At 56.2% G+C, this 55,110-nt stretch carries 45 protein-coding genes (1 of these 45 cut by a window edge); 21 read left to right on the top strand and 24 right to left on the bottom strand.

Features of this window, described 5'->3' with window-relative positions:
- Positions 1-143: 143 nt before the first annotated feature.
- The 5 genes from hpaD to ACR0J7_RS14875 all read left to right on the top strand — a co-directional run bounded on the left by hpaD (position 144) and on the right by ACR0J7_RS14875 (position 5,280).
- The gene (hpaD, locus tag ACR0J7_RS14895) at positions 144-995 is read left to right on the top strand and encodes a 3,4-dihydroxyphenylacetate 2,3-dioxygenase (protein ID WP_480774245.1); all 852 of its coding nucleotides are present in this window, start codon (positions 144-146) and stop codon (positions 993-995) included.
- Positions 996-1,088: 93 nt separating this feature from the next.
- The gene (locus ACR0J7_RS14890) at positions 1,089-2,561 is read left to right on the top strand and encodes an NAD-dependent succinate-semialdehyde dehydrogenase (protein ID WP_480484356.1); all 1,473 of its coding nucleotides are present in this window, start codon (positions 1,089-1,091) and stop codon (positions 2,559-2,561) included.
- Entirely contained in the window at positions 2,561-3,415 is an 855-nt protein-coding gene (locus ACR0J7_RS14885) for a fumarylacetoacetate hydrolase family protein (RefSeq protein WP_480774243.1), read from the top strand. The genes ACR0J7_RS14890 and ACR0J7_RS14885 overlap by 1 nt, the downstream gene beginning before the upstream one ends.
- A complete protein-coding gene (gene hpaH, locus ACR0J7_RS14880; RefSeq protein WP_480900595.1) occupies positions 3,412-4,212 on the top strand; it encodes a 2-oxo-hept-4-ene-1,7-dioate hydratase in 801 nt (266 codons plus the stop codon). The genes ACR0J7_RS14885 and hpaH overlap by 4 nt, the downstream gene beginning before the upstream one ends.
- Before the next feature lie 12 nt (positions 4,213-4,224).
- Positions 4,225-5,280, top strand: a complete 1,056-nt coding sequence (locus tag ACR0J7_RS14875; protein WP_480911511.1) for an aldolase/citrate lyase family protein — start codon at positions 4,225-4,227, stop codon at positions 5,278-5,280.
- A 154-nt stretch (positions 5,281-5,434) separates the two neighbouring features.
- Here ACR0J7_RS14875 and ACR0J7_RS14870 read toward each other — a convergent pair whose 3' ends face one another.
- The 7 genes from ACR0J7_RS14870 to ACR0J7_RS14840 all read right to left on the bottom strand — a co-directional run bounded on the left by ACR0J7_RS14870 (position 5,435) and on the right by ACR0J7_RS14840 (position 12,811).
- The gene (locus ACR0J7_RS14870; protein WP_480911513.1) at positions 5,435-6,664 is read right to left on the bottom strand and encodes an AGE family epimerase/isomerase; all 1,230 of its coding nucleotides are present in this window, start codon (positions 6,662-6,664) and stop codon (positions 5,435-5,437) included.
- 67 nt (positions 6,665-6,731) lie between these two features.
- Positions 6,732-7,799, bottom strand: a complete 1,068-nt coding sequence (locus ACR0J7_RS14865; protein WP_480774240.1) for an ABC transporter ATP-binding protein — start codon at positions 7,797-7,799, stop codon at positions 6,732-6,734.
- Positions 7,800-7,810: 11 nt separating this feature from the next.
- Positions 7,811-8,653 carry a carbohydrate ABC transporter permease gene (locus tag ACR0J7_RS14860; RefSeq protein WP_480477286.1) on the bottom strand — a complete coding sequence of 281 codons (843 nt, stop codon included), beginning with the start codon at positions 8,651-8,653 and terminating at the stop codon, positions 7,811-7,813.
- A 10-nt stretch (positions 8,654-8,663) separates the two neighbouring features.
- Positions 8,664-9,614 (bottom strand): carbohydrate ABC transporter permease, encoded by a 951-nt coding sequence (locus ACR0J7_RS14855; RefSeq protein ID WP_480898649.1) that lies wholly within the window; start codon positions 9,612-9,614, stop codon positions 8,664-8,666.
- Complete coding sequence (locus ACR0J7_RS14850; RefSeq protein WP_209599091.1) at positions 9,596-10,855, bottom strand: ABC transporter substrate-binding protein; 1,260 nt, start codon at positions 10,853-10,855, stop codon at positions 9,596-9,598. The genes ACR0J7_RS14855 and ACR0J7_RS14850 overlap by 19 nt, the downstream gene beginning before the upstream one ends.
- Positions 10,856-10,890: 35 nt before the next feature.
- Positions 10,891-12,042 (bottom strand): aminotransferase class I/II-fold pyridoxal phosphate-dependent enzyme, encoded by a 1,152-nt coding sequence (locus ACR0J7_RS14845; protein ID WP_480914755.1) that lies wholly within the window; start codon positions 12,040-12,042, stop codon positions 10,891-10,893.
- The gene (locus ACR0J7_RS14840; protein ID WP_480900589.1) at positions 12,035-12,811 is read right to left on the bottom strand and encodes a FadR/GntR family transcriptional regulator; all 777 of its coding nucleotides are present in this window, start codon (positions 12,809-12,811) and stop codon (positions 12,035-12,037) included. The genes ACR0J7_RS14845 and ACR0J7_RS14840 overlap by 8 nt, the downstream gene beginning before the upstream one ends.
- Positions 12,812-13,200: 389 nt before the next feature.
- On the opposite strand from ACR0J7_RS14840, the gene ACR0J7_RS14835 reads away from it, so the two are divergent.
- Together ACR0J7_RS14835 and ACR0J7_RS14830 are read left to right on the top strand one after the other, a co-directional pair.
- The gene (locus ACR0J7_RS14835; protein ID WP_480484348.1) at positions 13,201-14,940 is read left to right on the top strand and encodes a type I secretion system permease/ATPase; all 1,740 of its coding nucleotides are present in this window, start codon (positions 13,201-13,203) and stop codon (positions 14,938-14,940) included.
- Positions 14,940-16,256: an HlyD family type I secretion periplasmic adaptor subunit gene (locus ACR0J7_RS14830; RefSeq protein ID WP_480514596.1), complete on the top strand. Its 1,317-nt coding sequence runs from the start codon at positions 14,940-14,942 to the stop codon at positions 16,254-16,256. Before ACR0J7_RS14835 ends, ACR0J7_RS14830 begins: the two co-directional genes overlap by 1 nt.
- Positions 16,257-16,264: 8 nt before the next feature.
- Here ACR0J7_RS14830 and ACR0J7_RS14825 read toward each other — a convergent pair whose 3' ends face one another.
- The 3 genes from ACR0J7_RS14825 to ACR0J7_RS14815 are packed head-to-tail and all read right to left on the bottom strand — an operon-like array spanning position 16,265 to position 19,276.
- Complete coding sequence (locus ACR0J7_RS14825; RefSeq protein WP_480484346.1) at positions 16,265-17,272, bottom strand: ABC transporter substrate-binding protein; 1,008 nt, start codon at positions 17,270-17,272, stop codon at positions 16,265-16,267.
- Positions 17,251-18,618: a sensor histidine kinase gene (locus ACR0J7_RS14820; protein WP_480616825.1), complete on the bottom strand. Its 1,368-nt coding sequence runs from the start codon at positions 18,616-18,618 to the stop codon at positions 17,251-17,253. The genes ACR0J7_RS14825 and ACR0J7_RS14820 overlap by 22 nt, the downstream gene beginning before the upstream one ends.
- Positions 18,608-19,276: a response regulator transcription factor gene (locus ACR0J7_RS14815; protein WP_267366073.1), complete on the bottom strand. Its 669-nt coding sequence runs from the start codon at positions 19,274-19,276 to the stop codon at positions 18,608-18,610. The genes ACR0J7_RS14820 and ACR0J7_RS14815 overlap by 11 nt, the downstream gene beginning before the upstream one ends.
- Positions 19,277-19,384: 108 nt before the next feature.
- On the opposite strand from ACR0J7_RS14815, the gene ACR0J7_RS14810 reads away from it, so the two are divergent.
- From ACR0J7_RS14810 to ACR0J7_RS14790, 5 genes are all read left to right on the top strand, one after another.
- Positions 19,385-20,365 (top strand): tripartite tricarboxylate transporter substrate binding protein, encoded by a 981-nt coding sequence (locus ACR0J7_RS14810; protein WP_480914752.1) that lies wholly within the window; start codon positions 19,385-19,387, stop codon positions 20,363-20,365.
- 66 nt (positions 20,366-20,431) lie between these two features.
- Complete coding sequence (locus ACR0J7_RS14805) at positions 20,432-20,914, top strand: tripartite tricarboxylate transporter TctB family protein (RefSeq protein ID WP_480616811.1); 483 nt, start codon at positions 20,432-20,434, stop codon at positions 20,912-20,914.
- 1 nt (position 20,915) lies between these two features.
- Entirely contained in the window at positions 20,916-22,427 is a 1,512-nt protein-coding gene (locus ACR0J7_RS14800) for a tripartite tricarboxylate transporter permease (RefSeq protein ID WP_480494103.1), read from the top strand.
- On the top strand, positions 22,420-23,604 hold the full coding sequence (locus ACR0J7_RS14795; protein WP_480914750.1) for a CaiB/BaiF CoA transferase family protein: 1,185 nt from the start codon (positions 22,420-22,422) through the stop codon (positions 23,602-23,604). The genes ACR0J7_RS14800 and ACR0J7_RS14795 overlap by 8 nt, the downstream gene beginning before the upstream one ends.
- The gene (locus ACR0J7_RS14790) at positions 23,601-24,368 is read left to right on the top strand and encodes a citryl-CoA lyase (protein WP_480484342.1); all 768 of its coding nucleotides are present in this window, start codon (positions 23,601-23,603) and stop codon (positions 24,366-24,368) included. The genes ACR0J7_RS14795 and ACR0J7_RS14790 overlap by 4 nt, the downstream gene beginning before the upstream one ends.
- Here the strand turns inward: ACR0J7_RS14790 and ACR0J7_RS14785 are convergent.
- The 6 genes from ACR0J7_RS14785 to ACR0J7_RS14760 form a co-directional block, all read right to left on the bottom strand.
- Positions 24,365-25,561, bottom strand: a complete 1,197-nt coding sequence (locus ACR0J7_RS14785; protein ID WP_480914749.1) for an acetate/propionate family kinase — start codon at positions 25,559-25,561, stop codon at positions 24,365-24,367. The two genes, ACR0J7_RS14790 and ACR0J7_RS14785, sit on opposite strands and share 4 nt — an antisense overlap.
- Positions 25,562-25,841: 280 nt before the next feature.
- Entirely contained in the window at positions 25,842-28,022 is a 2,181-nt protein-coding gene (locus ACR0J7_RS14780) for a Tex family protein (protein WP_480774230.1), read from the bottom strand.
- Positions 28,023-28,157: 135 nt separating this feature from the next.
- Positions 28,158-28,898: an aspartate/glutamate racemase family protein gene (locus tag ACR0J7_RS14775; protein WP_480484339.1), complete on the bottom strand. Its 741-nt coding sequence runs from the start codon at positions 28,896-28,898 to the stop codon at positions 28,158-28,160.
- A 38-nt stretch (positions 28,899-28,936) separates the two neighbouring features.
- Positions 28,937-30,175 carry an NAD(P)/FAD-dependent oxidoreductase gene (locus ACR0J7_RS14770; protein ID WP_480774229.1) on the bottom strand — a complete coding sequence of 413 codons (1,239 nt, stop codon included), beginning with the start codon at positions 30,173-30,175 and terminating at the stop codon, positions 28,937-28,939.
- A gap of 1 nt (position 30,176) precedes the next feature.
- The gene (locus tag ACR0J7_RS14765; protein WP_480774228.1) at positions 30,177-32,390 is read right to left on the bottom strand and encodes a TRAP transporter permease; all 2,214 of its coding nucleotides are present in this window, start codon (positions 32,388-32,390) and stop codon (positions 30,177-30,179) included.
- 80 nt (positions 32,391-32,470) lie between these two features.
- Positions 32,471-33,478, bottom strand: a complete 1,008-nt coding sequence (locus ACR0J7_RS14760; RefSeq protein ID WP_480774227.1) for a TAXI family TRAP transporter solute-binding subunit — start codon at positions 33,476-33,478, stop codon at positions 32,471-32,473.
- Positions 33,479-33,607: 129 nt separating this feature from the next.
- Between ACR0J7_RS14760 and ACR0J7_RS14755 the strand changes: the two genes are divergently transcribed.
- Entirely contained in the window at positions 33,608-34,552 is a 945-nt protein-coding gene (locus ACR0J7_RS14755) for a LysR family transcriptional regulator (protein WP_480774226.1), read from the top strand.
- 24 nt (positions 34,553-34,576) lie between these two features.
- Here the strand turns inward: ACR0J7_RS14755 and ACR0J7_RS14750 are convergent, their stop codons facing one another.
- From ACR0J7_RS14750 to ACR0J7_RS14740, 3 genes are read right to left on the bottom strand one after another with little or no spacing between them, the layout of a single operon-like run.
- Positions 34,577-36,790 carry a hybrid sensor histidine kinase/response regulator gene (locus ACR0J7_RS14750; RefSeq protein ID WP_480774225.1) on the bottom strand — a complete coding sequence of 738 codons (2,214 nt, stop codon included), beginning with the start codon at positions 36,788-36,790 and terminating at the stop codon, positions 34,577-34,579.
- A gap of 3 nt (positions 36,791-36,793) precedes the next feature.
- Positions 36,794-37,963: an FIST N-terminal domain-containing protein gene (locus tag ACR0J7_RS14745; protein ID WP_480914746.1), complete on the bottom strand. Its 1,170-nt coding sequence runs from the start codon at positions 37,961-37,963 to the stop codon at positions 36,794-36,796.
- A gap of 45 nt (positions 37,964-38,008) precedes the next feature.
- Positions 38,009-38,689 carry a response regulator gene (locus ACR0J7_RS14740; RefSeq protein WP_480484332.1) on the bottom strand — a complete coding sequence of 227 codons (681 nt, stop codon included), beginning with the start codon at positions 38,687-38,689 and terminating at the stop codon, positions 38,009-38,011.
- 180 nt (positions 38,690-38,869) lie between these two features.
- On the opposite strand from ACR0J7_RS14740, the gene ACR0J7_RS14735 reads away from it, so the two are divergent.
- The 4 genes from ACR0J7_RS14735 to ACR0J7_RS14720 all read left to right on the top strand — a co-directional run bounded on the left by ACR0J7_RS14735 (position 38,870) and on the right by ACR0J7_RS14720 (position 43,257).
- Positions 38,870-39,418, top strand: a complete 549-nt coding sequence (locus tag ACR0J7_RS14735; protein WP_480914745.1) for an SRPBCC family protein — start codon at positions 38,870-38,872, stop codon at positions 39,416-39,418.
- A gap of 28 nt (positions 39,419-39,446) precedes the next feature.
- Positions 39,447-39,929: a (2Fe-2S)-binding protein gene (locus tag ACR0J7_RS14730; protein WP_209507073.1), complete on the top strand. Its 483-nt coding sequence runs from the start codon at positions 39,447-39,449 to the stop codon at positions 39,927-39,929.
- An 80-nt stretch (positions 39,930-40,009) separates the two neighbouring features.
- Positions 40,010-42,421, top strand: coding sequence for a xanthine dehydrogenase family protein molybdopterin-binding subunit (locus ACR0J7_RS14725; RefSeq protein ID WP_480914743.1), 2,412 nt, complete (start codon positions 40,010-40,012; stop codon positions 42,419-42,421).
- Between the two features lie 44 nt (positions 42,422-42,465).
- Complete coding sequence (locus ACR0J7_RS14720) at positions 42,466-43,257, top strand: FAD binding domain-containing protein (protein WP_480484329.1); 792 nt, start codon at positions 42,466-42,468, stop codon at positions 43,255-43,257.
- 197 nt (positions 43,258-43,454) lie between these two features.
- Here ACR0J7_RS14720 and ACR0J7_RS14715 read toward each other — a convergent pair whose 3' ends face one another.
- Positions 43,455-45,281 (bottom strand): BCCT family transporter, encoded by a 1,827-nt coding sequence (locus ACR0J7_RS14715; protein WP_480484328.1) that lies wholly within the window; start codon positions 45,279-45,281, stop codon positions 43,455-43,457.
- 417 nt (positions 45,282-45,698) lie between these two features.
- Positions 45,699-46,643, bottom strand: coding sequence for a PDR/VanB family oxidoreductase (locus ACR0J7_RS14710; protein WP_480484327.1), 945 nt, complete (start codon positions 46,641-46,643; stop codon positions 45,699-45,701).
- Positions 46,644-46,783: 140 nt separating this feature from the next.
- Between ACR0J7_RS14710 and ACR0J7_RS14705 the strand changes: the two genes are divergently transcribed.
- The 4 genes from ACR0J7_RS14705 (at position 46,784) to ACR0J7_RS14690 (ending at position 51,896) form a co-directional block, all read left to right on the top strand.
- Positions 46,784-47,689, top strand: coding sequence for a LysR substrate-binding domain-containing protein (locus tag ACR0J7_RS14705; protein ID WP_480774219.1), 906 nt, complete (start codon positions 46,784-46,786; stop codon positions 47,687-47,689).
- 103 nt (positions 47,690-47,792) lie between these two features.
- A complete protein-coding gene (locus ACR0J7_RS14700) occupies positions 47,793-48,950 on the top strand; it encodes an aromatic ring-hydroxylating oxygenase subunit alpha (RefSeq protein ID WP_480914741.1) in 1,158 nt (385 codons plus the stop codon).
- Between the two features lie 133 nt (positions 48,951-49,083).
- The gene (locus ACR0J7_RS14695; RefSeq protein WP_480488707.1) at positions 49,084-49,323 is read left to right on the top strand and encodes a hypothetical protein; all 240 of its coding nucleotides are present in this window, start codon (positions 49,084-49,086) and stop codon (positions 49,321-49,323) included.
- A gap of 152 nt (positions 49,324-49,475) precedes the next feature.
- Positions 49,476-51,896 (top strand): GcvT family protein, encoded by a 2,421-nt coding sequence (locus ACR0J7_RS14690; RefSeq protein ID WP_480914739.1) that lies wholly within the window; start codon positions 49,476-49,478, stop codon positions 51,894-51,896.
- On the opposite strand, the gene ACR0J7_RS14685 is transcribed toward ACR0J7_RS14690, so the two are convergent.
- The 3 genes from ACR0J7_RS14685 to ACR0J7_RS14675 form a co-directional block, all read right to left on the bottom strand.
- Complete coding sequence (locus ACR0J7_RS14685; RefSeq protein WP_480914737.1) at positions 51,893-53,137, bottom strand: molybdopterin molybdotransferase MoeA; 1,245 nt, start codon at positions 53,135-53,137, stop codon at positions 51,893-51,895. The genes ACR0J7_RS14690 and ACR0J7_RS14685 overlap by 4 nt on opposite strands.
- Positions 53,138-53,321: 184 nt before the next feature.
- Positions 53,322-54,332, bottom strand: a complete 1,011-nt coding sequence (locus ACR0J7_RS14680; RefSeq protein WP_480914735.1) for a D-cysteine desulfhydrase family protein — start codon at positions 54,330-54,332, stop codon at positions 53,322-53,324.
- A gap of 139 nt (positions 54,333-54,471) precedes the next feature.
- A protein-coding gene (locus tag ACR0J7_RS14675) for a Crp/Fnr family transcriptional regulator (RefSeq protein ID WP_267365173.1) crosses the window boundary here: on the bottom strand, positions 54,472-55,110 show its 3' portion. The gene runs 54 nt beyond the window's last position; 639 of the gene's 693 nt are visible here — the last part of the coding sequence; its start codon lies beyond the right edge, outside the window; its stop codon occupies positions 54,472-54,474.

Here is a 55,110-nt window from a genome sequence, read left to right as displayed (position 1 = left end):
GGCGGCAACTGGAGCTTCGAGTTCTACATGGAACAAAAACACGTCGGCTTCGCAACCGGAAATCACAACATCATGCAGCTGGGGAAGTGAAAACGACTGCACTCGAAATACGCGCTAAGAAACTCTAACTCCAGGAGGAGACCATGGGAGAAATCGTACTTGCCGCCAAAATGACTCACGTGCCTACCCTGCTCATGTCCGAGCAGGAAGGACCGATCAAAGGCAAGCGTCAACCGGCTATTGATGGCCACCGGGAGATTGCTCGTAGCGCCAAGGAACTGGGCGCAACAACTGTTGTCATCTGTGATACGCATTGGGTGTTGAACGCGGGCTTTCACATAAACGCCAACGACCATTTTGAGGGTCTATTTACATCGAATGAATTCCCCCAGTTCATTCAGGACCTGCCCTATAAATATGAGGGCAATCCCGAATTGGGTGATGCGATTGCGCGGATTGCGACCGAAAAGGGTGCTTATACGTTGGCCCATCACCTGGACAGCCTTGAGGTGGAATACGGCACGCTGGTGCCGATGCGGTTCATGAGCCGTGAACACGAAATGAAAGTGGTGTCGATCGGTGCGTGGTGCACTGTGCACGCTCATGACGAAAGCCGTATCGTCGGCGAGGCAATCCGCGAAGCAGTCGAGGCCAGCGACGAAAAGGTGCTGCTGGTTGCGTCGGGTTCGCTGTCGCACAAGATCTGGGCCAACAAGGACTATGCCGCCAATAACGGCACTTTCACAATCAGCTCAGAATTCAATCGCCAGATGGATCTGCACGTGCTGGAAATGTGGAAAAACGGCGATCACGCTACGTTCCTCAAGATGCTGGGTGACTATGCCAACTTCTGCTGCGGTGAAGGTTCGATGCATGATACCGCGATGCTATACGGCGCACTCGGCTGGGACGCTTACGACAAGAAATGCGAGGTTGTGACCGAGTATTTCCCGTCCTCGGGCACCGGTCAGACTAACGTCATATTCCCGGTCTGAGGGTCGCGGTTCCCATACCGATTGCTTGCCCCTGGTGCCTTTTGGCGGGGCAAGCCGTTGATCTATCTAATTCGAACTGATGCAGGTCCCCAAATGTTTCCTTTGAAAGACCCCGGTTTGCTGCGAGAGGCTGCCCTTGTAGGTACACGCTGGATTGAAGCTGACCCGGCCAACGGCCTTGCCGTCACCAACCCTGCCACCGGTGAAGTTATTGGTCATGTTCCCAATCTGGGCGCCGCCGAAACCGCCGAAGCTATTGCTGCCGCCGAGACCGCGCGCCACGGGTGGGCTAAACGCACCGCCAAAACGCGTAGTCAAATTCTGCGTCGCTGGTACGAACTGATGATGGAGAACCAGGACGATCTGGGTGCCATCCTGACAGCTGAGCAGGGCAAGCCACTGGCCGAAGCCAAAGGTGAGATCGCCTATGGTGCCAGCTTCATTGAGTGGTTCGCAGAAGAGGCCCGCCGCGCCTATGGTGATGTCACCCCAGGCCACGCGCCAGACAAACGCATCCTGACGATCAAACAACCCATCGGGGTTGTAGCCGCGATTACGCCGTGGAATTTCCCAAACGCTATGATCACGCGCAAGGCTGGCCCTGCTCTGGCGGCGGGCTGCTCCATGGTTCTGAAACCGGCCAGCCAGACTCCATTCTCAGCTATCGCGTTGGCGGTTCTGGCCGAAAGAGCGGGCCTGCCTGCGGGGCTGTTCTCGGTCGTCACCGGCTCAGCCCGTGGCATTGGCGGCGAGATGACCGGGAACCCGACAGTACAGAAACTGACCTTTACCGGTTCGACCGAGATCGGAACGCTTCTATATGCGCAATGCGCACCAACGATCAAAAAACTGGGGTTGGAGCTGGGTGGCAATGCGCCCTTCATTGTTTTCGATGATGCTGATCTGGACGCTGCTGTGGAAGGAGCGGTGATCGCCAAGTTTCGAAATAATGGTCAGACCTGCGTTTGTGCCAACCGCATTTACGTGCAGGCCGGTGTCTACGATTCCTTTGCCGCCAAGCTGCGCGACAAAGTAGCGACTTTGCCCACTGGTAATGGCTTTGACGAAGGTATCATATTTGGTCCGCTGATCGATCAGGCGGCAGTCGACAAGGTTGCTGAGCACATCGCTGATGCGACCTCGAAAGGTGCCGAAGTCACTCTGGGCGGCAAGTCGCACGATCTGGGTGGCACATTCTTTGAGCCAACCATTTTGACCGGTGTTACTTCGGAGATGGCGGTCGCGACCGAAGAGACGTTTGGCCCGGTCGCACCCCTTTTTAAGTTCAACACCGAAAGCGAAGTCGTCGCTGCGGCAAATAACACCGAGTTCGGCCTTGCCTCATATTTCTATTCCCGCGACCTGGCTCGCGTTTGGCGAGTTTCCGAGAAGCTGGAATATGGCATGGTCGGAATCAACACCGGCCTGATCTCGACTGCGGAAGCTCCGTTTGGCGGGGTTAAGATGTCTGGTCTGGGCCGTGAAGGCTCGCGCCATGGGCTGGATGACTTCATGGAACTCAAATACCTGTGCATGGGCGGCATCGACACCGCCGAGGAGGCTTAATGCGCTTTGCTACTTTTACCACCGAAGGGGATACCTTTTTTGGCGCGATTACCGATGATGGTGCGATTGCCCTGAACGGTGATTTCCCCGAGTTTTCCAGCCTGTATGAGGTCATCGCTGCGGGTGAGTTTAGCCGGTTGGCTGCGGCGGCCGAGGGTAAGCCTGTGACCCATTCCGATTTCACCTATGAAATGGTGATGCCGGATGCACGTCGCATTCTGTGCGTCGGCGTGAACTTTCCGGACAGAAATGCGGAATACAAGGATGGCAGCGCGCAACCGGAATATATGTCGCTGTTCCCCCGCTTTGCCAGCGGTTTTACCGGCCACAACCGCCCGCTGATCCGTCCGCCGGAAAACCACACGCTGGACTACGAGGGCGAAGTGGCCATTGTAATCGGCAAGGCGGGTCGCCGGATATCGCAGGACGAAGCCTATGAGCACATCGCCGCGTTGACGCTGTGCAACGAAGGCACGATCCGCGATTGGGTGCGCCATGCCAAGTTCAACGTAACTCAGGGCAAGAACTGGGATAATTCAGGGTCGATCGGCCCTTGGCTGGTGCCCTTCACCGACCCGGCGCAATTGGATGACGCCCGCATTCAAACCCGCGTCAATGGTGAGTTGCGTCAGGACGACACCCTCGACCGCATGATGTTCCCGATCCGGCGCGAGATCGAGTATATCTCGACCTTCATGACCCTGAAACCGGGTGACATTATCGTAACCGGCACCCCCACCGGTGCGGGCGCGCGCTTTGACCCGCCAAAATATCTTGCACCGGGTGACGTGGTCGAGGTTTCTGTCGAAGGTATCGGCACCCTGCGCAACACAGTCGAGGATGAGAAGGCATGACACCCGAAGAGCATGCCCGCGCAGCAGCCGACCTGCTTCAGGCCGAACGCACCGGCGACCAGATCGGTCTGCTGAGCCTGCGCCACCCCCAGATGGGTATGGACGACGCTTATGAGGTGCAGAACGCCATCTATCGCCAGAAGCTGGCTGAGGGTCGCAAGGTCATCGGGTGGAAAATCGGTCTGACATCGAAAGCGATGCAATATGCGCTGAACATCAATATTCCCGACAGCGGCATCCTGTTTGATGATATGGCGTTTGAAAACGGTGGTACGGTCCCTGCGGGCCGTTTCATTCAGCCCCGGATCGAAGCTGAAATCGCCTTTGTCATGAAATCCGCCGTCGGTGGCGAGAATGTCGGCCGCGACGATATCGTATCCGCCACGGACTACGTCTCACCGGCGATTGAAATTCTGGACACACGTATTCAGCGTCGGGACCCCGAGACCGGCAAGGCCAGAACCGTCTTTGATACGATCAGCGACAATGCCGCCAATGCAGGGATTGTGCTGGGTACAGAGCGCCACGCGATTGACGAATTCGACCTGCGCTGGGTTGGTGCCTTGACCTTCCGCAACGGTGAGATTGAGGAAACCGGCCTTGGGGCCGGCGTATTGAATGATCCTGTTGAAAGTGTTGTCTGGCTGGCCCGGCGCATGGCGCAATACGGACAAAGTATTGAACCCGGACAAGTGATCCTGTCGGGCAGCTTCATTCGCCCCGTCGAATGCCCGCCAAGCACAGAAATTCACGCCGATTTCGGACCCTTCGGCTCGGTCGATATCAAATTTGATTGAAGGAGCACCTTAATGCCCGCGCCAACAAACCCCTTCAAGGCCGCACTGAAAGCCGGAAAACCCCAGATCGGATGTTGGATTGGGATGGCCAATGCATATGCCGCCGAAATCGCCGCCACATCCAGATTTGACTGGCTGCTTGTTGACGGGGAACATGCCCCGAACGATCTGCGGTCTATCCTTGAGCAAGTGAGGGTCATCGAAGGCACAGGTAGCCAGCCGGTAGCGCGCCTGCCAATTGGCGAGACCTGGATGATCAAGCAATATCTCGATGCTGGCGTCCAAAGCATATTGGTGCCAATGGTTGAAAGCGGCGATCAAGCGCGGGAATTGGTGCGCGCAGTGCAATATCCACCACATGGAGTTCGAGGCGTTGGGTCTGCTCTGGCGCGTGCTTCGCGTTTCGCGGCGATCCCGGATTACCTGACAACGGCAGGCGACCAGATTTGCCTGTTGGTTCAGGTGGAAAACCGCCTTGGCCTGGATGCACTGGATGACATTCTGACGACAGATGTCGACGGCGTATTTATCGGTCCGTCAGATTTGGCCGCGGATATGGGGCACATCGGCAATGCTGGCCACCCCGACGTGGTCGAAGCGGTTTTGGACGCGTTGACAAGGATCGTGGCAGCGGGCAAGGCAGCGGGCATCCTAACGTTGGACCCCGTGATGCAGCGCAAGTGTCTGGATCTTGGGGTTACGTTCCTGGCCACGAATATCGACGTAACACTTTTTGCAAAGTCTATGCGCGGGGCGGCCGAAACTGCGTTGGAAATGTTGCCAGACCAGTGCGCGTCTGGAAATGCGCGAACAGAAATGGCCAGCAAATATCTTCAGCAGTTATGCAAGCACTGGTCCCACAAAGGACAAGTCGAATTTGACGCAACTGAAGGAAACGTTTCGTTTGAAAACCGGCGCGCGGTTGCGATGAAAGCGACGGACGAAGGGCTGGAAATAGTTGCTTCAGTCGGCCCACGTGAGGATTTGAACTTTTGGATGGGTGTTATAGAGGACCACCTGAAACGCTTTGCGTTTCGCGAGGAGTTCGAGGTTGTTTGGAATGCATAACGCTGGAATGCAAGGGCAACCGAGCGCGCCCGGGACTTTCGGACACCGCCGCAGGCTACGATTTGTAGTTTGCGGGTATTCGACAAGACCCTGCACCGGGTCCGTACCCAGATAAAACAAGCTGAATCTGAGGCTTTTCGAAACATATACGTTTCTAAAGCGGCATCATCCTCGACAGACGTTGTGACAGTGGAAACAGACAGGCTTGCAACGAGTGATAGATGTCCGGCTTGCCGTCAAAGATGGATGTCACAACAGCCCCTGCCCCATCTACTGCTGGATACCAGCCGCTATGCTGATGATCGACAAATGTTTCATTCGCATAGGTCCAGAGCTTTCTGTACCACTCCTCGTCTTCTGGCCTTCTGTCTAGCACGATCAGAGCGGCAACCGCCCCGATGGCTTCGGTGATAGGCCACCAGAACCGCGAAGCGTTGGCAACGCGGCCATCAAAATCAAGTGTGTAGGCCAACCCGCCATCAGGCAGCCACGCATCTTTCAAAGCCTGCGCAATCAGGTGGCGCGCCGTGTTCGGAGCATTAGGGCTCGTTCGGCCTGACAAATCCCAATGCTGAAGCTGAAGCCGACCCAATTCGAACGAATGCCCCGGCGTTGTTCCGGAAGGCCTGAACATCGGATCGCCCGCATAATCCCGGTTAATTTGCCAATCAGACGAATAGTGTTCGGGAAGCCGCCAGTTTTCACCGGGTGCAATTTTGCCAATGAAAAAGTCCAAAATGCGACCGGCGCGGGACAGGTAGGTTTCGTCCCCTGTTGCCTCAAAGGCAGCCAGCATCGCCTCAACGCCGTGCATATTGGCATTCATTCCACGATATGCGGAAAACGGCGTCCAATCCCTGTTCCATTCATCGCGAAACAGGCCCGCTTCTTCGTCCCAGAAGTGTTTTTCCAGAACATTTCGGACATCTGTCATTAGTTTGTCTGCATCCGGGTGACCCGCCATTTTCGCACTTGCCGAGGCAAGAAGGACAAAGACGTGCCCATAAGCAAGCTTGCGGTCATCCTTGATCTGATCCCCTTCCAGCGCCCAAAGATATCCGCCGTGGTCGCGATCTCGGTGATGGCTTTCAAGAAATGCCATACCGTGATCAATGATCCGTTCAGCACCTTGAAAACCAGACAGATGTCCTAATGCATAAGAATGAATCAACCGGGTTGTCGTGTGCAGCTCCTGCAGCTTGCCGGGCAGCGGGCGACCATCGTGACCAAGTGTATAGAACCCGGGCTCATCCCGGCAACTCGCGCTGAAGAACGTAAGTTGCCGCTTGGCCTGGTTCATCAACCAATCGCGGTGTCTTGGCGTTTCAATCCAAAACCCGGTCTCGGACTGTGACCCCGGAAGCAATAACTGATTGTCGTTCATCTAAATATCCCGCGGATGGAGTCCTGTCGTGCGCGACTTGGCCCGATCTTCCAAATTGCCCATCATCTCAGCAAGCCCGTCGCAACGCTGTACCATCCGAGGCAAACAGATGTGCATTCTGTGCTTGAATGCGCAAACCGAGGCGATCCCCGGATTTCACGGGGATATTGCCATGCTTGCGCACCATCATGGGGCCGATCCCCTCGGCATTGACGTAGATGTTCGTGTCCGACCCCAGATGTTCAACAACATCCGCAACGGCCGACAGATCACCGGCACCGTTGTCCACGACATCGATGTGTTCCGGCCTTACACCCAGTTCTTTGGCCTGAGCGGTAAGGGGTTGATCGAGGATTTTTATTTCAACTCCATTCCCGACATTCACACCAGTTTCAGTTCCCAATACAGGCACAACATTCATGGTGGGTGAGCCGATAAACTGCGCAACAAACTTGTTGGCCGGTCTTTCATAAAGCTCAAGCGGGCTGCCGACTTGCTGGATGTCGCCTGCGTTCAGAACAACGATCCGATCTGCCAGCGTCAACGCTTCGACCTGATCATGGGTCACGTAGATCATGGTCGCGCTGAGCTTTTGATGCAGCCGCGCAATCTCCAGCCGCATCTCGACACGCAAAGCGGCGTCAAGGTTTGACAATGGCTCGTCAAACAGAAATGCGCGCGGGTCTCGGATGATGGCCCGCCCCATAGCAACCCGCTGACGTTGACCACCTGAAAGGGCCTTGGGCAAGCGATCCGTCAATTTGGTCAATCCCAGCGTCTCTGCCGCCTGGGCGACCTTTGATATGCGTTCAGCCACCGGAGCTTTGCGGATTTCCATCGAGAAACCCATGTTCCGAGCGACATCCATATGCGGATAGAGAGCGTAGGATTGGAACACCATCGCGATGTCCCGGTCCCTTGGCCTCACATCGTTCATACGCTCGCCATCGATCAGAAAGTCGCCGCTTGATATCGGTTCAAGACCAGCAACCATGCGCAGCAAAGTGGATTTGCCGCAGCCTGACGGGCCGACCAGAACGATGAACTCACCATCCTGAATTTCAAGATTGATGTTGCGCAGGACCTCGACGGAGCCATAGCGTTTTGCAACATCACGAAGTTCGATACGTGCCATGATCTGGCCTCCTATCCTTTGACCGCGCCGGACGTGAGGCCCTGCACGAGATAGCGTTGAATGAAGATGAAAAAGAGGCAACTTGGGATCAGAGCCAGCACGCCAGCCGCCATCATTTGCCCCCAATCGACCGAGAATTTGGAAACAAATGTCAACAAGCCAACCGGGAATGTCATCGCGTCGTTCTTCGAGATCAGCATCAACGCAAACAAGAGCTCGGACCACGCGGCAGTAAAGACAAACCCAAGCGTCGCCCCTAACCCGGGCAATGTCAGCGGGAACACCACTTTGCGCAGCGCCTGAAACCGTGTACAGCCATCCATCATCGCCGCATCTTCCAGATCTTTGGGTATGCCATCAAAAAATGACTGCATCAGGAATGTTGCAAAGGGGATGTTGAACGCAGTGTAGACCACGATAAGGCTTGTCAGCGAATTCAGCAGCCCCAGGTCCGCGATGATCTTGTAGATGGGTGCGATGATCATCAGCAGCGGGAACATCTGGGTGACCAGCATCAAGGCGATGATGATGCGTTTGCCTGCAAAAACGAAGCGGGAAAAGGCATAACCCGCCCCAGCCGCGAACAAGGTCGTAAAGAACGCCGCGCCCAGCGACACCACAAGAGAGTTCCGGAAATAGGCCACAAAATCGGTCTGAAAGATAACCGTTTTGAAGTTTGAAAAGGTCACCTCGCTTGGAAACAGGCGGGTGCCCTCTGAAAAGATCAGTGCGTCCGGCGTCAACCCGATCTTGAGCAACCAATAAAGCGGGAACAACGCAAAGATCAGATAGAACGCAAGTGCCGCGTATTTACCCACAACCAGCAGGGGGTTGGGTTTCCTGACAGCTGACATGGTCAACTCCTCAAATCTTGACCAGCTTCTTGCGAAGCCAGAGCAGGATAACGGCGTAAATCAGAAGGATCAGCAACAGCGCCACAGCAATGGTTGACGCGTAGCCGAAGTCCAATTTGCGAAAAGCGGTGGTGAATATGTAGGTCGACAGGATTTGCGTCGAATTGGCAGGCCCGCCGCCGGTCATCACATAGATCAGGTCGGCGAAATTGGCGATCCAGATCGTCCTCAGCATCACGGTGATCGCGATCATCGGAGCAAGAAACGGCAACGTGATCTTGGTGAAGGTCTGCCAGGGGGTCGCGCCATCGACTTCTGCGGCCTCATAAAGCTCATCGGGTATTGATTGCAAAGCCGCCAGCAGCGTGATCGCAAAGAACGGCACGCCAAACCAGATATTTGCTGTGATCGGACCCCAAATGGCAAGCTTGGGGTCGCCAAGGATATTGTAGGGCTCTGACAGAATGCCAAGCGCGGCCAGCCAATGCGGCAGCGGGCCGATGACAGGGTTGAAAAGCCACGCCCAAGTCAGCGCGGAAAGGAAGGTCGGGACAGCCCAGGGTAGGAAAACAAGCGCCTGAAAAAGTTTCTTTCCAAAGAACTGCGTGTTCAAAAGCATGGCAAGGCCAAGGCCAAGCAGAAACTGGAACGTTATCGACCAAAAGGTCCAGAACAGCGTGTTCTCCATCGCGATCCAGAACTTGCGGTCTCGCCACAGGTCAACGTAGTTTTCAAACCCGATCCAACCAGACGCAAAAGGCTTTAACAGCTCAATGGATTGGAACGAATATGAGATTCCGATGATTAGCGGAACCATGATCACCGCACCGATCAAAAGAATTGCGGGCGACAAATAGAAAAAAGGCTCGACCATGTATTGCAGGTAGAGCGAGCGTCGTGCCCGGGTTTCCCCGGGCCTGACAGTTTTCTGAATGCGCGAAATCACTGTTTTGCCTTCCACTTGGCATGCTCGTCGGTGAGGAACTCTGCCCACTCATCCGCGACGTCCTGCGCACTGCGCTGTCCCAACAGGGCTTCCTGACTGGTTTCCAGCAGAAGTGTGCTGCCAAAATAGCCCCACTGCTCCAGGTTGGTTGGCATTGTTGTCGGCACATATTGCTCACCGTTCAGTTCTTCGAACCAGCCTTTGAATTGCTCGGTCTGGAAATGAGGATCCTGATCGGCGCCTTTGTGGATCGGAATGACGCCAACACGCTTTGCCCACGTGGCGTTGGCTTTGGGCGTCGACAGGGCCGCAACCAGATCAAAGGCTTCGTCTTCATGTTCAGTTGCATTGAAGATCGACCAGCCTGCGAACCCAATGGTCGGGAAAGCTTTGCCCGAAGGTCCAACAGGCATCGGAATGACCGCGAAATCTTCGGCAGGCATCCGCTCGGCAATAGCGATCAGTGCATCCGGGTCCTGATCGAGGAACGCACAGGTGCCGGAATAAAAACCAGCCACAATCTCGTTAAAGCCCCAACTGACGGCGTCCTTGGGCGCATATCCGTTCTGATACATGTCGATCATGAACTGGATGCCTTCGACCGAGCCGGGCTCGTTGATGCGGCTGACACCGTCTTTTGTGAAAAACTCGTTGGTGCCGTTCATGGCTGCGGCGAACATGATCCAGCCATTTGTTCCACCGGGACCACCGCGCAGACAGTATCCGTACTTGCCGTCAAGCTCGGACACCGCGGCAGAGGCAGCCTTGAACTCTTCCATCGTAGTCGGAGGGGTGTCGATACCGGCTTCGGCCAGCAGTTTTTTGTTGTAGAACATCGCCCGCAGGTAGAAGCCGTACGGGATCATATAGAGATCACCCGCCTGGCTGCCCATGGCAACGGTCTTGTCTGTCAGCGTTGCCCCGTGTTCCCATCCAGCGACATGGTCCTTGAGACTGACCAGCTGATCGGACCCGGCATAAAGAGCCTGCCAGGTATCAGGCATTTCAACCACATCCGGGATGTCGCCACCTGCCACCATTGTCGCCAGCTTTTCGAACGCGTTGCCCCACGGCAGCGATACAATCTCGACAGTGACGTCGGGATTATTGGCTTCAAATTCATCAACCAGCCCCTGAAGCACCTCTGTACGCTCGGGGCTCGTAATAACCTCGACCAGTTTCAGTGTGGTCTCGGCATAAGATGCCGAACCCATGAACACGGCCGCAGCCGTCATTCCTGATAGTAGTTTTTTCATGTTTTCCTCCTGTTGATTTTATTGAGCGAACAGTTCTAAGCCGTGCTTTCGGCGAGAGCCGAAGCAAAATCGGCCCACAAGTCTTCTGCCGACTCGAGCCCCAAACTCAGGCGCACCAGATTGGGTGAGACCCCAAATTTCTGCATTGAGTTCTGTTCGCCAGCCTGAGCAAGCCCAACGCGTGCAGGCAGGATCAGACTTTCGAAGCCGCCCCAGCTCACGCCGAGGCGGAATAGGTTCAAAGCATCAGAAAGTTTTGCGATGTCGACACTGTCATCAAACTCAACCGACATAAGTCCGGACCGCCCCGTCAACCCGGGAACGTCGTTGGCCCCGGGTGAGTTGACTCGCCTCACCTGCGGAACAGTGGCCAGGCGATCGACGAAGATGTTGGCAGTCGCCTGATGCTGCATCATGCGCGCATGCAAAGTACGCAGGCCGCGCGTCAACAGGAACGCTTCAAAAGGTGCCAGTTTAGCACCAAGCAAAGGAAGTGTCAGATCACGGATGCGGGCGATATGGTTTCGGGAGGCAACCACCACGCCCGCAACCGTGTCCGAGTGCCCCGAGATGTATTTCGAGGCTGAGTGGATGACGATATCGATGCCCAGTGTGAGGGGGCGTTGGAACACCGGGCTTGCCCATGAATTATCGATCATCGTCAGCACATTGTGGCGTCTGGCATGCTCTGCGACACGGCGCAGATCCATCGCCTCAAAAACGACGGAACCGGGACTCTCCAGATAGGCCAGCGTTACATCGGCAAGCAGTTCGGGGTCGTTTTCGAAACGCTCCGGCGCGTGATAGTCGATATGCACCCCGAACGGGCGCAGGATGCGCTCCATAAACCGGAATGTGTCCGGATAGACATGTTTGACGCAGGCAATCCGGTCACCGGGTTTGACAAATGCCAGCAGCGTCGAAGAAATTGCGGCCATCCCGGATGCAAATGCAACGGCTGTCTGACCTTGTTCGGCTTCAGCCATGAGCGTTTCAAACGCGGCGACGGTCGGGTTTTCCACGCGCGTGTAGATGGCTGTTTCTGATTTTCCCGCCATCCGGTCTTCAAAACTCTGATAATTGTCGAAAGTGAATAGTGAGGTTTGAACAATAGGTGGCGTGACCGAACCTGCCGCGTCCGGGAAGGTTGCTGCAAGACGCGTCGAAAGGTCTTCGTAGTCAGACATTCTGGCTTTCCATGATTTCTAGGACTTCTGCTTCGACCATGTCCATGATCTCGCCGACAATCCTTGCGGCTTCTTCTGCTCTGCCAGCGACGACTGCTTCGGCAAGTTGCGTGTGCATTGGAATTGTGGCCTGACCCAAGTGCGGTTGGCCGAATGGTGCTTCGTATACTTCGTTAAAGGCTTCTTGAATCTGCCGGATTAGCTGCCCGAACAATGGGTTTCCGCACGCTTCGTGCAGTGAAGCGTGAAACCGGTAGTCTGCCTGACGCCAGTCCTCACCGGCAGAATGAACAGCTATGAGTTCTGCAACGCGGGCCGAAATCAAAAGCCGCTGCGCGTCTGAGCAATTCAGTGCTGCCAACCTTGCTGCCTCAATTTCCAGTGGCCGACGCACGGCGTGCGTCCGCAAAAGGCTTTCGGCTTCGAGCTTCAGCGTGAATGGAAGGTGGATCGTGTTGGCAGATACCTCGGCCGCCAATCGCGTCCCGGCTTTCTTGTTCCGCACAACGATGCCCATGTTCTGCCAGCTTGTCAGAGCCTCCCGAACCTTCGCCCTTCCGATCCCAAGCTGATTTGCAATTTCGATCTCTGGCGGCAGGCGATCGCCTACCTTCAATCCTTCCAGTTCGATCATTCCAGAGAGAGCCTCCAGAACGTCCCGGCCGCTGCTGCCAGCCGGTAGCACCTTCAAGGTGTTGCCGACACTCTCAGCTTTTTCTTTTGGGGGCGTTCTTTTGACCACGCGCGGCTTCTCCGATTCGTATTTCATTCACTTTTACATTTAATGTAGGACAAAATAAACAATAATGTCCGACATTAAAAAACGCTTGTCATCCTTACAGTTGAAGTCGAAAAATCCGGTCTCGGTCATTTCGCGGCGGGATCAATGCAACCATAATCGCCTGCGGCTTGTTGGCGGGCTGCGGTCTTCGCGCGTCCGTCTATTTGCTGTATTCCGCCCGATTTGCCGTAATCCTGAAACGCCCGCCCAGCGGCGCCTGTAATTGCCGTTAGATTTTTGTCAGCTACGGCTGAATAGTGCTTCTTTACGCTAGGGACCCGCGGTTTCTTGCCCAAAAAAAGATGTGCAAACTTGGCAAGGCTGATCTAACTTTTTAAATGCGGGGGCGCATCTCCGGATAATATGGATTTAAAACATTGAAACCTGAACACCGCGTATCTGCGGCCCCCCGGCATGAACTGCGCAATGTGCGCAATCAGGGGATCGCGTTCCTTGCTTTGGCGTTCTTGTTCAGCATTTTTGTGAACCTGCTTATGCTGACTGGCCCATTGTTCATGTTGCAGGTGTATGACCGGGTATTGGGCTCGCGTGCAGTGGAAACACTGACAGCGCTGTTTTTGTTGGTGGCGTTGCTTTATGCGCTGATGGCGATGCTGGATTTTGCCCGCGGACGCATCGTGGCCCGGTTCGGCGCACGGTTCCAGTCACAGTTGGATGAGCGCGTCTTCGAAGCAACGCTGCGGCGTTCACTTTTGCCGCAAATACGATCTGCCCCGGCAACGGCCTTGCGTGATTTGGAATCCATTCGAAACCTGTGCTCATCCCCCGTTCTGCTGGCGGTGATGGATATTCCATGGACGCCTGTTTTTCTGGGTGCGATTTTCCTGTTTCATCCCTTGCTGGGCTGGCTGGCCGTGGCAAGCGGTGTTCTGCTTGTCGTGATTGCACTGCTCAATCAGGCTCTGACCAGCAGAAAAGTCGCTGAAGCACAAACTGCAGCAGCGCGGGCAAACGCCTTTGCGGAACATGCGAGACAAGCGGCAGAGGTTGTGCGCTCACAGGGTATGCAGGCGGACGTGACAAAGCGGTGGTTGGACCAGCGTTCGAATGCCTTGCGCCAAACCATTTCGGCCAGCGACTGGACAGGCAGTTTTACGTCTTTGACCAAGTCGTTACGACTGTTTCTTCAATCTGCAATGCTTGCCTTGGGCGCGTGGCTGGTTTTGCAAAACGAAATGACACCGGGCGCGATGATCGCGGGTTCAATCCTTTTGGGTCGAGCCCTCGCCCCGGTCGAACAAGCGGTCGGCCAATGGGGCATGATCGAACGTGCGCGAACGGCCTGGACTTCCCTAAGCCGGTTTTTGGATCAGACCCCGCCCGAAGAGCAGCGGATTCGCTTGCCCATCCCGAAGGCACAGTTGGAAGCCAAATCGCTGACTGTCATTCCCCCCGGGGCAACAACGCCAACGTTGCGGAACGTGAATCTGAAGTTGCAACCGGGCAAGGCGCTGGGTGTCATCGGCAAAAGCGGATCGGGAAAGACGACACTGGCCAAGGCGTTGCTGGGGCTTTGGAATCCGGCAGCCGGTGAAATTCGACTGGGTGGTGCCACTCTGGATCAATATGACTCCAACGATCTGGGCAGCCATATCGGATATTTGCCGCAGCAGGTTACCCTGTTTAACGGGACCGTGGCCGAGAACATCGCCCGGATGTCAGAAAACCCGGATTCCGAAGCGGTGGTGGCCGCAGCCAAGAAAGCCAATGCGCACGACCTGATCCTGTCTTTGGAGAAAGGTTATGGTACCTTCCTTGAAGGCAATGACAGTCAGTTGTCAGGCGGGCAGAAACAGCGCATCGCTCTGGCCCGCGCCCTCTATGGCGACCCTGTTCTGCTTATTCTCGACGAACCAAACTCGGCACTGGACGCGGATGGCACCGAAGCCTTGAACGCGGCCGTGAGGGGGCTCAAGGCGGCAGGCAAAGCCGCCATCATCATGACACACCGCCCGCAGGCCATTTCGGAATGTGACGATCTGGCCGTTGTCGAAAAAGGACAAGTGGTCAGGTTCGGCAGTCGTGACGAGGTTCTCAGCGCAATGGTGCAGAACGCGGGCGCGATTAAGCGCAAGCTTAGCCCCGTAGGTGAATAATGGCAAAAAAGACGACCAAGAAGCAGGCGCAGGCCTGGAGTATGAGAATTCCCGCCCTGGTGGGATTCGCCGCACTTGCCATTTTGGTTGGCGGATTGGGTCTTTGGGCAGTGAAGACGCGCCTCGCAGGTGCGATCGTATCCTCAGGCGTGATCGAGGTACAAAGCAACCGTCAGGTGGTAGAACACCCCGATGGCGGCGTTGTTGGCGAAATATTTGTACGCGATGGTGATGTGGTCGCCTCGGGCGAGATGCTGTTGCGGCTGGATGATACTTTCCTATCGTCCGAACAGACGATTGTGGAAGCGCAGCTTTTTGAGCTTCTGACACGGCGTGTCCGGCTTCAGGCCGAACGCGACGGGCTTTCGTCGCAAGAGTTGGCGGCGCAGTTGCACGAGGTTCAGACGGAATACAGCATTGATCTGGACCTGATCGAAGGTCAGCAAAACCTGTTCGACGCCCGGGTGGAAACCCTATCCAAACAGCAAGAACAGCTGAACAAGCAGCTGGTTCAGATCGAGAGCGAGATTGAAGGCACGCAGGCCCAACTCGTTTCGCTGCGCCGTCAGGTTGAATTGATCGAGGATGAGCTGGAAGACCAGCAAAGCCTGTTGAAACGAGGATTGACGCAAACCAGTCGTGTACTGGCCCTGCAACGGGAAGAAGCCAGCCTGACAGGTGAAATAGGCCGACTGGAAGCTGCTGTCGCCCGCCTCAAAGGGCAGATCGCATCAACCGAGATCCAGATCGTTGAACTGTCTGCAACCCGCCGGGAAGAGGCAATTACCACGTTGCGGGACGTACAGGCGCAAGTTGCTGAACTATCGGAACGCCGACTGTCCCTGTCCGAGCGGCTGACACGATTGGACATCCGCGCACCGGTCAGCGGAACAGTATATGGAAGTCAGGTCTTTGCCCTTCAGTCTGTCGTTCAGCCGGGTGAACCCATGATGTATGTTGTTCCACAGGATACGCCATTGCTTGTCGCCGCGCGCGTTGACGCGATCCATGTGGATCAGCTGCATGTGGGTCAACCTGTCGCCCTGCGGTTTCCGGCCTTCAATCAGCGTGAAACGCCTGAATTGGACGGGCAGGTCAAAAACGTGTCAGCCGATACATTCACGGATGAAAAGTCCGGCTTTACATTCTATCGCGCCGAAGTGGTTATGAATGATGGCGAGCTGGACCGTCTCAACGGTCAGGAGCTTTTGCCGGGTATGCCTGTTGAGACACTGATCAAAACCGATGAACGCACCCCGTTGTCCTATCTGGTCAAGCCGATGGCCGATTACTTCAATCGTGCATTTAGGGAATGACGGCAGGGCTATCTCTGGATAACTGCGCTTTCCCATTCGGCCAGAAATCGGCGGCGTTTTAATCTGTCCAAAAACGTCATCAGCGCTGGATCCAGCCCAATCGTTTCACGTTCTTCGTCCGTGTCAAAAGGTGCCAAAGGCGGGAGGGTGTGGCCGCCACCTGATTGCGTGGATTGCTTTGATACAAGGTGACGAACAAAAGACGCGGCAAATTCGGGTACGGGTGTACCTTCAAGAACCATCACCGTGCGCATCATGGTCGTCTGAAAATCCGACGGCAGGATAACCTCAAGCGTATCCTTGTGCCCGGCGCGCGCATCCGCATAGCTGCCAAGTACATTATAGGCTACGGCGATCTCACCTTTAACAAGATCATCAATCATGTCGCCGGAACAGCAGTACAGACGCACATCCAACCCGCCCATGACTTCCATCAGGCGCCAGAACGTTTCTGACGCACGGGCATCCTGCGTCGCAAACAGATACCCTAGACCGGACTGACGGATGTCATAAGTTCCCACCCGGCCCCGAAAGCTGTCCGGTCGCATTCGAAGAGCTTCAATCAGTTGCTGTCGAGTCTCTGGGACAGGCGCGCCGGAAAAGGCGGCACGGTTGATCACGATGGTCGCGGGCTCGAACGTGAAGGCGAAAAGACTGCGATGCCACTGCGCCCAGGATGGCAGCGATATGTCATCAATCACGCGTCCATAACCGTCATTGGCCAGTTTCAGTTGCAGGTCCATGGCGCTGGAAATGACAATATCGAAATCTTCCGGTGCGGTGCGCACGATCCGATCGATGTCGGCAGTACCCGTCACCAAATACTCGACAGAAATGTCAGGGTTTTCCTTGATAAAGCTGGAAATCATAGGCTCAAACAAAAACGTATCGGTGCTTGAGATGACCCGAATATGTGCCTCGTCTGCTTCGGCGTTGAATACTTGCCGATCCTCCCAGACTTGCGCCTGTGTGACAGCGGGAAACCAAAGGAAGACTAAAGCGATAATGTAACGCATGCGCCGCCTCCCTGTCTGTTGGACAAGGCAAGCGCTCCACCATGCGCTGTTGCAACGTCCTGCGCGATGGTCAGGCCCAAACCGGACCCAATGGTACCACTTGCGTTCTTACCCCGTTCAAACCGACGCGTGAGAGTGTCAATTTCGTTTAAGGGAAACCCCGGGCCACGGTCTTTTACCCGGATTTGAGCCCATGGCTCCGACGTGACTTCGATGCGAACAGAACTGTCGGCCGGAGCATATTTAAGTGCGTTGTCAATCATGTTGCGCACGGCGTTTTGAATGAGGATGGGGTCACCTGAATACATGACCTGTGGGTCGCCACAAAGCGACAACGACAAGTCCTTCATCTCGGCAATTGGTGTCAGGCGCTGCACAAGGTCACTGACCAAAGCGTTCAGGTCAATGTCTTCCCGCTCAAGGTGGTCAGCCCGGAACGTGATCATCGCATGATCCAACAGCTGTCCGGCTGCACGAGAGCTTTCGTCAATGGCGCGCACCATCGAGCGCAGCGCCTCGCGGTTTTCTTCTTTTTCAACCCTTTGCAAAGTGGCGTCAGCATAGGACCTGACCGTAGCAAGAGGGGTGCGAACACGGTGGGCCGCCTCGGCAATAAAGTCTTCTGACTGGCTGAGTGACTGATCAAGCCGACCCATCAATGAGTTCAGTGAAGCAACCAACGGGGCCATTTCGCGGGGTACCGGCTTTTTGAACGGGCTAAGATCCTGCGGCCCACGGCGGGTGACAGAGGTTGTCAATCTATTCAACTGCCCGATGGTCGAGGACGTCGCCCAGAAGGAAAGAGCGGCAGCAAGGGCAAAGAACCCTACGCCCAGAATCGCTGCATTGCGCGAAATCTGGTCCAGAGTTTCGGCCAACGCGTCTTGTGTCTGCCCCAGCGCGACCACCAGTTCGGTTTGTTTGTCCAATCCCACCAAAGTCCGGCTGGCGCTGACCTGACGAATGGTTTCACCCCGGATCTTGCTGAACTGAAAAAGTGACCTTCCTTCGCGCTGCCCGATGGACGGGGGAAGATCTTCGTAGCCGGAAAGAAACGTGCCGTCCTGAAAAATAGAATAGAAGATCCGGTCGTCCGCAGGGGTGCTTAGCATCGCGAAGGCGGCATATGGGATATCAACCTCCAACTCCCCTTCCCGCAAAGCGGCCGCATCGAGGATTGAGGCCACTGATGCACCAAGTATGTTGTCTTGCCCCTGTTGCGCGACCTGCGCAGCATAGTTTCGGACTGCGACAAACAGCAGGAACGCAAGTATGGCCGCGCCGCCGATCAGTGTCAGAACCAGCCTGTTCCGCAGCGATCCTGACACATTGGGATCAGGAGGCATGGTCAAGTCTGTATCCCAACCCACGAAGCGTGGTGATCTTCAGGTCCGAGGGTTCCAGATGCTTGCGCAAACGGCCCACATAAACTTCGATCGCGTTATCAGAGACATCATCATCATAAGAAAACAGCCGGTCCGTTAGTTTTTGCTTCGAAAAAACCTGACCAGGTGCGCTGATGAACAATTCCAACAGGCGCAGTTCACGATTGCGCAGCGACACGGTCTCGTCACCCACGGTCAGATGGCCAGCCAGGGGATCGAATACGATGCCGCCGACTTCTATCGTTGTCTTCGTATTCCCGGATTTGCGACGCAGAACTGCGCGGCAGCGCGCTTCCAGCTCGGCATGATCAAACGGTTTGGTGACATAATCGTCAGCACCAAGATCAAGCGAGCCGATTCGATCCGAAACCTGACTGCGGGCCGTCAAAACGATCACCGGCGTGTCCAAATGGCTCGCGCGATGCCGCTTGAGGAAATCGCGACCGTCCCCATCCGGCAGCATGATATCCAGCAGGATCAGATCGTATTCCTGAGTTTCAACGAAGGCAGTTGCATCACCTAATGTAGACGCGTTATCAACCACATGCCCGTCTAACCTCATGCGGGAACTGATTGCGTTTGCGAGGTCTAGATTGTCTTCGACAAGCAGAAATTTCATCGGGCTTTTATACTATTCTCGCGCGTGACAGGTTGATGTCAGGTTGGTGTGTTTTTGTTCTTCCCAATCTGAGCCGCCATGCGGCCCGTTGTCAAATGGGAGGACATCATGACAACTTTCGCACTGGGCCGTCGCGCCCTGATCGCAGCTGTTGCTGCAGTCGGTCTTGCAGGACCTGTTCTGGCTGAAGACCAGGTAGTGGACAGCATCCACTTTCTGATCCCCGGCGGTGCCGGTGGTGGTTGGGACGGTACCGCTCGCGGCACCGGCGAAGCGCTGACGAACGCCGGCCTTGTGGGCACCGCATCTTATGAAAACATGTCAGGCGGTGGTGGCGGCAAGGCCATCGGCTATCTGATTGAAAACGCCGACAGCAACCACGGGACACTGATGGTGAACTCCACGCCAATTGTGATCCGTTCGTTGACTGGGGTGTTTCCTCATAACTTCCGCGACCTGACGCTGGTGTCGGGTACGATCGGTGATTACGCAGCCATTGTCGTCGGTAAAGACAGCCCCATCGACTCTATGAGTGATCTGCTGGCTGCCTTCGACGCCGACCCGGGCAACACGGCCATCGGCGGCGGCTCGGTCCCCGGTGGCATGGACCACCTGGTTGCAGCCATGGTGATGGAAGCGGCTGGGAAGGATGCGCTTGGCGTGAAATACATTCCGTATGATGCGGGTGGCAAAGCCATGGCTGCCCTTCTGTCCGGCGAGATTGCAGCGCTGTCCACCGGTTTTTCGGAAGCCGTCGATCTGGCCAATGCAGGTGAAGTCAAAATCATCGGCGTCACATCGGCAGATCGCGTAGAGGCCGCCCCAGACGCGATGACCATGAAAGAACAGGGCATCGACACCACCTTTGTGAACTGGCGTGGCTTCTTTGCGGCCCCGGGTCTGCCCGAGGACAAGCTTGCAGCATACCAGGCCGCGATTGCCAAGATGTACGACACCCCGGAATGGGAAGAGGTTCGTGCACGCAACGGTTGGGTGAACATCCACAACTCGGGCGATGATTTCCGGTCATTTCTTGAGCAGCAGGAACAACAGATCGGTGATCTGATGAAGAAGCTGGGCTTCCTCTGAATACAATTTGGGCAGAGCGGTAACCCGCTCTGCCATCCCTGACGACGAAAAAAAGGAGGGGGTCTCATGGCGCTGGATCGCTGGATCGCGCTCATTCTTCTGGGTGTTTGTTTAACATATGGCTACGCCGCTTGGTTCACGATGGACAGTAGTCTTCCCCCTTTCATGCAAAGAAACCCCATATGGCCAAGCACTTTCCCCAAAGTGCTGTCTATTCTGGGGATAATCACGGCCACGATCATTCTGCTGGGTTTCGAAAAAGCTGAACCCAGCGAACCTGAAATCGATTACCGGCGGTTGGGCGATTACCATCTTGGTCAGGCGATCATGCTGCTGGTTCTGATGGTTGTCTACGCGTTGTGCCTGCGTCCCGTCGGGTTCCTGATCTCAACTTCGGCCTTCCTGATCTTTGGGTCTTTTATCCTGGGTGAACGAAAATGGCATATCATGCTGCCCGTCGCCCTGGTCGCCACTGGTACGGTCTGGTATCTGGTTCAGGAAGTCCTTGGCATTTACATGCGCCCTTTGCCCGGCATTTTCGGAGGCTGACATGCTTGAAGGACTTCTGATAGGCCTGCAAACGGCATTCTCACTGCAAAATCTGCTGATGGTCGTCGCGGGCTGTCTGATTGGCACATTCATCGGAATGCTGCCGGGTCTGGGCCCGATGTCGATCATCGCCATCATGATCCCGGTGGCAATTTCCATGGGCGATCCGTCCGCCGCGCTGATCTTGCTGGCCGGTGTGTATTATGGCGCCATTTTTGGTGGTTCGACCTCTTCTATTCTGCTGAATGCGCCGGGGGTCGCGGGTACCGTCGCCTCCAGCTTTGACGGCTACCCGATGGCACGTCAGGGCAAAGCGGGCAAAGCCCTGACCATTGCCGCAATCGCGAGCTTTGCAGGTGGCACGTTCGGCGCGTTGCTTTTGATGATCTTCGCCCCTGCCCTGTCTTCTGTCGCGTTGCTTTTCCATTCAGCCGAGTATTTCGCGCTGATGGTTGTCGGCTTGTCGGCCATTGCCGCCTTTGCGGGAACAGGTCAGGTTGCCAAGGCTATCATAATGACAATCCTTGGATTGATCATGGCCACTGTTGGCGAAGGCGTACTGTTCAATATGCCTCGTTTCACCATGGGCATCATGGATTTGCAGTCGGGCTTTGGCTTTATCACACTTGCAATGGCCATGTTCGCGTTACCCGAGGCGCTGTTTCTTGTTCTCAAACCCAAGGACCTTAAGGGCGAAGAAGGTGAAATCAAGGACCTGCGCATAAGCAGGGAGGAAGCCAAAGCCATTGCTCCGGTGATTGGTCGCCAGTCTATCCAAGGGTTTTTCATCGGCGTTCTGCCCGGTGCAGGCGCAACGATTGCCAGTTTTCTGGGCTATGCGGTTGAGCGTAACATCGCCCCAAAGGCCGAGCAGGACGAATTCGGCAAAGGGTCGATCAAAGGGCTGGCCGCGCCTGAAACAGCAAACAACGCCGCCTGTACAGGCTCGTTCGTGCCGCTGCTGACGCTTGGCATTCCCGGATCTGGAACGACGGCGATCCTGCTTGGCGCATTGATTGCCCTGAACGTGACGCCGGGCCCACGCCTTATGCTGGACGAACCGCAGATCTTTTGGGCGGTCATCATGTCCATGTTCATTGGCAATCTGGTACTTCTGATCCTGAATCTGCCGCTGATCCCCTATATTGCCAAAGTTCTCTCGGTGCCGCGTAACTATCTGATCCCCTTTATTTTGTTCTTTACTCTGATGGGGGCCTATATCGGACAGAACAATGCAACCGAACTGCTGATACTGGTGGGTTTTGGGGTATGCGCAACGGCGTTGAAATTTGCTGATTACCCACTGGCACCACTGCTGATCGGTTTCATCCTCGGCGGTATGATGGAAGACAACTTCTCACGGTCCATGCAGTTGTACGATGGTATCGCCTTTATCTGGGAACGCCCGATGACGCTGGGTCTGCTGGTTATTGCGGCGCTTCTGGTGCTCCTACCCAGCTACCGCGCGCGCCGTGCACAGGCCCGGGCGGAAGGGGTTGCCGAAGGTGACTGACCCGCTGGCGGGAATACGGGTTCTCGATCTGACCAATGTCCTCGCGGGTCCGTATTGCTGCTACCAACTGGCATTGATGGGTGCCGACGTGATCAAGGTCGAACGCCCCGATGGTGGCGACCTTGCTCGCGTTCTGGGTGCAGATCCCGCCAGAAACAAGGCGGGGATGGGGATCAGTTTTCTGGCGCAGAACGCCGGAAAAAAGTCTGTCACGCTGGACATGAAATCGGAAAAGGGCAAGGCGCTGCTGAAACGCCTTGTCCAGTCAGCTGAAGTTCTGGTGGAAAACTTCCGGCCCGGAGTAATGGATCGTCTTGGTCTTGGTTATGAAGTTCTGCGCAACGTTAATCCCAACCTGATCTATTGCGCCATCAGCGGGTTCGGGCAGGATGGCCCCCGGCGCGGCGATCCAGCTTATGACCAGATTGTGCAGGGTATCAGCGGCGTGATGTCAATCACCGGCGCCCCCGACACGGCACCGTATCGCGTCGGCTATCCGTTGGCGGACACGGTCGGGGGGATGACGGCCGCCTTTGCAGTCGCGGCGGCATTGAACGCCAACCCACGCGGCACCTATCTGGATGTTGCGATGTCCGAAGCCGTGATTTCGACGATGGGTTGGGTTGTTTCAAATTATCTGGTGGGTGGCGTAACGCCCGGAGCGCATGGGAATGAGAACACAACCTCGGCCCCCTCAGGTACATTTGCCACGCGGGACAACCCGATCAACATCGCGGCCAATCGGGACGAGCAATGGCAGGCACTTGCCCGCTGTCTCGGGCGGGATGACCTGCTGAACAACCCCGACTACGCAACGCGTGAAGATCGCAAAACAAACCGCCACGCCTTACGTACAGAACTGGAACGCACCCTAAAGACGAAGGCCGCGGCCGAGTGGGTGAGTGAATTAAACGCATTGGGGGTACCGACAGGACAAGTTCTGACCGTGCCCGAGGCCCTTGCAGACCCGCAACTTTCCGATCGCGGTCTGATTGGCTCTTTGTTGGTTCACGGCGAACAAATGCAACTTGCAGGCAGTCCCGTCGTAATGAATGGCGCCCGGCGAATGCCGCAAATCGCGCCACCAAAACTTGGGGCCGACAACAAGGCGGTGTGGTCCGAAATCGGATTGACCGACGCGGAAGTCGACGCGCTGAGCAGAGAGGGGATCATATGAGCGATGTGTCAGATTGGTGGGCAACATCCATCATCGATATGGAACCTGGCCGGATAGACCTGCGCGGGGAGCCGATTCAAAACCTGATCGGACGCCTTGGTTTTGCGGAGATGATCTGGTTCATGGTACGCGGCGACCGCCCATCAAAAGCGCAGGCCCAATTGTTCGAAGCCGCGCTGGTCGCGGCAGTCGACCACGGTCCTCAGGCACCGTCGATTGCAACCGCGCGCATGGCGGTTACCTGTGGCCTGCCTCTCAACAACGCGATGGCGAGCGCTGTGAACATGTTGGGCGACATTCATGGAGGGGCTGGCGAGCAGGCCGTGGAACTCTACCACTTTATGGGCCATTACCCTGGCACTTTGGCGCAGGCAATCGATGCGTGGATCGAAAGCCACGGAAAGATACTTCCGGGTTTTGGACACAGGTTTCACACGCCCACAGACCCCCGCGCGCCGCGCCTGATGGATTTGGTCGCCGAAGCGGTGAAAACCCGTGCTTGCGATGGGCAATTCATGCGAATTGCGCAGCAAATCGAGGCAGAACTTGCGCGGCGTAAGGGTAAACCCGTCCCGATGAACATCGATGGCGCAACCGCAGTTATTTATGCCGAGCTTGGGTTTGCGCCACCATTGGCGCGCGGCCTTTTCTGCCTGTCCCGATCAGTAGGTATTCTGGCACATGCCTGGGAGCAGATGCAGCAAGGTGGTCGCAACAAAGGGCCTACCCCACCCTCGTATCGCTGGACGTATCAGCCGGGTTAAGCGCTTTTCCGATGGGACCGATTTGCCAACAGATCGGCGGCCGCACGGGCAATAACCAGCTCTTCATTTGTCGGGATAACCATGGCGACCACTCGGGACAGGTCTGTCGAGATGATCCGATCATTGTCCGCGTTGGCATCGGGATCCAGTTCAATCCCCAGCCACCCCATTCCAGAACATACCCTATCACGTACAAGACGCGAGTTTTCTCCGATACCACCTGTGAAGATCAAGGCATCAATACCGCCCAATATTGCGGCCATTGCCCCAAGTTCGCGGCGGATGCGGAACGTGAAATAGCTGATGGCCTGTCGACTTTCGCGGGTATCTGCTTTTTCAAGGGTGCGCATGTCGCTTGAAAGTCCCGAAAGACCCAGCAACCCTGATTTGCGAAACAGAAGGTCGGAAATCTCTGAGGCGCTCAACCCTTCCTGATCCATTAGATACAACAAAACACCGGGATCAAGCTGACCGCAACGGGATCCCATCGGCAGACCGTCCAACGACGAAAACCCCATGGTAGAACCGACGGATCGCCCCCCAATCATGGCACACATCGACGCACCGTTGCCCAGGTGCGCAACCACGACCCGCCCCGCGTGCAAAAGCGGTGCGGTTTTGGCCAAATGGTCCGAAATGTACTCATAACTAAGCCCGTGAAAACCATAGCGCCGGACGCCTTTGTCGTAATACTCGCGCGGCAGGGCGAATACGTCGTTCTCCCAGGGGTGGTTGCGATGAAAGGCCGTGTCGAAACAGGCAATCTGGGCGGCATTTGGAAAGCGTTCCATAGCTGCCTTGACGCCAGCCAGGTTGTGCGGCTGGTGCAGAGGTGCATATGGAGAAAGCTTGTCCAACTCCTCCAAAGCAGCGGCAGTCAACGGCAAAGGCGTATCGATCTCGGGTCCGCCGTGAACAATACGATGCCCAACCGCGGTGACCTCGCAACTGGGGAAGGCCCGTGACAACAGGTTCAGTACCCAGTCCAGGGCAGCAGCGTGGTCGTGAATATCGCCTGCCGTGCCATTCGCCAGAACTCCACCACCAGATGACCGCGCCTTGACGATTGGCTCAGGCTCACCGATCCGTTCGACCACACCGGCGCACACCATGACTGGATCGTCTTCTGTCAGTTCGAACAGGCCGAACTTCATCGAAGACGATCCGGCATTCAGGGTCACGACATGTGTCATGCATATCCTCTGGTTTGCGAAAAGGTGAAGTTCCTAAGGTTTACTGATCCGCTCTGGTACAAGGTTGAGTTTAAGACATTACCCAAGACTACGAGCCAGCCAACCGCTACAAACCCCGGTCTTTGCAAATCTCCATGGAAGAAAAGATCGTTCAGCCCATTTTTTTCCGGGGTGCCAACATCACCTTCATTCCTGCCAACCTAGTCGTAATCATGGATTGGAACACGTGCAAGGCACTAAGCTGACGCTGTCAAACACGGGTTCCGAAGCAAAGTTCACTTCATCCTCCGCGACGGTTTCCTCCACCCCCTTGTTTTCGCATGGTCAACCCAATGCGTTTTCTCGCGACATCAACATCGACAACACGTACTTTAACCACCTGCCCGGTTTTAACCACGTCATGCGGATCTTTGACAAACCGGTCCGCCAGCTGGCTGACATGAACCAGCCCATCCTGATGCACGCCGATATCCACAAAAGCGCCGAAGGCGGCGACGTTGGTGACTGTGCCTTCCAAAACCATTCCGGGTTTCAGATCGGTGATTTCTTCGATGCCATCGGTGAAAGATGCGGTGACAAAACTGGGGCGGGGGTCGCGACCGGGCTTTTCCAGTTCGGCAAAGATGTCCCTAACCGTCGGCAGGCCGAAATCCTGAGTTACAAATTGTTCCGCCCGCAACCCCTTTAACGCGCCATCATGGCCCATGATGTTTCGGATGTCGCGACCGCAGGCGGCAACGACCCGGCGCGCAATGTCATAGGCTTCAGGGTGCACTGAAGACGCATCTAAAGGCTCGGAACCGTCCCTGATGCGCAGGAAACCGGCGCATTGTTCGAACGCACGTGGTCCAAGGCGGGCGACGGACAGCAAATCCTTCCGCGATAGGAAGGGCCCATTCAGATCACGGTGGGTGACAATCGCTTCGGCCTGCGCCGGACCCAGACCAGACACGCGTGACAGCAAAGGGGCAGATGCGGTGTTCAGATCAACCCCGACAGCATTCACCACATCCTCGATCGCGGAATCCAGCGACTGTGACAGGCGATGCTGATCCACATCATGCTGATACTGGCCAACACCGATGGATTTCGGTTCGATTTTAACCAGCTCGGCCAAAGGGTCCTGCAATCGGCGCGCAATCGAGACCGCTCCACGTAGCGAGACATCCAGATCCGGAAATTCGCGCGCAGCCAGTTCAGATGCGGAATAGACCGAAGCGCCAGCTTCTGACACCACAACTTTTGTTGGTGCTTTCACCGTCTTGGGTAGAAGTGCAAGAGTGTCTGCAACCAATCTTTCGGTTTCACGGCTGGCCGTCCCGTTCCCGATTGCGATCAGTTCGATCCGATGAGCTGATATCAGATTGAGGATACTGGCCTGTGCACCTCGCAGATCATTCTTCGGCTGAAACGGGTACAAGGTGTCGGTGGCGACAACCTTGCCGGTTGCATCAACAACAGCAGCCTTTACGCCCGTACGAATGCCCGGATCCAGGCCCAAGGTCGCCTTGGCACCTGCCGGTGCGGCAAACAGCAGATCCTTGAGGTTTCGCGAGAAGACCTGAATGGCTTCGTCCTGCGCCCGGCTGCGCAGATCAGCCATCAGTTCGACCATCATTGAGAGCGAAAGTTTCACCCGCCAAGTCCAGCCCGCGACTTTGCGCAACCACACGTCTGCTAGCCCAGTGCCACGTGTCTGTAGATGGGCGGCGACAATCGTCTCGGCCCGCGCGGCACCAAACTCCGGTTCAGGCGCGATATCCAGCGTGACGATGCCCTCTTTGGATGCCCGCAGCATCGCCAATGCCCGATGTGACGGCACGTCCGCCCACAATTCGGAATGGTCAAAGTAGTCACTGAACTTGGTACCGTCCTTTTCCTTGCCTTCTATGACCTTTGCGCTGAGCAGAGCCTCGTGCTGCATGAAACTGCGCAATTCGCCCAGCAGAGCGGCGTTTTCTGTCAACCGCTCGGTCAAAATATCCCGCGCACCGTTCAAAGCATCCCGGGTCGTTGTTACCGCCTCGGTGAGGTACGCCGCGGCTAATATTTCAGGGTCGCAGTTGCGGTCCGCCAGAATAGCGTCAACCAAAGGTTCAAGCCCATTTTCGCGTGCAATCATCGCCTTGGTGCGCCGTTTTGGCTTATACGGCAGATAAATGTCTTCCAACTGCGCTTTGGTTTCCGCGCGCGCAATGGATTTACTCAGATCGTCGGTCAGTTTGCCCTGATCCTTGATCGAGTTCAGGATGGTTTCACGCCGCGCTTCAAGCTCGCGCAGATAAGTCAGCCGCTCAGACAGCAGGCGCAATTGGGTGTCGTCCAATCCTCCGGTTGCTTCTTTCCGGTATCGGGCGACAAAAGGCACGGTTGCACCTTCGTCCAATAGCTTGATCGCGGCACCGACCTGCTCGGAACGTGCCTTAATCTCGGTGGCGATAGTGCGGGCGATACGGTCCAATGGTGCCTCCTGAAGCGACGGTGGAAGAACTTCTTAACCAGCCGTTTCGGCAAGGGGAAGACCCTTGGTTCACTCCGCAGTCAGGCCGTTTCAGTTTGGCTGTTCATCAAGTCAGCACGCCAGGCAGTGTCCACATCAAACCCACGGCATAAGTCCGCGATACGGGCTACGCGTGCTTACCGAATGGGCCATATGTGCCAAGGTCACCAGATCATAAACCGGCAGGCTCAATTCCTTCTGAATTGAGGCCGCGTAAGGCGGTAGATCGGTGCATTCCAGTACCAGCGAACGGATTTCCGGTGTATCGCGTTTCAGTTTGCGTACAGCATTCAGAACTTCAGCCTCAATCAGATCGGTATCCATTCGGGTGCGCGTATTGCGCAGGATGACTTCGGCGAACTCGGTCGTGTTCTCAAGACCCTGCACAGCTACGGGGATATCCCCTGCCCCAACTCCATCGAAATGGCGTTGCGTCAGCGCCGAGGAATCGGCGGTTATCACTCCTACCGGTGCACTGGCACCGGTCATGTAATAAGCCAGCGGCACCTGAATCAGGCTTGAGGCAAAAACGGGCACGGACACGGCTTCGGCCAGCTCTTTCTGGAACAATGCAAGAAACCCGCAACTGCCAGTGATGGCCCGCACACCTTCGGATTCAAGCCTCTGCGCGCCTTTGATGAAGGGCTCCAGCAACTCTGGTGTCGGGTTGTTCAGCAGCTTTGGTACTGTGACGCCTTCAATCATCTCATACAGCACCGGGAACGGAAGACTCGATGGGTTTTTGATATGGCCCGGAGGTTTGGGGAAATAGCTTTCCAGGCACAAAACCCCGATGGATGCCCCGCAGATATTCTGTCCACCTGGGTAGATCGGCATGACGTTGTGATCCTTCTCGAGAAGTCGCTTCGCGTGTTTCAAAACCGCGACAAGGCAAATGGGTCCAGACTGATGTTCAGACGCTGTCCAGCTACCAGATCGGCCACAAGCTCTCCGGTTTTAGGCGCCATCATCAGGCCATAGTGGGAATGACCGAAAGCGCTGAACAACCCCTGATGTCCGTCAATCGGCCCGATGGCAGGCAAGCTGTCTGGAAACGATGGGCGGCGCCCCATCCAGAATTGCGTGTCGGCGGTATTAAGATCCGGTATCATTGCCTTGGCTTGTCGCGTCAGTAACGCCTGTTTTCGTGGATCGGGCGGGGCATCTACACGCGCAAACTCGGCGGTGCCTGCCACACGCAGCCCGCCCTGCATCGAACTGGCAACCACTTTGGCATCCACATCCATGACCGAATTCTGAAGGCTCGCCAAAGGTGCGGGGAACTGAACATGGTACCCGCGTTCAGCAGCCAGCGGCACAGACAGACCCAAAGGTTTCAAAAGCTCGGCAGACCACACACCTGCAGCCAATATGACTGTATCAGCCTGAAGCGTATCGGTCTGGGTTGTCAGGTGCCACCGCCCCTCGTCGGTACGGTTCAGTTTTCGAACTTCGGCCCGAATAAACTCAGCGCCTTGTTGGCGCGCTTTTTCTGCCAGAACCGCGCCAACCTGACCGGGTGATGTAATCCGTGCCTGACCTTTGATAAGGATCGCTGCTTCGAAATCCTCGGATAGAGCGGGTTCAATTCGGCGCAACTCTGGGCCGTCGATCCTCTCGAGTTGCCCACCTTTCTCCTGTCGGATCAGATATCCCAGCGCCTTCAGGTCAGCTTGATTCGGGTGGCGGAAAGCATGGATGTAGTTGGAATCGACAATCAGGTCTTCATAACCAGTGTTCTGCAAGTGACGTCGATACAACTCTATCGACGGTCTGCAAAGAAGCTCCATCGCATCCGAGATTCGGCGGACCGATCGTTCATCAGATGCCCTCAAAAACCTCATGCCCCAAGGGACCATCCTCGGCCAGAACGAGGCCCTGACGGACAGGGCGCTTTTGGGGTCCAGCAGCATCCGGGGGATTGCCTTCCAGATACCGGGAACCGCTTGGGGGATCACTGACCATGGCGAGACGACACCGGCATTACCGAATGAGGTCTCCTGCCCGGGCTCTCCCCGGTCAATCAACCGCACGGTTTTGCCACGTTCCTGCAATGACAGCGCGCAGCAGATGCCGACGATCCCGGCGCCAATTATGGTAACACGTTCAGACATGTCAGGCCGTTGCTTGAGTTCGGGTACGGGCGATCAACTGCGCAACGATCACGGGTGACGCCACTGCCAGCGCGATCAGGTCAGCCGTTAACGTGGGTGCCACGAAGATGATCCCGGCAAAGGCCATCAGAATACGAGAAAATACGTTGAGCGGTTGCAGCCAATAGCCGACGACCGCCGCGGACAGAGCGATGACCCCCGCTATGCAGCTTGCCGCAGTATATGTGAATTCCCAAAAATCAAACCCTGTGGAGGACACGAACAACAAAACCGGCGCATAGACGAATGCCATCGGCGCTATCACCTTGCCCAACCCGAGCGTAAACGCGGACAGCCCGGTGCGGAACGGATTTGAGTTGGCGATCGCAGCTGCCGCATAAGCCGAGGTACAGACCGGAGGTGTAATTTCGGATACCACACCGTAGTAAAGCACGAACAGGTGGCTTGCGATGGGCGGAACACCCAACTGGGCCAGCGCGGGCTGCGCGACAGAAACCAGCATGATGTAAAGCGCGGTGGTCGGAATACCCGCCCCCATCAAAATGCAGACGACAGCGATGAAGATCAGGGAGATGAACAGTTGCAGGTCTTCAATTGCAAACAGCTGGAAGCTGCCGAACGAGATCATATTATAAAGATCCGTCGCCAGATTGCCTGCCCCTTGCGTGACCATAAATCCGATACGAAAGCCGATACCGGTGGTGTTGATCACACCCACAACAATACCGACAGCGGCGGCAGCGGCACCCACCGCCAGCGAGTATTTTACGCCCAGTTCGACAGCAGCCAGCATCTCGGGTACTTCGATACGTTTTTGTGGGTTCAGTGTGGCTGTCACAGACAGCGCGCAGAGTATCGCGGTCATTGTCAGGTCGAACCCGCCATCCGAGAATTTCCACAACACAAAGGCCAGAAACGCCGCCGCGTAAATCAGCGTTGGTGGCTGCTTGATACGCGACATACCCGCGATCACCGCCAGCGATATGCCGCAGAAGGCCGACATGAATGGCGTGTAACCGGTAAACAGCACCACCAGCAGGCCAATCAGGGGCACGATATTGGCCCAACCTTCAGCCCAGACAGCTTTAAGCTGCGGTAATTGCTCTTTCGTCAGACCCTTCAGGTTCAGCTTGCGCGCCATCAGATGCACAACTGCAAAGACACCGACGTAGTGAAGAAGCGCCGGGAAGATCGCGGCAATGACAATAGTGGTGTAAGGCACCTCCAGGAACTCGGCCATGATAAAGGCCGCGGCTCCCATGATGGGCGGGGTGATCTGGCCGCCCGCCGAGGAAGCGGCCTCGACCCCGCCCGCGAAATGGCCCGGATAACCCAGGCGTTTCATGTTCGGGATGGTTAGCGCTCCGGTTGAAACCGTGTTGGCGACCGAAGACCCCGAGATCGTTCCAAAGAATGCCGATGAAACGACCGACACCTTGGCCGGGCCACCTGTATAGCGACCCGCCAGAATGGTGGCATTGTCGATAAACAACTGTCCCAACCCGGTGCGCTGCGCGATCACACCAAACAAAACGAAATGGAAGACTATGGTCGAAACGACCCAAAGCGTGACGCCATAGATGCCTTCCTGCGGAAAGTACATCGACGACACGAAGGTTTTGAAATTTACACCGGGATGCTGCAACAAACCGGGAAAATAAGGACCAAGCAGAGCGTAAGAGATGAATACGCAGATAATCAGCGGCAGCACCCAACCCAGCGTGCGACGGGCGATGTCAAGTACCAGCAGAATGATAACCACGCCAAGAAAGACATCGTAATTGTTGGGATTACCCATACGAAAAGTCTGTTCCTCGATCCCGAGAAAGGGAATACCGCGCCAGGCAAATCCAACGTAAAGCGCCGCAACGATGCCAAATGCCATGAATACCAGGTCATAAAGCGGGACGTTCCCGATACGAAACCTGCTGATTTTGAGCGCATATAGGTTTTTGGCCCCGACAATCGGAATGGTCGCGTAAACCAGTATGAATAACAGGGCCAGATAAATGCCCATGTGCCAGTGGTCCGCCGGCAAGCCGAAACCTGCGGTGAAGAATTCATAGGACGCGAATAACAGGGCAACAACCCGCAGAACCTTGGCCGTGTTCGGTGTAACCTGACGTACTGCGGCGCCTTCGTCGAACTGTTCTTCGATGGCTGCCAGTTCTTCGGCTGTCAGGTCGTGGTCATCGCGTGTTTCGGTCTCGGACATGATGGCCCTCTGATTGCGCGTGTAAGGAGAGTGCGGTGCCCCGCACAGGGGCACCGACGACAGGCTTCAATGAGGTTCGATTACTGCAGAAGGCCTGCTTCTTTATAGAACTTCTCTGCACCAGGATGCAGCGGGACACCCAGTGCTTCGACCCCGTCCAAAGCTGTGTCAGCTGTGATCTGCTTGCCTTTGGCGTGGCCGTTGTCCAGCAGTTTTCGGGTGTTGTCGTTCCACAGTGCTTTGGTCAGCTGATAGACCAGTTCTTCGGACAGATCCGACGACACAACCAGCATAGCGCTGACCGCTGGGGTCTTGGTTTCGGAGTCAATCCCTTCATACACACCGCCCGGTATGGCGGAAGGGATATAGGCCGGAATGATCTCGTTAATCTTGGCAAGGTCTTCGTCACTGAACGAGTGCAGGTTCATGCCTTTTGTCGATGACAACTGCACCATAGCGGCGACCGGCCAGCCAGCTGCGTAGAAATACGCGTCCAGCTGCCCATCGGCCAGACGCTCGGCGCTCTGACTGTTGTTCAGCTCTGCTTCGTCCATGTTATCGCGGTTTACGCCCCATGCATCCAACATCTGCAGCACGGCCACCTGTGTGCCTGAACCCGCCTGTGCGATACCCACGCGCTTGCCTTTGAGATCGCTCAGGTCACCAATGGTCTGACCTGCGGGCAGAACCAGATGCAGATCCTCTGGGAACAGGTTTGCTACAATGCGCAGCTTGGGATGCGGCTTGCCTTCGAACTTGCCTTCGCCCAGATACATCGAACGGGTGACATCAGCGGCGGCCAGACCGGCCTCAAGCTCGCCATTCTCCACTGCCGCGTTGTTAAAGACTGACGCAGTTGTTGATTGTGCAATCGCGATCAGGCCGGGTACGCCGCACTGACCACCCTCTTCGCAGGGGCGCGAGCCCGGAGGGGCCGAGATCCCATTTGCGATAGTTCCGCCAATCGGAAAATAAGTGCCGCCTGCACCACCGGTGCCAATACGGAAAAAAGTTGGGTCCTGTGCAAGTGCAGGCGCGGCCATAGCGCCTGCCAAAGCCAGACCTGTCAGGCATTTCATCAGTCTCATCGTAAGCTCCCAGTTTTGGATCATTGGATTCGGTTTGTCCGAACTCTGATCCAATCAGCCTATGGAGATTTACCATAAATACAAATTTGTTATATTTAACTAAACTGAAGTTTGGCTTATGGATGTGGAATGAACCTTACTCAATTGACTGTTTTTCGTGAGGTGATGGAAAGCGGCTCTATCTCTCAAACCGCAAAAAAGCTGAACCGGACACAGCCGGCCATCAGCCTTGCGCTCAAGAACCTAGAAAAAAGTTTGGGGCTGATCCTGTTCGAACGAAGAGGGCGCCGTTTGATTCCAGTACCGGAAGCGCACTACCTATTGTCAGAAACCACTGGTATTCTGGACAGATTATCTACGATTTCCAATACGATGCACGGGCTTCTGAAAGGGAGTTCCGGTAGCTTGAATATTGCAGCGATGCCAGGCCCTTCCACTTTTGCCTTTCCGAATTTCATCAGCCGTTCAGTTGGTGGAAACCCCGATATACAAATTACACTTTCAACCCGCAGCTCTCCGCAGATTATGGAACTGGCGGGTACTCAGAACATCGATTTCGGGTTTGCGGATTTTGAGCATCCGACAGGTAAGCAACCACAGTTCTCAGCCGAGATCATAAGCGGCGACTGTTTTTGCGCGCTGGACAGAGACAACCCTCTGGCGAAAGAAAGCGCCGTTACGATATCCGATCTTGACGGAGTTCCGATGGGCGGGCTGCATGACACGCATCCGTTTCAGGAAAAAGTGCGACAAGCGTTTCAGATGGTCTCGGCGAATTATACGCCAACCGTGACCTGCCAATATTTTCTGCCGCTTATCCCTTTTGTCGGATCGGGCCAATGCTGCACGATTGTCGATCCGTTGACAGTCGTTACCGAGCGGGAGTTGAACATTTCAAACGACCGTGTCGTGTTTTTGCCCTTCAGTGAACCGTTGAGGTATGAATATGCGATCCTGTCACCGAACCACCGGCCTCCGTCCCAGCTAGCGTTGCAGATCAAAGCCGGCTGGAAGGCTGAGGTTTTGTCGATGCTGCATCGAACAGGTGCCAACCCACAGACAGAAATCGCCTGAAAACATACACGTTTCCAGTGCTGCTCAGTTGCGTTGTTCAATTGATGACTCCAGCGTTGACCGCAAAAGTTGCGCATCAAGCGGTTTGTAGAGCAAAGGCAGATTGGCGCGCTTGCAGCGCCTGGCCAGTTCAGATGATCGGTTGGCCGAAATAACGCAGCCGGGCAGAGGTCCAAACTCGTTCGTCAGGGCATGTATCGCGTCGACACCGGTTCTATCGTGATTCAACTGAAAATCGGCAACTATTGCATCGGGCAGAATGTCAATTTCACGAAGAAGATTGATTGCTTCGTCTTCGCTTTCGCTCTCCAAAACCTCGACCCCCCAGGATTCGATGGTCATGGTCAGTGCGCTACGAAGGTTTTCATCATTCTCAATCAACAATACGACCGTGTTACCAAGTACCTTGGAGCCCGGATCGTGGGCCGCAGGGGCGCTGCTGGATGTGGTCTGCTCTTCCTGCGCCAACGGCACTTCGACCGAGAATCCAGTGCCTTTGCCTACTTCGGAAAACAGCTGGATTGGATGTTGCAACAGCCCACAGGCGCGCTCCACGATTGCAAGGCCCAATCCCATACCCTCTGCGGCGCTGGCATCAGAATGCAGGCGCTGAAATTCCTGAAAGACGATGTCTCTTTGGTCTGACGCGATACCGATACCTGTATCCCAGACTTGCAAGGCAATTGCGCCTTTGCGACGCCGCACACCGACCAGAACCTTTCCGGTCTCGGTATATCTGATCGCGTTCGACAGCAGGTTCTGCAAAATCCGACGCAAATAGCTGGCGTCGCTGGTCACACGCGCGTTCGTGTCAACAAATGAGAGCTCAAGCCCTTTTGCCTGCGCCACCGGGCGAAATGCGTCTTCCATCTGCGAAAACAGCGTGCTCACAGATATGGTCGACAAATGCGCGGTGGCCCGTCCTGAATCCAGCTTCGAGATATCCAGCAGCGCTTCCAGAATGTGTTCAACGCTGTTCAGCGCACTTTCAGCCTTGCCTGCAACGGTCTTTGCGTCGTCTTTATCCAGGCCGCTGCCCAGCGATGCAACATAAAGCTTTGCCGCGGAAAGAGGTTGCAACAGGTCGTGACTGGCAGCTGCCACGAATCGCGACTTGGATGCATTTGCACGCTCGGCCTCGTTCAACGCGTCAGCCAGTTCCATTGTGCGAGATGTTACGCGTTGTTCCAACAGCTCTTTGGCTTCGTATAAGGCCTGAGCGGACTTTCGTTCTGCGGTTACATCGGTGAAGGATATCACAAAGCCCCGGTCCGGCATCTCCTGCGCAAACACCGAAAGAATTTTTGACCTTCCGCGGTGCATCTGAAATTGCAGAGGACGGCGATAAGTTTGCCGCGTCACCCAATCCAGCAGATCGGCTTCCGTTACCCCCTTCTGGAACTTGATATTCGTGCCAAGGCGATTGGACAGCGATTCAAACCGGGTCCCCATCTGAAACTGTGCGATCGGAATGGCCAGCAACTCGCTGGCGCGGTTGTTCCACCCGATCAGACGGTGTTTGTTGTCAAAAATGCAAACGCCCTGTTCGATATGTTCCAGCGTCGCGCGGATCAGCCTGGCCTTGTCATCCAGTATCCGGTCACGCTCCTGCCGTTCGATCCGCATGATATCGGTCACATCGGTTTGCAGGATAACAGTGCCGCCATCCGGCGTGCGGTGTTCGGATACTTGCGACCACCGATTGCCAACAAGCCGGACGTTGAACACCACATGATCGTCCGTATGCCGGTCCAAACGGCTTTTGGCCCAGTCTGTCGGTGTCATCGTTTCAGGCAGGGACAGAAACCCGGATCGGCTGACCAGTTCAACATATTCGGCAAAGCTCAGCCCCGGGCTCAGCCGCTCCTGAATGTCAGGCATATGCAGACCAAAGCGGCTGTTGCACAGCACCAGTTTTTCGTCGCGATTGAAAAGGGCGAACCCCTCCTGCACCGTTTCGATTGCATTGGCCAGGTCAGCGCGTGCGGCTTCTGTGTCCTTGTTCGCCTGTGCCAGTCTGGCATTGGAATCGTTCAGCAATTCAAGGGCACGTTCCAGATCATTCGTCCGGGCGCGGACCTCTTGTTCAAGCACGGCCGCGCGCTGAAATTGCGCATAAGCTGCGCCTGACGCATCGGTGGATTCTTCTACCCGGCGCATTAGCGCTTCGGCAATCTTGCGAAGTTTCTCGTTCTGGCGGTCAACCGAGTCCGTGGGATCTGTAAGATGCTCGATCATACGTTACTCTTTCTCGGGTGGATAAATCGCAACACCCGTCAGAGTTTGGTTCACATGGATTGAGTTGTACTGCTCTCCGTAAGTTGAGAATCCGACAACGTGGTTGCGGGCCAGAATGTCCGAGATTTCGCGGGTCTTTTGCTTTTCCTGCGCTTCCAGTCGGCGGAGAATGCAATCACAGCCCAGAATGGTGTCGGGTTGCCGTTTCTCGGTCAGAAGGCCGATTTCTTCCTCAAGGTGCTCGACCATGTCCCTTGGTTCGGCCAGCGTCAGCACAAGCCCTTCATCAATGGCCGAGAAAAAGACGAGGTCCCCGTTGCCCGCCACCTGCTGAATGGCGCGGACGTGATGCTGCCCGCCAATCTGTACAACAACGGGGTGCGCCGCAAAGGTGAATGTCGTCAGTTGTTCCGGATCCTTGCCAAGGATACGGGCGTATTCGCGGGCGGCGGGCTCAGCGTTGATCTCCTGAACGATGCGCTTTGCCGGATCCGCCTTGGTTACGACCATACGCCGGGTCGTTGGTACCAGATGATCGGTTTTGAACACCTTGATCGGGCACCGCGTACGAACCTGAGTCAGTATGGCAGCATTGCTCAGCGCCTTGCCCTGATGCAGCACATAGGTACGCCGGAACCGGGTTCCATCACCGGCCGATCCGCCAAACAATGGCACCGGCCCCAAACCGACGGCCAACTCGGAGGTCAACGCATCCTCTTTGGTCGACAATCCGTCGATCATCAGGAATGTAAATTCATGGCTCCAGTCGGGCGCCGTGACCATCATGGCATTTCGGTTGTGGATCATCTCGTTGATGATGCATTCCGCCTCAAAATCGTTCAGATCGGAAACCAGGACCGTACGCGTGTCGAAATGGGATTGCGGAAGGCCGATTGCGACGATCTGGTCTTCGCAATAACCGCTGTCCGCAAGTTCTCCGGCGGTGGTGCAGCCAACCACCGGCGTAGGCGCAAACACCTGCTCGGCTTTGGCAATGACCGCAGCCGCGTCCGCGTTCGGACTAACAAACAATATCACCAGCGCAAGTGGTTCAGCTCCGAATTGACGTTCGAGCACCCCAAGCGCCTGCCCGGTGTCGTAACGCACGAAAGCCGTTTTGACGATGCCTGTTGCACCGGTCCGGGCTGTCGCCCACCCGACTGCTTGGTCCATCGAGCCTCCTCCCTAAAGCGCGACGATGTGGTGAGAGTATGACGCTTAGCCTTGGTCTTGCAAGACGCTGGCAAACGACGCTTTCTTTGCAATCAGAACGGCTTGCGTCCGGCTTTGCACACCCAGTTTCCGCATGATTGCCGTGACATGCGCTTTGACCGTGGGTTCCGCAATGGACAGGTCATAGGCAATCTGTTTGTTCAGCTTGCCCTCACAGATCAGTTGCAGAATGCGGGCCTGCTGATTTGTCAGCGTCGCAAGCCGATTGACCGCGTCGGCGTGTTCATCCTCTTCGACATTGATCAGAACGCACCCTTCGGGCACGAAAACTTTGCCGGAATGCACTGTCTCGAATGCCAGGCGAAACACATCGCGTTGGCTATGCTTGGGCACATAACCCGATGCGCCCGCCTGAATCACCTGACTGACAACGCGATTATCCGTCATCGAGGACACCACAATAACCGGGGCATTCGCAGCAGCCTTCAGACGGACAAGGCCGTCCAGCCCTTCCACATCCGGCAGGTTGAGGTCCAGCATGACCGCGTCCGGTTTCAGCCCCCCTGACAGAAGTTCCATCGCGCCTTCCAATCGGTCTGCGGTATGGATTTCGCCGATCTGCGCCACGCTTTGCAAGGTCATCGACAGCGCGTCGCAAAACAGGGGGTGGTCATCGACGATCAGCACTTTCTCGAAGCCAGACCTTACAACGGAGTCAGCAAGCATTTGGTATTGCCTTTTTCAATCAGGTTGTCCCCAGCTTACCCAATCCTAACAACGAAAGTAATCTGCGCCTACTGGCCCAAAGTCGTACATAAGATCGGCTCGGCGACACCTACACCCAAGGTCTAATAGGCAGGGCGAAAAACACCACGTAGCGTAAGAAAAAACACCTGGAGAAGAGAAATGGAGCTTAGTGACAGCCGCGTCATTGCCGCGCCGCGATCCAAGGTCTGGGACGCGCTTTTGTCGGCTGAGGTTCTGAAAGAATGCGTTCCGGGATGTCAGGAAATGACGGGCTCGGTCGATGACGGATTCGAAGCGACGGTGGTGCAGAAAGTCGGCCCCGTAAAAGCGACCTTCAAAGGGGCCGTTACCCTTTCTGATATCGTAACGCTTGAAAGCGTGAAGCTCTCGGGTGAAGGTAAGGGTGGGGCTGCTGGTTTTGCCAAGGGTGCGGCCGATGTCAGTTTGTCTGATGTGCCCGAAGGTACTCTGCTGACCTATACCGTCGACGCACGTGTCGGTGGCAAGCTGGCCCAGCTGGGCAGCCGGGTCATCGATGGCGTCGCCAGAAAAATGGCCGACCGGTTCTTTGAAAATTTTCAGAACGCGGTCGAACCCGAAAAAACACCCGATCCGGAAACCTCGGATCAGGTTCAAGCTGAACCTTCTGCCGAGGGTGAAGGCGGCGAAGCAAAAAAAGGTTGGTTCAAGCGCATATTGGGCGGTTGAACCGTTGGAATTCAGGGAGGAGAAAGTCATGAAAATTTCCATGACCGTGAACGGCAAGGCCGTTAGCGGCGAGGTTGAGGGCCGGACGTTACTGTCCGGCTTTCTGCGCGAGCAACTGTCATTGACGGGCACGCATGTCGGCTGTGATACGGCCCAGTGCGGCGCCTGCGTTGTACATGTGAACGGTCAGGCCGTGAAGTCGTGCAATATGCTGGCGGTCGAAGCCGACGGTGCTGACGTTGGCACCATCGAAGGTCAGGCAAATGCGGACGGTTCGCTGAACGTGATCCAGCAAGCCTTTCAGGATCATCACGGCCTTCAATGCGGGTTCTGTACACCGGGTATGGTGATGAGCGCCGCAGCGCTGCTGAAAGACAACCCACGCCCATCTGAGGCCGAAATCCGAAAGTACCTGGAAGGCAACCTGTGCCGCTGCACCGGGTACCACAATATCGTCAAGGCGATCATGGCCGCCTCAGGCCAGGACGTCGGCAGTATCGCTGCGGAATGATGCCGCTGCGGGCGTAAACATTGCGCCCGTGGGACAAGTGAAGGGTGCAGCAGCATCCGTTTATGGGAGGAGAACAAGCAATGCCCAAAGACAGTGGCATCGGAGCCAGTTCCAAGCGGCGCGAGGACGTCCGCTTTCTGACCGGAGCAGGCAACTATACCGACGACATCAACGTACGTGGTCAGGCTTACGTATATTTCCTGCGGTCCGACATCGCGCATGGTCGGATCAATTCTGTAGATACATCAACCGCCGAAGGTATGCCCGGTGTGGTCAGAGTATTCACCGGCAAAGACTTTGAAGGCGTGGGCGGAATGCCCTGTGGGTGGGAAGTGACCGACAAGCACGGCGCGCCGATGCAGGAACCACCACACCCAATTCTGGCACAGGGCAAGGTGCGCCACGTGGGTGATCCGATCGCTGCCGTGGTGGCTGACAGCCTGGAACAGGCCCGTGACGCGGCCGAGGCTATTGATCTGGATATCGAGGAACTGCCCGCCGTGATCGACATGAAATCCGCCGCGCAGGAGGGCGCGACGCTGGTTCATGACGATCTGAAAAACAACATCTGCTATGACTGGCAGCTGGGTGAGGCCGACGACGCCAAGGTGAATAACGTCTTTGCCAATGCGGCGCATGTCACCACTTTGGATCTGGTGAACAACCGGCTGGTCGCCAACCCGATGGAGCCGCGCGTGGCTGTGGCCGAGTACAGCCGGGGCACGGATGAATATACGCTCTACACCACGTCGCAGAACCCGCATGTCATCCGCTTGTTGATGTGCGCGTTCGTTCTGGGTCTGCCGGAACATAAAGTCCGCGTCGTAGCCCCGGATGTGGGGGGTGGTTTTGGCACCAAGATTTTCCATTACGCAGAAGAAGCGTTCTGCACCTTTGCCGCCAAGGCCTGCAACCGCCCCGTCAAGTGGACGGCCAGCCGGTCCGAGGCGTTCATGTCGGATGCGCAGGGTCGTGACCATGTCAGCACGATTGAGCTGGCTCTGGATGCGGATAACAACTTCATCGGCCTGCGGACCAACACCTATGCCAATCTGGGCGCTTACCTGTCGACTTTCTCCAGCTCGGTTCCGACATGGCTGCACGGGACGCTGATGGCTGGCAACTATAAGACCCCGGTCATTCAGGTGAATGTGAAAGCGATGTTCACAAATACGGTGCCCGTGGATGCCTATCGCGGTGCTGGTCGACCCGAAGCAACCTTCCAGCTGGAGCGCGTTATAGACAAGGCCGCGCGCGAGCTGGGTGTCGATCCGATCGCCCTGCGTCGCCAGAACTTTGTCACGCAGTTCCCCTATGACACGCCGGTGGCGCTGACTTACGACACCGGGGATTATAACGGGACCATGGACAAGCTGGAGGCCGCTGCTGATCTTGCGGGCTTTGCCGCACGACGCGCGCAGAGTGAGGCCAAAGGCAAGCTGCGCGGTCTCGGCGTCAACTGCTATATCGAGGCCTGCGGCATCGCACCCTCGAATATCGTTGGCATGTTGGGGGCCCGGGCGGGTCTTTATGATGCGGCAACTGTCCGGGTGAACGCCACCGGTTCGATCAGTGTGATGGTTGGCGCACACAGCCACGGGCAAGGCCATGAAACAGCCTTCCCGCAGGTCGTGGCCGACATGATCGGTATCGATGAGTCGATGGTCGAGATTGTGCACGGGGATACCTCGAAGATCCCGTTTGGCATGGGCACCTATGGCTCACGCTCGCTGGCGGTTTGCGGCTCGGCTATGGTCAAGGCCACCGAAAAGGTGATCGACAAGGCCAAAAAGATCGCAGCCCATTTGCTGGAAGCGTCCGAGGCGGATATCGAACTTAAGGACGGTCAGTTCAGCGTTGCGGGGACCGACAAGTCTGTAGCTTGGGGAGATGTGACCCTCACGGCTTATGTCCCGCACAACTATCCGCTGGAAGTTGAACCTGGACTGGAGGAAACCGCGTTCTATGACCCGGCCAACTTTACTTTCCCGGCAGGGGCTTATGCCTGTGAGGTCGAGGTTGATCCAGACACAGGTCAGGTCAGTATCGAGAAGTTCACGGCTGCGGATGACTTTGGCAATATCGTCAATCCAATGATCGTTGACGGACAAGTGCATGGCGGTATCGGCCAGGGCATCGGTCAGGCCTTGCTGGAGAACTGTGCCTATGATGAGAACGGCCAATTGCTGAGCGCGTCCTTCATGGATTACGCGATGCCACGCGCTGATGACGTCCCGTTCTACGGCGTGGATCATTCCAGCCAGACGCCCTGTACGCACAATCCGCTGGGCGTGAAGGGTTGCGGCGAGGCCGGAGCGATCGGCTCACCGCCTGCGGTGGTCAACGCGGTGCTGGATGCGTTGAACTCGGGTGGAAGGGCTGTTGATCATATCGACATGCCGATGAGCCCGTCACGCGTTGGGAGGGCGAGGCATGGTGGAGGGGTTGGGGTGCGAGGGCCCACCCCCTCCCGCTCCCCGGGATATTTATAGCCAGATGAAGGGCGGATCAGCGCCTTTCGGAAAGGAAGAACGAAATGTACAATTTCGAGTTTGAGAAGCCCTCGACCATTGCTGACGCGGTTGCAGCATTGGCAGCAGAGGATGCGCAGGCGTTGGGAGGCGGACAAACGCTGATCCCGACATTGAAGCAACGGTTGGCGGCACCGTCCAAACTGGTGTCGGTGAGCGGCATTGCCGAGATGCAAGGCGTCTGCGTTGATGATGACGGCTCAGTCTCTGTTGGGGGTGCAACACCTCACGCTGTCGTTGCTCGCGACGCTGCAGGATCTTATCCCGCGCTGGCGGCATTGGCTGGACAAATTGGCGACCCGGCAGTGCGCAATCGTGGAACCATCGGTGGTTCGGTTGCGAACAATGACCCGGCTGCCTGTTATCCGGCGGGTGTGCTGGGATCGGGCGCAACCGTGGTGACCAACGCGCGTCAAATTGCGGCAGATGACTTTTTTCAAGGCATGTTCACCACAGCCCTGGATGAAGGAGAGATCATCACCTCGATCCGCTTTCCGGTTCCGCAGGCGGCAAGCTATCAAAAATTCCTGCAACCAGCATCGCGGTTTGCACTTGTTGGGGTATATTTGGCCCGTTTCACGGACGGCGTGCGCGTGGCGGTGACCGGGGCAAGTGAGGATGGCGTCTTCCGTTGGAGCGAAGCCGAGCAGGCGCTGAACAAGGAGTTTCGCCCGGACGCCTTGATGGACCTTCGGATTAACCCCGCCAACATGATCGCTGATTTACATGGCAGCAAGGAATACCGGGCGCATCTTGTGTCGGTCATGACCAAACGCGCCGTTGAAGCCTGCATGTAGGCATTTCACGACAAGATGCTCAAAAGTCCCGGTTTTTACCGGGGCTTTTTCGTTGAGATATGGTTTGGGTGTCTCACCAAGGTCGGGCTGGCCAGCACTTTTCCGTTGTTTGAGGGTCGTGGCCAGTGTCTGCGCAAAATGAAATCAGGCCGCCCATTTCCGGGCGGCCTGATCAAGTCATAAACTAAGCTTTCGCTTTATTCGGCGGCTTGTGCACCTGTAGCGGCGTGTTTGTCACGCTGGCTGTCGCGGAACAAAGCTTTGGCCAGAGCAATACACATCAGACCCATCACAGCAGTAAAGGGCAATGCACCGATGATCATCGCGTTTCGCAGCGCATCCATCGGGTTGTTTTCACCGGCTGCGAGGATCAGCGCGCCGATCACAGCCGTCAGGATGACACCCCAGATGATGCGGTGCTTGATGCCCGTCTCCTGGCTGCCACCCGACATGATGGTGTTCATCACCAGAATGCCCGAGTCTGCCGACGTGACGAGGAATGTCATGATCAGGATCACGCACATCACGTTCAGCATTGACAGCAGACCACCGTCAATCATGTAAGATAGTGTCACGAACAGCTTGTTGGTGTTCGATGCACCGATGATTGCACCTTCTGCGGCGCCTGCCAGTTCCAGATCAATCGCAGTTCCTCCCAGAACGGTCATCCATGCAAAGCACACCAAAGCCGGGGCGAACACACAGCCTACGATGAACTCGCGGACAGAGCGTCCTTTCGATATGCGCGCGAGGAACAGGCCCACGAAGGGCGAGAACGCGATCCACCAGGCCCAGTAGAACGTGGTCCAACCCGACTGCCAGCCGAACTGACGCCCCTGCTCACCCGCCGCATAAACGGCTGCCAGGGTTGCTTCATCCAACTCTGCTGCTGCCCCTTCCAGGCCACTCTTGAAACCGTCAAAACTGCCCCACGCATTGGTAGCTCCGCCCATCAGATCATTGGCATGGGCTTGTGCTTCGGCAGGCAAAGCCGCAGCGAAGGCTTCAACTGACAGTGGACCATAGGCGTTAAAGCTGAGCGACAGGATATGCAGGATATAGTCGACCATTGCAGTGCCATAAGTGGTCATAGCAAAGACGAACGAGCCGAAAACAACAAACGTGCCCAACAGGATGATCGACAATACGAGGTTCAGGTTCGACAGGTATTTAACACCACGACCAACGCCTGATACGGCCGAAATAATCGACAGGCACATGATGACGACCAGACCGGTGATCAGACCCACTTTGCTGGGGGTTGGAACTTCACCACCCAGATCCATGACCCACTCCATACCGGTGATGGCATAAAGCCCGTCGATGAACTGGCTGACACCATAGCCGATGGTGACGGAAACACCGAGGATCGTTGCAACAACGCCAAGTACGTCAACCACATGGCCGAAGAAACCATTGACGAAGCGGCCAAACAGAGGCGTCAGCGCCGAACGGATGGTGAGAGGCATGTCGCGGGTATAAGCGTAATATGCCAGCGACAAACCGGTCACCACATAGATGGCCCAAGCGTGAAACCCGTAGTGCAAGAAGGTATAGCGGTAAGCCGACTGCAGTGCTTCGGGTGTATTTCCAACGACCGCCTCGGATACGATTTCGGGGTTCGAACCCCACAGCCCCAACGGTTCTGCGGTTGCAAAAACCATCAGACCAACACCCAGGCCGGCGCCGAACATCATGGAGAACCATGAGAAGTTCGAAAACTCGGGCTTTTCACCGGGTGTTCCCATCACACGGCGACCCGTGGACGGAATAGCGGCGACAACGGCCAGAAAAACGAGGAACAACCCGACAATGACAATGTAGAAGCTGTTGAAAAGCTCGAGCAGCCGCCCGTTCAGGCTGCCAAGCGTGCCGTTTGCATTTGCAGGGAATACTAGTGCCCACAAAACCAGCGCAACCATGATGGCCTTGCTGATCAGGGCAATTGGGACGCTGTAGTTTTCATAAAAACCGGCATCCGCCGTCTTTATCTCAACGTCCGTGAATGGATCGGGTATCGACATATTGCGTTTTCCTCCGTGTGTTCGCCGTTTCTTGTTCTTTTGATTTCTGCTTGGGGTGCACCGCGCGGGACGGCGTAAACAAACATGCCCAATGCACCAAACGATCAGCGAGTTGACTGCAACTCAGCTGAGACTTACGGGGAAGACCACACACCATGTGGGATCGCCCACCGCTCTTTTCCTCCCAGATTGTGTTCGCTTGCAAAAGCTGTTGGTTCGTTGTGGCAAGTCTGTCTGCCGTTGAACCTGGTAGCAGCTTCGCAAGAAGTGGTTGCGCCCTTCAATTCGGGAAAACCTATGACAGAGGTTAGGGCAGCTCACCCAAGAATCCGACCCTTATGCTACTCGAAACGACGCACTCGGTTACTCGAAACATGTGTTAGCGAGAACAAGTAAAGGGCGTGATTGTGGTTCCTTCTACAGTTTCAATACCAATTTATCCGACTTGGCCCGCGAAACGCATGTGCACAGGAACTCATGCGTTTCCTGCTCTTGCGGAGTAAGTATACCGTCGCGATGATCAACTTCGCCGGAAACGACATCAACGATACAGGTTCCGCAAAGCCCTTCGGAGCAGCCGAAATCAACCTGCACACCATTGGCCTGCAAAACCTCCAGAATAGATTGGTCCTTTCCAACGGGATAGACCGCGCCGGTCGACTGGATCTCGATCTGGAAATCGGCGTTCGGGGCATGTTCAATGTCCGACGCGGCGGCGAACCGTTCAAAGTGTATCGCGCCGCCACGCAGCAAGGCACCCGCTTCCAGTACCGCATTCAGCATCGGTTCCGGGCCGCAGGTATAAACGTCTGCGCCCATCGGCATCGATTGCATGACCGATCTCAGATCGAATAGCCCGTCTGTGTTATCACAATGCAAATGATACCATTCATCCAGTCCAAGCGCCCGGAATTGCGCATCCATCGCCGCGTATTCTTTCGATCGAACAAGATAGTAGACACGAAAATCCTGCCCTCGGTTCAGCAACTCACGTGCCATTGCAACCAATGGTGTGGCCCCGATACCGCCAGCGATCAAAGTGACGTGTCGATCATGGCTTTCGAGTTTGAAATGGTTGCGGGGACCGCCGATTTCCACGGTCACGCCCTCTTGCAGGTCATGCATCGCCAGTGACCCGCCTCGCCCTTCGTCTTCGCGTTTGACGGCCACGTTGATCAGGCGTCCATCCTGGCTCCAGCTCCACAGCGAGTATTGCCGTATCAGACCGTCTTCAAGATGGATGTCCACATGCGCCCCGGGCTCAAGGCTGGTGAAGCGCCCGCTTTCGATCTCGAAGCAGAAATCAGAGGTGTCGGGGCTGAGTGGTGTTTTTCGCACAAGGCGGGCAACTTGAGTATCCATAACTTGTCCTGTTCGGTCTCACGTGGCGTACATTCTGCGTCGTTCAGCAAACAACAGGAAAAAAGATAGATTTCAATTGCAAAATTTCTAACATTCGGGTGAATTGAGCTCACCCAGAGTTCGAAAGCCAACAAATCTCCATGTCTCGACGCCACTACAACCTTCCTCCACTTACGACACTATCGGCCTTTGAAGCCGCCGCTCGGCATCTCAGTTTCAAAGAAGCCGCAAGCGAGCTTTCCGTGACGCCGGGTGCCGTCAGTCATCAGATAAAGGCGCTGGAAAGCGAGCTGGGCGCGGCACTTTTTGTCCGGAAACACCGCGGCGTGGAACTGACCGAGGATGGGCAAGACCTGTTTGAGGCACTCGGCACTTCGTTCCGGCAGATTTCAAAGGTGCTTGAAAAGATTCGCAGCAATGATTCCGAAAACCACGTAACCGTTGGGTCAACCACTGCCGTCGCCGCACTTTGGCTGTCGCCGTCTGTCATCCGGTTCTGGCAGGATTTTCCGCACGTGAAAGTGAACCAGATGGCGCAGGACAAGGCCTTCACGGACCGGCCGGATATCGACCTGTTCATCCGCTATGGCCGGGACGCCAACGCGCAACTCACGCACACGAAACTGTATCGCGATATCCTGACACCCGTTTGCAGCCCCCAGATGGCCGCGGACCTTAAAGGGGCCAGCCTTGAAGACCTCGTGCAGCGGCGGCTGATCCATCTCGAAACTCAGGACAGCACCTGGACGACCTGGTCATCCTGGTTCCACGACCTCGGGTTTTCTGGAGTTGTTCCCGTGGAATCGCGGGTGAACAGCTATGCGCTTGCCCTTCAGGTGGCGCGTAAAGGGGCGGGCCTTGCGCTGGGATGGAAACGTCTGGTCCAGCCCATGCTGGCTTCGGGGAAACTCGTTGCGCTGGAGGAATTCAGCCTGCCCGCCCCGGACAACTTCTATCTTGTCGGTCGCCCGGACGATCAGCTTTCGGAAGGGGCGCTGGCTCTCAAGAATTGGTTGCTCAACGAACTGTCTGAAGGTTCGGTTTAGCCTGCCTCAATTTGCCATTAGGTTTTTTAGTATTGAACGTGGGCGGCCTCAGCCGCCAATGGATGCAGCGATAAACTCATTCAAAATCACTCAGGAGTGGCCGATGAACAAGCACGCACCGCTTTCGTCTGTTCTGACACCGGTAAACACCGCAAAGGGTCTGCCGAACGAGCATTATATTGATCCCGCAGTTTTTGCCGAAGAACGGGATGCGGTCTTGTTTGCGAACTGGTCCGGCATCGGCTTTGGCAAAGACATTCCCGAGGCGGGAGATGCATATCCGATCGATTTCCTCGGTGTGCCGCTGTTGATGGTTCGTGATCGCGACGGTCAGATCGGCGTGTTCCAGAACACCTGTCGTCATCGCGGCATGATTTTGGTCGACAAGCCGCAAAAAATCCGCGGCGCGATCCGCTGCCCCTATCACAGCTGGTGCTACGGCCTGAATGGTGAATTGCGGACTGCCCCTCATGTCGGTGGCCCTGGGCAGAACACCCATGAGGATCTGGACTTCGCCGAGTTGGGCCTTATCCGCATCCGCTCGTATGTCTGGCGGGATGTTGTCTTTGTCAATGTCAGCGGCGACGCGCCGGAATTCGAAGATGTCCATGGCGAGTTGATGGAACGCTGGAAAGAATTCGATCAACCGATGTATCACGGTGGCGCTGGCGCATCGGTTTATCTTGAGTTGAACTCGAACTGGAAACTGGCTGTTGAGAACTACTGCGAAAGCTATCACCTGCCCTGGGTTCATCCCGGCCTGAACAGCTATTCGCGTCTGGAAGACCACTACAACATCAACGAACTGGGCAAATATTCGGGTCAGGGCACCTATGTCTACCGCCAGTTCGAGGGTCACGATGGCGAAAAGCTGGATGATTTCGAGAATCTGAGTGAGCAGTGGAATGACGGCGCGGAATATATCGTCGTTTACCCGAATACCCTGCTGGGTGTTCAGCGTGACCACAGCTTTGCCTTCCTCATCGATCCGATCACGCATGAGCGTTCGAACGAACGGATTGAGCTCTACTACGCCAAAAAACCCGAAGACGCACCCGAACACGAAGCGCTGCGTGCCAAGAATGCGCAACTGTGGAAAACAGTGTTCGAGGAAGACGTCTTTGTGGTTGAAGGCATGCAGAAAGGCCGTCACGGCGTGAAATTCGATGGCGGCCGTTTCTCGCCCGCGATGGACGGCCCGACCCATTGTTTTCATCATTGGGTGGCCACGCAAATCGAAAAAGCCCGCGCTGAAGTGTAAGCAATCCTGAAAATGTTGATCTGGTCAGGCCCTTCTGACCAGATCGCGGATCGGTTGTAACAACAGCAGACGGGACGGCGTTGCGTCTTTTGTCTCCTAGTGGACAGCCGGTGAATTCGCTGAAAGGGTCACAGTGGATCTGGACGAACTCGACAAACACCTCTTGCGGGCCCATGCGGAAAAAGATGTACCCGCATTGATCCGGCTGTATCACCAAGCGGCGATTCTCGCCGAAGAGCGCCAGCATCATGAAGCCGCGTGCTTCTATCTGACCCACGCATTTGTGTTTGCGCTGGAATACGGCGCGCCGGAGGCAGATGAGTTGAACCTGAAGTTGTTTGAACGTGGCCGCGCACACCGATTGACGTTCTGACGAGCTCATTTGCTTAAGCGTACCGCGACGCTAGGCAATTTTCAAAGTTTGAGTTTAGCTGACTTCATTCGATCTCGAATTTTGTCGACATTGTCGATGGGCCAGTCTTCATGAAAGAACAGGCGCGAACGAAAACGCGCGAGATAGCCAAAATGCGAAACGAAGCTCAGGCCGTGGTCATCGGCGGGGGAGTGATCGGGTGCTCGATCCTGTATCATTTGACCAAACTGGGATGGTCGGATGTTGTTCTGTTAGAGCGGGACGAGCTGACCTCGGGGTCAACCTGGCACGCAGCCGCCAACATTCACGGATTGCACGACAGTACCAATATCAGCCGCATCCAACATTACACGATGAGCCTGTATAAAGCGCTGGAAGCTGAAACCGGTCAAAGCTGCGGAGTATTCCAGCCCGGCTCGTTATACTTGGCCCAGACAGAAGAACGCGAACATCAGCTGAAGCTACAGGCCGCAAAGGCCAAGCTGTATGGCATGAATTTCTATGAGATCAGCATCGAGGAAGCCCAGAAGCTGAACCCGCTGGTCAATTACGAGGGCATCCGTTGCGTGATGTTCGAACCCGATGGCGGCAATGTGGACCCGTCGGGCGTGACCAATGCCTATGCGGTCGGCGCACGTCAACGTGGGGCGCAGATTCACCGTTTCACTCCGGTCACCGCAACCGAGCAGCAGGAGGATGGTAGTTGGATCGTCAGAACGCCAAAAGGTGACATCAGGACACGCTGGGTGGTGAACGCAGCGGGCCTGTGGGGGCGCGAGGTTGCTGCACTGGCTGGAATCGAACTGCCGCTGCAACCTACAGAGCACCAGTATTTCGTAACCGAATCCATGGCGGATGTGAAAAGCCACGGCACCCGCCTGCCGTCTGTGTCAGACCGGGATGGCGAGTATTACCTGCGTCAGGAAGGCAACGGCCTGCTGGTCGGCGCTTATGAGAAAGATATGAGGTTCTGGGCCGAAGAAGGCACGCCGCTGGATTTTGCCCACGATCTGTTCCCTGATGATCTGGAACGGATCGAAGAGAACATGATGAACGCCATCGAACGCCTGCCTGCGGTTGGTGAAGCCGGGATCAAGCGTGTCATCAACGGCCCGATGATCTGGTCGCCGGATTCAAACGTTCTGATGGGGCCGGTGCCCGAGGTCGACGGCTATTTCTGCTGCAACGGGATCATCCCCGGCTTCTCGCAATCGGGCGGCATGGGCCTGATGGCGGCGCAGTGGATCATCGAGGGTGAAACGGAATACGACATGTTTGCCTGGGATCTGGCGCGTTTTGACAGCTGGGCCACCAAGGCATTCACCAAAGCGCGCGTGGCGGATCAGTACAGTCATCGGTTCGCGATCCATTTCCCCAATGAAGAACGCAGCGCCGGTCGTCCGGCACGGGTTCGCCCGATCTATGAGGCGCAGAAAGCCATGGGCGCGGTTTTTGGCCTGAACGCCGGTTGGGAACATCCGCTGTGGTTTGCCGCAACGCCCGGCACCAAAGACACCAATGGCTTTACCCGTCAGAACTGGTGGGGACCGGTGGGCGAGGAATGCAGGATGTTGCGCGACCGTGCCGGGATCATCGATATCTCGAATTTCGCCAAATATGTCTGCAAGGGTCCGGGTGCGGCAGACTGGCTGAACGCCGTCTTTGCCAACACCATGCCCAAAACCGTTGGTCGGTCCTGTCTGACCCCACTGATTTCAAAGCGCGGCGGTATTGCAGGCGACTTTACCGTTACCCGCGTGGCTGATGACGAGTTCTGGGTGATCAGCTCAGGCATGGCAGAGCGGTATCACAAACGCTTTTTCAAACAGGTTCCGCTGCCTGAAGGCACCGCTTTCGAAAGCAAAACCGAAGCGATGTGCGGCTTTAACGTGGCCGGCCCCAAGTCCCGCAACATCCTGCAACGTCTGACCAACACATCGCTGGCAACCGAAGATTTCCCGTTCATGCGGTCCGCCAAGATCGAGCTGGCGGGAGTCCAGGTCCTTGCCCTGCGCGTCTCCTTTACTGGCGATCTGGGGTGGGAGCTGCATTGCGACACCCAAGATCAGGCCCGGCTTTACAATGCCTTGCTTGAGGCAGGAAAAGAGTTCGGGGCTGGCCCTGTTGGCAGCCGGGCACTGATGTCTATGCGGGTCGAAAAGGGCTATGGGTCTTGGAGCCGCGAATACAGCCCGGAGTACTGGCCGCAGGAAGTTGGTCTTGATCGTCTCTGCAAATTCGAAAAGGACTTCCTCAACAAGGCGGCTGCGCAGAAAGTATTGCAGAACCCGGCTCGGGAACACCTGGTGATCCTGCACCTGAACGAAGCGGATGTGACAGCATCTAACGCCGACGCGACCGGTGGCGAGCCGATCTTCAAGAACGGTGAAGGGATCGGCCGGGTGACCTCGGGCACCTATGGCTACACCGTCGGAATGTCGTTGGCCTTGGGATATGTGAAAAATGCCCAGCCAGGTGATGAGGTCGAGGTTATGGTTCTGGGGCGCCCACACAGGGCCACAATCCTGCATGAACCGCCCTTTGATGCCGCAGGAAAAGCGCTTAGGGCTTAAAACCGCAATAGCTCAAGGCGTTGCCCTTCGGGATATTCCGTCACCTCTGCCGGGATGATCGCCAATCCATCCGCTTGTGCAAGCAAAGCAACGCGGCCACTGTAGGACGGCTCCATCAGACGCAATCGGGGCCGTCCGTCCGGTGTGTAACCGTCAATCTGAACCGGGCGATATTCTTGTCGGCCTGCGGTACGGTACAAAGGTTCCGACAGAACTGCCTGCACGGCTGCCTGCGGTGTGTGGTGCAGACCGGCGCGGCGCGCCATCATCTGCGATCCGATAATTTGCCAGGTCAAAAAAGCAGAAACCGGGTTACCCGGCAGACCGATGTAAAGCGCACGGCCACGCCGACCGAACATGATGGGCTTGCCCGGTTTCATTGCGACTTTCATCACATCCGTCACGCCACCGATCTCGGTGAACAGACGCGGCATATGATCTTCATCGCCGACAGAAACACCACCGGTTGTAATAATCAGGTCAGAGGTTTCAGTCGCGTCCAGCAAGACCTGTTTCAAAAGCTCGGGGTCATCTTCGACCTGCCCCCGGTCCGTGAGGTCAATCCAGGGTTTCTGCAACAGCGCAAGCAGCATGTAACGGTTCGAGTTATAGATCTGCCCCGGCCCAAGGGGCTCACCCGGTTGGCGCAACTCACTGCCGGTTGAAAAGATCGAAACCTTCAGCTTGCGGAGGACCACGACCTCGCCATACCCGGCGGAAGCAAGGGCTGCCACCTCACGCGGGCCAATCTCGCAGCCGAGCCGCAGGATCGGCGCTCCGGCACGAAGGTCTTCACCGGCACGCCGGATATGTTGCCCGGGCTTTGGACGGCGGCTGAAGCGAATTTGTCCCTCCACAAAATCACAATCTTCCTGCATGACGATGGCGTCGTAATCAGAGGGAACGGGCGCTCCGGTAAAAATCCTCAGCGCGCTACCCACAGGTGCAGCATGAGATCCGCTGTCCCCCGCCGCGATGCGACCCGCCACCGGCATCTGGAACAGGTCGGTATCGCCAAGATCGGCTGTTCGAACCGCATAGCCATCCATTGCCGAATTGTCGAAAGCGGGCATATCGACCTTGCTGAAACAGTCGCAGGCCAATACTCGCCCAATTGCAGCGGCCAAAGGCAGCGTTTCCGTTTCTGTGATCGGATCAGCAGCGGACAGGCCCCGGCGCAGGGCCTCATCCACGCTCAGATACATATGCGCGTGTCGATCACAGCCGCATCCATCAGCCATATCCAGCCTCCAACTCTGCGAACATGCCTTCCATCCATTCTAAGGTGGGCTAGGCTCGCTCAACCGACACGACATCCGCGGTACTGTCATTGACATAGGTCACGTGAAACCGCGTCGCGCGCTTCGAAACGACGAGTTGGCTGGCCAAGCGCGACTTCCGCTACAGTGGCTTCCCGGATGGCTCTCAGGCCGGGAACAGCTCTTCCTGATATGCGAACAGCGCGGGTTGCCCACCCGTATGCAACAGCACAACTTTCTGGCCCTGTTGAATTGTGCCGTTTTCAAGTAATTCCAACAAACCTGCAAAGGTTTTGGCCGAGTAGACCGGATCAAGAAAAACACCCTCGGCACGCGCCATCTGTTCAAGCGCCCTCCGTGTGGACGGACCTATCCGCCCGTATCCAGGGGGCAATGTGCCGTCCCATGTGAGGATGTCATTCATGACCAGAGCCGGGTCAAACTTCATCATACCCGCCAACCGTTCCAATACCTTTTGCAACCGCGCATGTTGCTGGTGGCGGTCGCGGCGAACGCAGATGCCATAAACAGGTGCCGTGTTGCCAGCCAGCCGCAGCCCGGCCAAAAACCCGCCGTGGGTCGAACCGCTGCCGGATGGCACCACCGCCACGTCGAAATCGGCGATCTGATCCAGTAGTTCGGCAGCCCCGGCCACATAACCTAACGCCCCCAAGGGCGGATGATCGATGCCCAAGTGAATTACATATGGTTTTCGGCCCTCAGCGATCAGCTGATCTGCCCGCGCGTGAAGGGCATTGTCGGCCCCGGCCTCGTCTTCTCCGGTATCGTACTGCATGTGCTCGGCACCCAGAAGCCGGGCCAGAAGTACATTTCCCGAGGAATAATAATGTTCTCCCATATCCGGCACACGCTCTTCCAATTGAAGCACGGCCTCCATCCCAAGCTTCGATGCAGCCATGGCAGCCGTGCGCACGAAATTGGATTGCACAGCGCCGGTGATCAGAATGGTATCTGCCCCCTGTTTTTGTGCCTCGCCCATATAGAATTCAAGCTGTCGGGTCTTGTTGCCGCCAAAGCTCAACCCTGTCAGATCATCCCGCTTGATCCACAGATCCAGACCAAGCTGGTCGGACAGACGGTCGAGCCGTTCGATCGGTGTAGCAGCTGTCATCAGTCTCGCGCGGGGAAAACCGACCAGTAGCTGTTCAATCGTCATGTCTGTGTTCCATCAACTCACCCACTCAGGATCGCGCCCGATAGGGCATGTCCAGCAAGAATAGGAAGGATAGTGATTGCCGGAAAGATCGCAGACCGGGAATGGCCAGTTTACTGCACAGAGCAACGGCCACGCGGCTCTATTTCTCGCTCGGGTCGCTTTCCGCGTAATTCCGTAATACATCCATATCTGCAATTTCCGCGTGGTTTCGGTTGATCTTAACCCCGACTGGTTTCAACCTCGAAAAAGCGCGGCTCAGGCTTTCGGGTTTCATCCCCAGACGCCCGGCGATCAGCATCTTGTCATACGGCAGTTCAACTTCGCACTGGCCGGCATCGCAATCACACAGGTTCAGCAGGAATTCCGCGACACGCTGCGCACCGGTCTGGGCTTTTAGCTGTTCGAGCTGCGCCACCAGGGAATGCAGATGCGTGAATGTGGCCGCCAGAATGGACACGCAAATTTCCGGATCTTGCTTCATCAGCGACAGCAGCACCGGACTTGGGATGTGCATGATCTCGCAGGGGGATACCGCCTCGGCCGAAACGGGATAGCGCACATTGCGCAGCGCAACGGCTTCGCCAAAGCTTTCACCGCGCGTGAAAACGCTCACCACGGCTTCGGCACCGGTCGGGGAAATGCGAAACAGCTTGACCCAACCAGCCAGTACAACATGTACGGCCTTGGCCTCTTCCTCTTGCAGAAAGATCGTCTCGCCCCGGTCGTATTGCCGCCAGACGGCCTGACGCAGCAGAGTATCGACATGTTGCTCTGGCAG

It is taken from the genome of Ruegeria sp. O4 (assembly GCF_056535125.1).
The sequence above is the reverse complement of the archived record's forward strand: the minus strand, read 5'-3'. Positions and strand labels throughout refer to the sequence as shown.

Excerpts from the sequence above, each read along its gene's own strand:
- hpaD (WP_480774245.1), top strand. The coding sequence starts at position 144 with ATGGGAGAAATCGTACTTGCCGCCAAAATGACTCACGTGCCTACCCTG.
- ACR0J7_RS14890 (WP_480484356.1), top strand. The coding sequence starts at position 1,089 with ATGTTTCCTTTGAAAGACCCCGGTTTGCTGCGAGAGGCTGCCCTTGTA.
- ACR0J7_RS14885 (WP_480774243.1), top strand. The coding sequence starts at position 2,561 with ATGCGCTTTGCTACTTTTACCACCGAAGGGGATACCTTTTTTGGCGCG.
- hpaH (WP_480900595.1), top strand. The coding sequence starts at position 3,412 with ATGACACCCGAAGAGCATGCCCGCGCAGCAGCCGACCTGCTTCAGGCC.
- ACR0J7_RS14875 (WP_480911511.1), top strand. The coding sequence starts at position 4,225 with ATGCCCGCGCCAACAAACCCCTTCAAGGCCGCACTGAAAGCCGGAAAA.
- ACR0J7_RS14870 (WP_480911513.1), bottom strand. The coding sequence starts at position 6,664 with ATGAACGACAATCAGTTATTGCTTCCGGGGTCACAGTCCGAGACCGGG.
- ACR0J7_RS14865 (WP_480774240.1), bottom strand. The coding sequence starts at position 7,799 with ATGGCACGTATCGAACTTCGTGATGTTGCAAAACGCTATGGCTCCGTC.
- ACR0J7_RS14860 (WP_480477286.1), bottom strand. The coding sequence starts at position 8,653 with ATGTCAGCTGTCAGGAAACCCAACCCCCTGCTGGTTGTGGGTAAATAC.
- ACR0J7_RS14850 (WP_209599091.1), bottom strand. The coding sequence starts at position 10,855 with ATGAAAAAACTACTATCAGGAATGACGGCTGCGGCCGTGTTCATGGGT.
- ACR0J7_RS14845 (WP_480914755.1), bottom strand. The coding sequence starts at position 12,042 with ATGTCTGACTACGAAGACCTTTCGACGCGTCTTGCAGCAACCTTCCCG.
- ACR0J7_RS14840 (WP_480900589.1), bottom strand. The coding sequence starts at position 12,811 with ATGAAATACGAATCGGAGAAGCCGCGCGTGGTCAAAAGAACGCCCCCA.
- ACR0J7_RS14830 (WP_480514596.1), top strand. The coding sequence starts at position 14,940 with ATGGCAAAAAAGACGACCAAGAAGCAGGCGCAGGCCTGGAGTATGAGA.
- ACR0J7_RS14825 (WP_480484346.1), bottom strand. The coding sequence starts at position 17,272 with ATGCGTTACATTATCGCTTTAGTCTTCCTTTGGTTTCCCGCTGTCACA.
- ACR0J7_RS14820 (WP_480616825.1), bottom strand. The coding sequence starts at position 18,618 with ATGCCTCCTGATCCCAATGTGTCAGGATCGCTGCGGAACAGGCTGGTT.
- ACR0J7_RS14815 (WP_267366073.1), bottom strand. The coding sequence starts at position 19,276 with ATGAAATTTCTGCTTGTCGAAGACAATCTAGACCTCGCAAACGCAATC.
- ACR0J7_RS14810 (WP_480914752.1), top strand. The coding sequence starts at position 19,385 with ATGACAACTTTCGCACTGGGCCGTCGCGCCCTGATCGCAGCTGTTGCT.
- ACR0J7_RS14805 (WP_480616811.1), top strand. The coding sequence starts at position 20,432 with ATGGCGCTGGATCGCTGGATCGCGCTCATTCTTCTGGGTGTTTGTTTA.
- ACR0J7_RS14800 (WP_480494103.1), top strand. The coding sequence starts at position 20,916 with ATGCTTGAAGGACTTCTGATAGGCCTGCAAACGGCATTCTCACTGCAA.
- ACR0J7_RS14790 (WP_480484342.1), top strand. The coding sequence starts at position 23,601 with ATGAGCGATGTGTCAGATTGGTGGGCAACATCCATCATCGATATGGAA.
- ACR0J7_RS14785 (WP_480914749.1), bottom strand. The coding sequence starts at position 25,561 with ATGACACATGTCGTGACCCTGAATGCCGGATCGTCTTCGATGAAGTTC.
- ACR0J7_RS14775 (WP_480484339.1), bottom strand. The coding sequence starts at position 28,898 with ATGCCGATCTACCCAGGTGGACAGAATATCTGCGGGGCATCCATCGGG.
- ACR0J7_RS14770 (WP_480774229.1), bottom strand. The coding sequence starts at position 30,175 with ATGTCTGAACGTGTTACCATAATTGGCGCCGGGATCGTCGGCATCTGC.
- ACR0J7_RS14765 (WP_480774228.1), bottom strand. The coding sequence starts at position 32,390 with ATGTCCGAGACCGAAACACGCGATGACCACGACCTGACAGCCGAAGAA.
- ACR0J7_RS14760 (WP_480774227.1), bottom strand. The coding sequence starts at position 33,478 with ATGAGACTGATGAAATGCCTGACAGGTCTGGCTTTGGCAGGCGCTATG.
- ACR0J7_RS14755 (WP_480774226.1), top strand. The coding sequence starts at position 33,608 with ATGAACCTTACTCAATTGACTGTTTTTCGTGAGGTGATGGAAAGCGGC.
- ACR0J7_RS14750 (WP_480774225.1), bottom strand. The coding sequence starts at position 36,790 with ATGATCGAGCATCTTACAGATCCCACGGACTCGGTTGACCGCCAGAAC.
- ACR0J7_RS14745 (WP_480914746.1), bottom strand. The coding sequence starts at position 37,963 with ATGGACCAAGCAGTCGGGTGGGCGACAGCCCGGACCGGTGCAACAGGC.
- ACR0J7_RS14740 (WP_480484332.1), bottom strand. The coding sequence starts at position 38,689 with ATGCTTGCTGACTCCGTTGTAAGGTCTGGCTTCGAGAAAGTGCTGATC.
- ACR0J7_RS14735 (WP_480914745.1), top strand. The coding sequence starts at position 38,870 with ATGGAGCTTAGTGACAGCCGCGTCATTGCCGCGCCGCGATCCAAGGTC.
- ACR0J7_RS14730 (WP_209507073.1), top strand. The coding sequence starts at position 39,447 with ATGAAAATTTCCATGACCGTGAACGGCAAGGCCGTTAGCGGCGAGGTT.
- ACR0J7_RS14725 (WP_480914743.1), top strand. The coding sequence starts at position 40,010 with ATGCCCAAAGACAGTGGCATCGGAGCCAGTTCCAAGCGGCGCGAGGAC.
- ACR0J7_RS14720 (WP_480484329.1), top strand. The coding sequence starts at position 42,466 with ATGTACAATTTCGAGTTTGAGAAGCCCTCGACCATTGCTGACGCGGTT.
- ACR0J7_RS14715 (WP_480484328.1), bottom strand. The coding sequence starts at position 45,281 with ATGTCGATACCCGATCCATTCACGGACGTTGAGATAAAGACGGCGGAT.
- ACR0J7_RS14710 (WP_480484327.1), bottom strand. The coding sequence starts at position 46,643 with ATGGATACTCAAGTTGCCCGCCTTGTGCGAAAAACACCACTCAGCCCC.
- ACR0J7_RS14705 (WP_480774219.1), top strand. The coding sequence starts at position 46,784 with ATGTCTCGACGCCACTACAACCTTCCTCCACTTACGACACTATCGGCC.
- ACR0J7_RS14700 (WP_480914741.1), top strand. The coding sequence starts at position 47,793 with ATGAACAAGCACGCACCGCTTTCGTCTGTTCTGACACCGGTAAACACC.
- ACR0J7_RS14690 (WP_480914739.1), top strand. The coding sequence starts at position 49,476 with ATGCGAAACGAAGCTCAGGCCGTGGTCATCGGCGGGGGAGTGATCGGG.
- ACR0J7_RS14685 (WP_480914737.1), bottom strand. The coding sequence starts at position 53,137 with ATGGCTGATGGATGCGGCTGTGATCGACACGCGCATATGTATCTGAGC.
- ACR0J7_RS14680 (WP_480914735.1), bottom strand. The coding sequence starts at position 54,332 with ATGACGATTGAACAGCTACTGGTCGGTTTTCCCCGCGCGAGACTGATG.